The sequence below is a fragment of the Vreelandella sulfidaeris Esulfide1 genome, assembly GCF_054072535.1.
Genome location: NZ_CM133364.1, coordinates 2175075 through 2232745 on the forward strand (window position 1 = coordinate 2175075; position 57671 = coordinate 2232745).

Genomic DNA, 57671 nt, shown 5'->3' on the forward strand with positions numbered 1-57671 from the left:
TGATAATGTGCGCGTACCGGTAGAAAACCGCGTTGGTGAAGAGGGACAAGGGTGGACCTGTGCCAAATTCCTGCTCACCCACGAGCGTACCGGCATTGCCGGGCTTGGCCACGCCAAACAGGCGCTGCGCCATTTGAAGTCCCTCGCTTCCCGCGCACAGCATCGCGGCAAACCGCTTTTATCGCTACCCAGCTTTCGCCAACGGGTGGTCAAAGCCGAGCTTGAGCTGATGGCGCTGGAGGTCACCAACCTACGTGTTATTGCCGCAGCGCGGGATGGCGGTGTACCCGGCGCTGAAAGCTCTCTGCTAAAAGTACGTGGCTCAGAGCTTCGCCAGGAGATCAGCGAGCTCACTCGCCGTGCGCTTGGGCCTGCTGCCCTGCCGTTCTTCCCCGAGTTTCTCCATGGTGATGAAGCACTGGATGATGACTACGCCCAAGGGGCTGCCGCCAGCGCCCAATATTTTAATCGTCGCAAGCTGTCGATTTATGGCGGCGCCAACGAAATCCAGAAGAGCATCGTCGCCAAAACTATTTTAGGTATGTAAGGGAGTCACCATGGATTTTGCACTCACCGACGAGCAGCGCATGCTCGAAGAAACGCTTACCCGCTTGGTGGCCGACCAGGTTTCTCCCGAGCAGCGTCGCGCCATGCTGGAAGCGTCGGCCCAAGAGGCCAGCCCACTATGGCGCACCTTTGCCGAGCTGGGCCTGCTACACATGCCGTTTAGCGAAGACGTAGGCGGGCTGGGCGGCGACGGCACTGACTTAATGATCATTATGCAGGCGTTGGGACGCGGCTTAGTGCCGGAAGCCTACTTATATGGTTTGGTCATGCCGGGTCAACTGCTTGCAATATGCGCCAATCCAGCACAGCAGGAACGCTGGCTGGCCCCTTTGTTAGAGGGAGAGCATCAGCTCGCTCTGGCTTGGCAAGAGCATAGCGCCCGCTATGACGCTTTCGATATTTCGACCCAAGCGCGCCAGCAAGATGGCCAATGGCAGCTTAACGGCCGCAAAGATGTGGTGATGAACCTGAGCAATGCCGCCGCCACGTTAGTGTCCGCCCAACTGCCCAGCGGCAAGTTAGGTCTATTTATCGTACCTGCAGATACCCAAGGCGTTGCATTACGGACATATCGCACCATGGATGACCAGCCCGCCGGTGACCTAACGCTGAATAATGTGCCCCTGCCGCTAGATCACTGCCTAAGTGAAGACGTAAGCGATGCCCTTGCACAAGTACTAGCCCTTGGCCGTGCCGCGCTGTGCGCCGAGGCAATCGGGGCTATGGAAACCGCCTGCGACCAAACCTTAGCGTATTTAAAAGAGCGTAAGCAATTTGGCCTTCCGCTGGCCACGTTCCAAGCACTCCAACACCGCATGGTGGATATGCACCTTCACCTGGAGCAGTCGCGCTCCATGGCGATTCTCGCCGCCACCAGCGTCTCGCTGCCTGCTGACGAGCGGGACTATAAAATCGCCGCGGCCAAGGCTTACTGCGGCGAGTCCGCACGTTTTATTGCGGAACAGGCCATTCAGCTTCATGGCGGCATGGGTATGACCGAAGAGTGCTACGTGGCCCACTACGCCAAACATCTGGTGATGTTTGATCACTATCTGGGCGATAGCGATTATCACCTTGAGACGGTGAGTGATCAGCTAGACGCCGCCTAAGGAGCAGAGCATGCCAAGTGAAGCAACGCCGTTAGTGCGGGCTGAACACACCGAGGAGGGTGTTGCCGAAATAATCATTGCGCGCCCAGCGGTGCGCAATGCGCTCAACGAGCCCACAGCTCTTGCACTGAACGAAGCATTAGCCACCGTGGCGGCTGACCCGCAGGTTCGCTGCGTGATCCTCAGCGGGGAAGGTAGCGCTTTTTGTGCCGGTGCCGATTTAGCGGAGTTCGAAAAGGCCTCCACGCAGCCCGCCAGCGAGCGGCTGGCTACCCTTTTCCTCCCAGCACTCCGCAGCATGATGACCATGGAAAAGCCTGTGATCGCCGCGGTTAGCGGTGCTGCAGCGGGGATGGGCGTTTCTTATGTGCTGGCCAGCGATATGGTGGTCATGGGCCGCTCGGCTTACTTGAAACTGGCCTTTATCAATATTGGCTTGATTCCCGACGGCGGCGCTTGCTGGCATTTGGTACGCAAGCTTGGTCATGCCCAAGCCTTTGAGATGGCAGCGCTGGCCACCCCCATCGACGCCGAGCGTTGCGTGGCACTGGGCTTGGCCAACCGGGCGGTGGAAGATGATCAGGTGTTAGCGGAAGCACGAGCGCTGGCACAGGCCCTGGTAGCTCAATCCCCCCAGGCGCTGGGGTCGACGAAACGGGCCATGCGGCAAGCGGCGAACCTGTCGCTTGAAGACACCCTAACGCTTGAAGGCGCGCTGCAGGATGAGTGCAAGGCCACGGATGATTTTCACGCCCGCGTAGCCGCCTTTCGTCACCGCCGCCGTAACTGATCCAACGATTTTTGATAATCGGCGCGCAGCGTGGCGACTTCATCGGCCACGCTGTTGAGCGTGGTAATGCCACCGACGCCCTGCCCTGCACCCCAAATATCCCGCCATGCTTTTGCCTTGCTGCTTCCGCCTGAGCCATAGCGCATGGCGCTTTTGTCGCCCTCAGGCAGTGCCTCCGGGTCCAGCCCTGCCAGCTCAATACTTTGGCGCAGGTAGTTACCGTGCACACCGGTAAACAGGTTGGTATAGACGATATCCCCCGCAGCGGCTTCCAGCACCATCTGCTTGTAAGCAGTCTGGGCATTGGCTTCCTGGGTGGCAATAAAGCGCGTGCCCATATACACCATGTCTGCGCCCAGCGCCTGAGCGGCGGCGATCTGCTCGCCTTTGGTAATCGCCCCCGCCAGCACCAGCGGGCCATCGTAAAATTGCCGAACCTCTGCCACAAAAGCGAAGGGGTTGAGCCGTCCCGCATGGCCGCCAGCCCCTTGGCACACCAAAATCAGCCCATCCACCCCGGCATCGATGGCTTTTTTAGCGTGCCTTAGCGTGGTCACGTCGTGAAACACTAGGCCGCCATAGGCGTGTACCTGCTCGACCACCCGGTTGGGCGCGTGCAAGCTGGTGATGATCAACGGCACCTTAAATTCGGCGCATAGCGCCACATCATGGTCAAGACGGTCATTGGTCGGGTGCACGATCTGGTTCACCGCAAACGGTGCGGCTGGCTGCTGCGGATGCCGAGCGTTATAGTCGGCCAGCGTATTGGTAATCTGCTGCAGCCACTCCCGAAGCACTTCTGCAGGCCGAGCGTTTAGCGCGGGAAAAGCGCCAATAATGCCCGCCTGACACTGGGCAATCACCAGCTCAGGCCCAGAGACAATAAACATCGGAGAGCCGATGACCGGCAGCGTCGTTGAGGCAGTCAGTTGGGTTAGCATAGGTGGTTCGCTAATTATTTTTAAAAGCTATAAGCGAAAAAAGCCCCTTTCGGGGCTTTTAGGGAGCTTTTACAACTTACTTTCAAGCTCCGGCAGAATCTCGAACAAATCCCCCACCAGGCCATAGTCGGCGACTTGGAAGATGGGCGCTTCGTCGTCTTTGTTGATGGCGACGATCACTTTTGAATCCTTCATGCCCGCCAGGTGCTGAATCGCCCCGCTGATGCCTACCGCAATGTACAGGTCGGGTGCGACGATCTTACCGGTCTGACCGACCTGCATGTCGTTGGGCACAAAGCCTGCGTCGACCGCCGCGCGGGAAGCACCGATGGCGGCGCCCAGCTTGTCGGCAATGCCGTCGAGCAGTTTGAAGTTGTCGCCGTTACCCATGCCGCGTCCACCGGAGATCACCACCTTGGCACCGCCAAGTTCCGGACGATCGCTCTGGGCCAGCTCTTCTTTGACGAAGCGGGACTGGCTGTTGTCAGCGACGAAATCCACCGCTTCAATCGTAGCGCTACCACTGGTACCCACCGCATCGAAGCCGGTGGTCCGCACGGTGATCACTTTCAGCGTGTCGTCGCTTTTGACCGTGGCAATGGCGTTGCCGGCGTAGATCGGGCGCAGGAAGGTGTCGGCACTTTCGACGCCCAGCACGTCCGACAGTTGGCTGACGTCTTTCAACGCGGCGAGGCGCGGCAGGACGTTTTTGCCGGTGGTGGAGGCGCTGGCCAGCACGTGGGTATAGCCATCGGCCAGTTCGACCAACAGCGCGCCCATGGGCTCAGCGAGCTGGTGGGCGTATACGGCGTTATCGGCAACGCGTACTTTGTTGACGCCGTCGAGTTTTGCGGCGGCGTCTGCCGCTGCCTGGACGCCGTCGCCGGCGACCAGAATATCAATTTCACCACCGATGGCCTGAGCGGCGGCGACCACGTGGGCGGTGGCGCCGGCCAGTTGGCCTTCATGGAGGTCGGCAAGTACCAGAATGCTCATGAGATCAGCTCCTATTAAAGCACCTTGGCTTCGTTTTTCAGTTTGTCGATCAGCTCGTCTACCGAGGCCACTTTGATACCGCCTTTACGCTCGGCGGGCGATTCCACCTTGAGCAACGTGACCTTGGACGCTACCTCGACGCCGTAATCGGCGGGGGTTTTAACGTCCAGCGGCTTTTTCTTGGCCTTCATAATGTCCGGCAGTTTGGCGTAGCGCGGCTCGTTAAGGCGTAGGTCGGTGGTGACGATCGCGGGCAGCGTGAGTGCCACGGTTTGCAGGCCGCCGTCGATTTCTCGGGTGACGTTAACCGTGTCTCCATCGACCGCTACTTCCGAGGCAAAGGTGCCCTGGGGCAGGTTGGTCAGCGCAGCGAGCATCTGGCCCGTTTGGTTGTTGTCAGTGTCGATCGCCTGTTTACCCAGGATCACCAGGCCGGGCTGTTCTTCTTCGACGACCTTGGCCAACAGCTTGGCGACCGCCAGCGATTCCACGCGTTCGTCGGTTTCGATATGGATCGCGCGGTCCGCGCCCAGCGCCAACGCGGTACGCAGCTGCTCTTGGGCGGCTTTGGGCCCGACCGTGACGGCGACCACTTCCGTGGCGGCACTCTTCTCTTTCAGGCGCACCGCTTCTTCCACAGCAATTTCGCAGAAGGGGTTCATGGCCATTTTGACATTGGTCAGGTCAACGTCCGAGTGGTCCGCTTTAACACGGATTTTGACGTTGTAGTCGATGACGCGTTTTACCGCGACGAGAATTTTCATAAGGCATGCTCCGAGTACTTAAACATCTCTAATAAACTAGCCCGCTCTTTATTTCGCATAGCAAAATATTATTTCATTTTATGATCGATACAATAAAAAAACGTCATGCAAAGGTCAAGGCTTCCTTTTGTTGCGGTCTATTAAAACGGTGACCAAGCAAACCATGCTGCCAGTAAGGGGATTGAGGCTAACAGAAATCTACCATTCCAGCGGTAACCAATCTGTTGGGCAGGCACACCGGTAAAGCGCGACAAAATCAACATTGAGGCAGTCATAGGCGAGGACATCAGCGCCAGCGCCCAACCCACCATTAAGGATGCACCGATTAGCGCAGGCGAGAGCCCTTCAATACCTAGCGTTGGCAGCAACCCCACCAGCAAGGTTACCGTAACGATAGGATTGATGCCTACCTGGGCAAGCCCCACCACCATCAGCATAGCCAGCACGGCATTAAAAGCGCCCCACGGGTTTAACACCACAAGCAGCGGCGCGAGCTGCTGGGTATCCACCAAGCCCACGCATAAATGCCCCAGATAGCCTGCTGCCCCCAGCACCACGATTTCATTGGCACTGGGCAAAAGCAGCCAGGGCAGTTGGCGATGCATGGTCGTCACCGCTGCGGGCACTCCACCATAGCCCAGCCTGCGACGCTGCCAGGCAAGCCATATCAACGCCCCTGTGGGGGCGCCTAACAGCGCGGCAATCGGCAAGCGCAGCTGCAAAATCCAGGCAATGCTAAATACCAGCGCCACAATCGCAAGCAGCAGCACGCTGAAGTGGGCCAACGGGCGTAGCGAGGGCGCGGCTATCCGGGCTTTATGAGCAGGAGGGTGCGGTCCGGTGAGAAAATCTACCGCCCACCCCGCCATAAAAATCAGCCCGGCAGCCCCTAGAATATAGGGTGCCAGCTGTAGCCAAGTGACTTGGGGAAGGCTAGATAGCACCACGGCCACCCCGATGCCCATGGGGGAAATCAGCGGCGCCAGAGAGAATCCACGCAGTAGCGCCAGCATCATGCGGCGCTGGCGGGCCGTTTGCACCCAGGCGCGCCCCTGGGCCGCACTTAGGGTGTTGCTCTTCTCGATCATGCCGGCAAACAAATTCAACACGCCAATATTGAGAATGATGCCAAACAGTGCAGAGCCCAACGATAAAATGGGGTAGCGGCGGCTGGGGGGCTGAAGCAGCATGCTCTGCCCACAGCGGCGCACTAAGCGTGAGCGATAGGCAGGCAAGCGCAGCATACTAAGCGCCACCACAAAGGTGGCAAAAAAGGCGAAACGCCCGCTCGCCTCAAACAGCAGCAGACCCGGCGATGGTGAACGCCAAAGGGCTAATAGCGTTAGTGCGCCCGCAGCGAGCAGCAACCCTTTGGCCATCCGGGTAAGTTGCCCTTTTAGCGTAATCAAGTAGAGCAGCAGCGCTCCAATACCCGCGGCTTGCCACGCCACGCTGCCACCCACCAAATGAATCAGCGTGGCCAGCGTAACCAGCAATAAGCAGGAAACCCGCAGGCGGGCTTGGCTCACTCGGTAAGCTCTCTCAACTGAGGGTCGGGAACGCCTTGCGATGATTCGCTGGCGCTGCGGCGGCGAAACGAACCTTCTCCCATGGCCACTAGATTGCCCTGCTCATCAACGATCTCACCGTTGGACATGTAGGTTTTTTGGCCACCTCCGCGCAGCGTGCCCGTTGCCCGCAACACGCCTTGCTTGGCAGGCCCAACAAACGTAGTGGTGAGTGATAGCGTCATGCCCCGGCGAATATTACCCGGCACTTCACAATGCAGCCCCGCCAGACTCAGCGCGCTATCCAGCATCGAGGCCAACACGCCACCGTGCACATTGCCGCTACGGTTAAGGTGCTTCGACTCAATGGTCAACTCCACTACTGCACGCCCTTCCTCCCACTCCACCATGTGCATGCCCAGCAATTCGTGGTAGCCCATCAGTGCCTGGGGGTTGGTGGCGTTAGCGCTGTCTGTTTCGCTCATAAAGCGCTCTCCTGCTGCGCCAAATCGCGCAGCCGCCCCTTGAGAATCTTGCCGCTGGCAGTAGAAGGCAGAGCATCCATTAATACGATTTGGGTAGGTCTTTTGTAAGGCGCCAAACGCTCGGCGATAAACGCTTTAAGCTCAGCCATATCGACCTCAAAACCCGGCTCACACTGCACAAAAGCAACGACTTCTTCATTGCCTGCTACTTGACGCCCCACCACCGCGGTTAAGGTCACCGCCGGATGCTCATTGATCACCGCTTCCACATCCGGCGGGTAGATATTAAAGCCTGAGCGAATAATCAGCTCTTTACTGCGCCCGACGATGTAGAGCTGATCGTCATGATCCAGCTTGGCGATATCGCCGGTATTGAGCCAGCCATCCTCAGTTAAGCTGGCGCGGGTGGCCTCAGGCTGGCGGAAGTAACCCTTCATAATATTGGGGCCACGCACCCACAACTCACCGATTTCTTCGCCCGCGTTTTCGGCGGTACCGCTACTACCCAGCGGCTCTAATCGATACTCCAACAGCGGCAGCACACGGCCAACGGTGCTGCTGGTGTGGCGATCTTCGATACGCGTTTGGCTAATAGTGGGGCTGGCTTCGGTGAGCCCGTAGCCATTGTGCAGCGTTAAGCCGAAGGCGGCTTCCACGCGAATTTTGGTATCACTGTCCAGGGGCGAACCGCCTGCAGAGATATAGATAAGCGCAGGCGCTTCCAACGCGCGCTGTTCGCGCTTCAGATACTCCAAAGCACGTGCATACATGGCAGGCACACCCTGCAGTACGGTAATGCGCTCCTCTTTCAGCGTTGCCAGCAGATGGGCTGCTTCAAAGCGCGGTACGGTATACAGGCAAGCACCATTATACAGCGACCCCATGCAGACAGATGAGAGGCCAAACACGTGGGACATGGGCAGCACGCCATACACCCGTTGCCCTTCGCTTAGGTGGCGCATGCCGCCGGAAATCGACGCGATATACAGAATGCCGCGGTGGGTGAGCATGACACCTTTGGGGGTGCCGGTGGTGCCTGATGTGTAGATCATTGCCGCGACCTGCTCAGCACCGCTGGCATGGACAGGCTCTGGCTCGCTATCAAATAGCGGTGAGATCGCCAAACCGCCCAACTGCGGATGCTGATAGCGGTCGGCGACATGTCGCTCGGCATGCTGGGCCGCCTCTTGGGAGGCTTCGCAGGTATAAAAAACCCGGCGCGGCAGGCAGTTGTCCTGGATCAAATCCACTTCCTGGGCGGAGAGGCGCGAATTCACAATCGCGACCCAAACATCCATTTCACTGGCAGCCAACAGCAGCACCACCAGCGCACGGCAGTTTTCACTGACCGTCATAATACGGTCGCCGGGACGCACGTTCAGAGAGGTTAACCACTGACAGGCGGCATGGATCTCTTGCCCCAGCTCGGCGTAATTCCAGCGAACGGTGCCATCCACCAGGGCGGGCTGGTCCGCTAGACGCTTGGCATTTTCCAGCACGCGGGTACTTAACCGCTCGGGTAGTTCCGCCACCAGTTCACTGGCGAGGCGCCCAAAAATATTCTCGTCCGGTGCTTGATAGGAAACCGACAAAGCCATCAGGACGCCTCCCGCACCATATTCCGGGCGATTACCAACTGCTGAATTTGGGTCGTTCCTTCATAAATACGGAACAGTCGAACATCGCGATAAAAGCGCTCAACGGCATATTCAGACATATAGCCCGCGCCACCGTGAACCTGCACCGCGCGGTCGGCCACCCGGCCCACCATTTCGGCGCAGAACAGCTTGCAGCAGGAGGCCAGTGTAGAAACATTTTCACCGTCATCCTTGCGCCGCGCGGCGTCCATCACCATGGTTTTGCCAGCGTAGGCTTCAGTTTTGCTGTCCGCCAACATCGCCTGAATCAACTGATGCTCAGACAACGCAGCACCGAACTGCTTGCGCTCCATGGTGTAGCGTAATGATTCATCCACCAGGCGTTCCGCCACCCCCACACAGACCGCCGAAATATGCAGACGCCCGCGGTCGAGTACTTTCATGGCCGTCTTGAAACCCTGTCCTTCTTTGCCGCCAATGATGTTTTCAGCGGGCACGCGGCAGTTATCAAAAATAATGTCGCAGGTATGCGCTCCTTTCTGACCCATCTTGTTATCCGCCGGGCCGCGCACCAAGCCGGGCGTATTGCCCTCAACAATAAACGCAGAAATACCCCCCGCCCCTTTATTCTCAGGGTCGGTACGCGCCATCACGGTAAACAGGTCGGCTTCGGGCCCGTTGGTGATATAACGCTTGGTGCCGTTCAAAATGTAGTGATCGCCATCGCGTACGGCCGTGGTGCGTAGGCTGGCCGCATCGGAGCCTGAATCCGGTTCGGTCAGGCAGAATGAGCTGAGTATCTCGCCAGTGGCCAGGCGCGGCACATATTTGGCTTTCTGCTCCTCGGTGCCATCAATCAGAATGCCCTGGGCCCCAATGCCGTTATTGGTACCGAACACCGAACGAAATGCCGGGGAGGTCTTGCCGATTTCCATCGCCACCAGGGCTTCCTCTTCCATAGTGAGACCGAGACCGCCGTACTCTTCAGGAATCGATAGCCCGAATAGCCCCATCTCCTTCATTTCCGCCAGAATCTCGGGGGGCACCGCATCCTCTTCGGCGAGTCGTGCTTCGTTGGGAATCAAACGCTCGCGGACAAAGCGGGAGATAGTATCTACAAGTTGATTGATCAATTCGGGATCACGAATCATGACGGCTCCTGGTGGCAAAGGACTGCTTTTATCGTTGGAATAGCACGTGAGTACGTGTGAAAGTCGAACGTAACTGGCGTTATTTCACCATGCGAAATTAACGCTCGCGTTGCTTGTCAGGCACTTTTGCATAGCCTAGGATGGCAGTCAATAATTGAAACAGTATTTTGCACTGCAGAATACAACTAACAAATAAGCAGGCATAACAAGCCCAATAACCGAGAGGATTTGGCATATGGCTAGTGAATCAACACCGTCTCCCTTTACCACACTGGGCATTGTGGGCACCGGGGCCATGGGCCGCGGCATTGCCCAATTAGCCGCTCAGGCAGGTCTTAACGTGATGCTTTTTGACGTCAAGGAGGGAGCGGTCAGCGAGGCACAGCGCTTTATTAATGGGCTTTGGCATAGAAGTGCTGAAAAGCAGCGCATCACTAGCGAACAGGCACAGCAATATAGTGAGCGATTGGTCGAAGCCCAAGAACTACACGCCCTCGCTACCTGCGATATCGTGGTCGAAGCGATCGTCGAGAAACTCGAAGCCAAACAGGGGCTGTTTAGCGATTTAGAAGGCATTGTCAGCCAGGATGCCGTGCTAGCGACCAATACCTCCTCCCTCTCGGTAACCGCAATTGCTGCTGCCTGTCAGCACCCAGAGCGAGTGATTGGCTTTCATTTCTTTAATCCTGTGCCTCTGATGAAAATCGTAGAGGTGATCCCTGGGCTGCGCACTGACGACGAGGTTACCCAGCGAGTCAATGCGCTGGGCGCCGCTATGGGCCACTTTACCGCGCAAGCCACCGACACACCGGGATTTCTCGTGAATCACGCCGGGCGCGCCTTTGGCACCGAAGCGCTGCGAATTCTCAGCGAAAGCGTGACCGACCCTGCCACAATAGACCGCATTATGGTTGATCAGGGCGGTTTCCGAATGGGCCCTTTTACCCTGCTTGACCTTACCGGCCTGGATGTTTCCCATGCGGTGATGGAGTCGGTGTATCACCAATACTATGAAGAGCCACGCTTTCGCCCTTCCCCACTCACTCGCCAGCGCCTCACGGCGGGTTTATTGGGACGCAAAACCGGGGAAGGCTTTTACCGCTATGTAGACGGCCAGCAGCAACTGCCGGATGAGCCCGCCATTGCACAGGCCTCCCCATGTCCGGTGTGGATCAGCCAAGACGACCCTGACAGCGCCGCCCAGCTAGCTGAATTGGTTAACACCGCGGGCTGGCCGCTAGAAAGTACCGATCAGCCGTCCTCGCAGGCGCTCTGCCTGCTCACACCGTTGGGTGAAGACACGACTTCGTGCGCCCTGCGCCAAGGCTTGAATGCAGAGCAGTGTGTGGCGGTTGATATGCTGGCCGGGCTAGATAAACGCCGCAGCCTGATGGCCTCGCCGATTACCCTTCCTGAAATGGTTAACGCCGCCGCTAGCCTGCTCAATGCCGATGGCACGCCGGTTAGCAAGCTTCACGACAGCAACGGTTTTGTGCTGCAACGGGTGGTGGCATGCATCGTCAACGTCGGCGCCGATATCGCGCAGCAAGGGGTCGCTGAACCCGCCACCATCAACCGTGCGGTAGAGCTCGGCCTGGGCTACCCGTTTGGCCCGCTGCGCATGGGCGACCACTACGGCGCTTCGCGCATCATGACCATCCTTAATAATCTGCTGGAAGCCACCGGTGATCCCCGCTACCGCCCCAGCCCGTGGCTGCGCCGCCGCGCCGCGCTCGGTATGTCACTCACTGACGGGCCAACAAGCTAACACAGCTTGGGTTTACACAAATAAAGGAGAATAACGATGCAAGATGCCTATATTTACGACGGATTACGTACCCCTTTTGGCCGCCATGGCGGCAGTTTGGCGGCCATTCGCCCGGACGAGCTGCTAGGCCTGACCTTAAAAGCACTGGTGGCGCGTAACCCTTTTGCTCCAGAAAGCTATGAAGAAGTGCTGGCAGGTTGTACCAACCAGGCGGGTGAAGATTCGCGTAACGTGGCACGGCACGGTGCTCTCTTGGCGGGCCTGCCTATCGAGGTAGCAGGCCAGACCGTCAACCGTCTGTGCGGTAGCGGCTTAGCCGCTATGATGGATGCTGCCCGCGCCGCACGTTTAGGTGAAGGCAAGCTGTTTTTGGCGGGCGGTGTTGAATCCATGTCACGTGCGCCTTACGTACTAGGCAAAGCAGACTCGCCCTACGCCCGAAACCAGCCAATGTACGATACCGTCATTGGCTCACGCTTCCCTAACCCGTGGATTGCTAAAGAGTACGGCAGCCACAGCATGCCGGAAACCGCAGATAACATCGCCCACGACCTCAACATCGGCCGCGATGCCAGTGACGCCTTTGCCGCCCGTTCCCAGGCACGCTATGCCCAGGCGTTGGCCGCAGGCTTTTACGATGGCGAGATGTTTGGCGTCGAGGTGCCACAGGGACGCAAACAGCCACCTCTGTTAGTGGATAAAGATGAGCATCCTCGCCCCGGAAGCACAGAAGATAAACTGGCCAAGCTAGGGCCTCTGTTTGAGGGCGGTGTGGTAACGGCAGGTAACGCCTCCGGGCTGAACGACGGCGCGGCGGCAATGATTGTCGGTTCTCTTTCAGCAGGTGAGCGCGCCGGGCTCGCTCCGCGGGCGCGTATTGTAGCTAGCGCCGTGGCAGGCGTCCCGCCACGCGTGATGGGGCTGGGTCCAGTGCCCGCTTCGCAAAAGGCATTAGCCCGAGCGGGTCTGACCCTTGACCAGATGGACGTGATTGAAATTAACGAAGCCTTCGCGGTTCAGGTACTCGGTTGCGTTCAGCAACTGGGACTCTCGGCCGACGATCCGCGTTTGAATGCCAACGGCGGTGCGATTGCTATTGGCCACCCACTGGGTGCCTCAGGTGCCCGCTTGGCGCTAACGGCGCTGCGCCAGCTAGAAGTGACCGGCGGTCGTTATGCGCTGGTGACCATGTGTATCGGCGTAGGCCAGGGCATTGCCACGGTCATCGAACGCCTGGATGGCTGAATCGATTTAACAAGGAAGGCCTTTTCGTTGATGGGCACGAAAACTGCCCCTATGTAGATATGCGATAATGGACGCCATAAGCCACCTATTGTTGGGACACTGAATGCAACCCACTGACACAGATGCTGACGAGCCGCAACTGCCTGGGAAAGATCGTAATTTTGTGACCGCGCTGGCGCGCGGTCTAGAACTGCTACGTGCTTTTGGTACGGGTGAAGAGTATCTAGGCAATGCCGAACTCTCCAATCGAACTAATATTCCCCGGCCTACGGTGTCACGGCTGACCTATACGCTGACCCAACTGGGTTACCTGCAGCACAATACGCATCTGGAAAAATACCGTCTTGGCCCCGGTGTGCTGGCGCTGGGCTATCGTTTCCTGGCTAATATGGGGATTCGCGAAGTTGCCCGACCGCATTTGCAGAAATTTGCCGATGCCACCGACTGTAATGTCAGCCTAGGCAGCGCTGACCGTAGCGACATGGTTTATCTGGAAACCTGCCATGGCAGCGGACCACTGATCATTCGTCTGGATGTGGGTTCGCGGCTGCCCATTGCCACTTCTGCTATTGGTCGCGCCTGGCTTTGCGGCTTGCCTACCGCCCGACGCCAGCAGTTAATGCATGAGCTGGCTGATTTTCATGGCAGCGACTGGCCAGCGCTGGAAGCCGGTATCCAGCAGAGCTTGAACGACTATGCCGAGTATGGTTTCTGCCTATCAGAGCAGGATTGGCAGCGCGATATCAGCGCCGTGGCCATGCCGCTCATTCTGGAAGATGGCGCCGAGGTTATGGCCATCAACTGCGGTGGCTCCAGCCTGCGGTTGGATCATGACCGCCTCGTTAATAACCTGGGGCCGCGCCTGAAAGAGGTAGCAGAGCAGATCAAGCAAGAATTGGCGCCCCGTTACCGCTCTGCTAGGTAGCGTCGTCGAGTGATAACCGTTTGACATACTCCCGCGGGTCGCGGGGGTAGTAGCGTTCAGGCTGGCTTTCTAGATGGGTGAAATAGCGGGTGTCTTTGTACGGCATCTTCATGTAGCCCGATACACCCAACCCCTCAATTTGGTTGACCGACGCAAGGATGCGGGCCAGCAGTATCCGAAACTCCCTTTCCCTGGCGGGATCGAGCAGGCGGTAATAGCTATGTATTTTGAGGTGCTGGGGTAATGCTTCAAAAATGATCATGCCGGTATGGTGGATATCATTCAGCTGCTGCAGTACCTGCATGATCGCCTCCGGCAGTGCTAACAGCTCTTCGGGATCGGGACCATCTTCAAAGTAGCTATGCTGACGGGTGCGATCTTCAAGCTCCGGCACTGCACTCAGCTCGTAGCTAATAGCCATGCTTGGCTCGCTGACAAACGTCTCCTCGGCGGAAGCGCGCTCCAGATGAAGAGTTTGGCGGGCATTGAACAGGCAGCTCTTGAACACCCCCTGGCGGTGAATGGCGCGCGCCAGGTGCACCATATTATTCACCGCTTCAATAAAGGCGGGCTTCAGCGCCGGGTCATGAAGGTTGAGCGACGAGTCAATGTATACCCCTTCACGCTCCCAGCGTACCGCCAACCCACCTACCACCGGATATTTGCCCAACCGGCTGACCGATGCCAGAAAGGCTTTCTCGGTTTCTCCCATCCCCTGCATGAACTGTTTGTAATAGCGGTCGAGCTGCACATCGTTGACGTCATTAAGCGTTTCCTGCGCTGTCGCTTCACGCAGAAAGGCTTTGCGCGAGCTATACACCACGGTATCGATCTCCTGCCGGGCAGGACGTGCCCAAACCGGCACTAGCGGCACCTTTACAGATTCGGGGAGATCAATCATCACGACCCTGGCCATTCTCGCCATGTTGGCTAAAAAATAGTCGCCTGCTGTACGCCGAACCTGAGGGTCGGGGTCGAGCATACCATCCAGCGTGCGGGCAAATTCCATAGGCAAACCCAGCGAGCTGGCTGGAATAGCGCGATGCCCAAAACGACAGGATTGTGCCGAGGCCAGTGCGTACAAGGTGCCCGCAGTGCCCTGCTCATCAAAGCGCGGCGATGACAGCGCACCGTTCAACTGCTCTTCACCGATAAAATAAACATCGCCCAGGCGAGCATTGGTTTGCTGCAGGTTATCCGACATTAGCTCCATCACATTAGCGCCCACAAACTGCAGCTGGGCATCCAACTGGGCAAACACCGATGAGCCCCAGTCGATTAGCGCAATAGACTCATGCACGATGTCATACACCAAGTTAGAGGGTTTAATATCGCCATGCACGACGGGACGCGCCTGAGGGCCGGACTCCCGGCGCAATGCGAGGAGGATATCGGCCAACTGCGCGGCTATACGTACAATCAGGCGTGGTGAGAGTCGCCCCTGCTTGAGCGATACCTGCTCTAAATTCCAGCCGGGTGCACGCTCCATCACCAGGATGGATTGCCCCCTGGAGCGCTGGTAGGCAATAAGGCCTGGAATGCGTGGATGAGATACCTGATCGAGCATAAACGCCTCTTCTTCGAGGCGCTCTTGCAAGTGCGTGGGGAGGGTAATGCGCGAGAACTTGAAGACATAATGGGCTGTAATGCCTTGGTTGACGGTGCTACCGGCAAATACAAAACCATAGGCGCCCTTACCAATTAACTCGATGCCCTGATAACCCAACTGGGTGAGCTGTGCCTGGCACAGCGCCACCCAATCCTTGAGTTTACGGGCATCGTGATGGCTCAGCAGATATACCGACTGCTCTTCGGGTATATAAAACTGCTGTAGCGTTGATTGGGGCATAAGTCGCCTTGCTAGCCCAAGTGAAGCAACATGGTCTCGGGATCTTCCAGAAAGCCCTTCCAGGCATTGCAGAAGCGGGCAATGGTGCCTCCATCGATAAAGCGATGATCCCCCGCCCAGGTGATTGTCATAATAGCGCGTCGCTGCACCGCGCCCTGCTCATCGAACCTCGGTAGCCATTGCGTTTTACCAATCGCCACAATCGCGGCTTCCGGTGCATTGATGATGGGGGCAGCGTAGGTGCCGCCGAGCGCACCAATATTGGAAATACTGATGGTTCCGCCTTTGAGATCCGCTTGATCAACACGCCCTTCCCGTGCAGCCGTGGTTAATCGTCCAACTTCGCGGGCAATCTCCAGCAACGTCAGCTGCTCAACGCTTTTAACATTGGGTACCATCAGACCCGCTTTGCTATCCACTGCCATACCAATGTTGCACTGAGGGTAGTAGTGCAGTTCATCACCCGTCGCATTTAGCTGAGCGTTTACAATAGGTTGTTCGGCGACTGCTAACGCCATGGCTTTCATAAAAAATGGCATTAGCGTTAGCCGCTCGCCTTGGGCTTCTGCCAACGGTTTTAAGCGTTCGCGCAGAGCCAGCAGCGCGGTCACGTCGATCTCTTCTCCATAGTGAAAATGGGGAATCGTGCTAGCCGCTTCGACCATTCGCTTGGCCATCACCGCGCGAATGCCGCGGAGCGGTTCTACCCGTGGCGCCTGCGTATCGGGTAATGATTGACTGGCTGGGGCCGCTGGTTGCGATGTTTGGTCCAGATGCGCCAGCACATCTTCTTTCAGTACTCGGCCATCTTTGCCACTGCCAGCAATATCCTTGAGCAGAAGAGAATGTTCACGTACTAAACGCCTTACGGCAGGGCTTGCCGGGACTTTGCCAAGTAAGCCACCCGTAGCAGCTCCCGGTGCCTGGGTTGATGCATGTATCGATGCCTCTGCCTGGGATGAGTCTGTTTTCGATAAATCTGCGGATAGCTCTACCGGCAGTTCAGCAGGTGTCGGTTCGCCTGTTTTTGTCTGGCTTTCACTTGCACTCGCCTGGCCCTCTCCGTCAACTTGATAGGCATACAGAGGCGCATGTACTTTAGCAATCTGCCCCTGTGCAACGTAGAGTTTGGTCACCACCCCCGCTTCGGGTGCGGTTATCTCTACCAGCGCCTTGTCGGTCATGACTTCGACGATAGGCTGGTCTTCTTCAATTTGATCGCCTTCTGCGACGCGCCATTCGACGACTTCGCACTCGACAATACCTTCGCCGATATCAGGCAGTAAAAAATCGCTCATTGTTATTCTCCCCACGCATTCTTAGGCTATTTAAGCCATTAAAAATTAACGCTTTCGCGAATCGCTTCAAAAATTTTCAGGTGATCAGGCAGATACTCTTTTTCCAGCACCAGAGGAAAAGGCGTATCCAGCCCTGTCACCCGAGCAATGGGCGATTCCAGGTAGAGAAAACAACGCTCTTGAATGGTCGCGGCAATTTCACCTGCAAACCCACCGGTTAACGGTGCTTCATGGCTCACTACGAGGCGTCCTGTCTTCAGCACTGATTCAGCGACTGTATCAGCATCCCAGGGCAGCAGTGAACGCAGGTCGATCACTTCACAAGCGATGCCTTGCTCTTCTGCTAACTCAACTGCTTTGCCGATGACTTCCATCTGCGCACCCCAGCCCACCACGGTAATGTCGGTGCCCTCCTTGGTGACTTCGGCCTCGCCAATGGGCAGCTGATAATCGTCTTCGGGGACCTCGCCTACCGCTGCACGATAGAGACGTTTAGGTTCGAGGAAAAGCACTGGATCAGGGTCGCGAATAGCGGCAAGTAACAGCCCTTTAGCCTGATAGGGATTGCGCGGCACCACCACTTTTAAACCGGGGGTATGGGTGAAATAGGCTTCAGGAGACTGGGAGTGATAGAGGCCGCCGGCGATCCCCCCACCATAAGGGGTGCGAATGGTCAGCCCACCCACATTGAACAGATCGCCCGAGCGGTAGCGGAACTTGGCCGTTTCGTTAACGATTTGGTCAAACGCGGGAAAGATATAGTCGGCAAACTGAATTTCCGCGACGGGTACCGAGCCTTGCGCCGCCAAGCCGTTGGCAAAGCCGATAATGCCCTGTTCGACCAGCGGCGTGTTGAAGCAGCGAGCCTTGCCGTACTTCTCCTGTAAATGGCTTGTTGCGCGGAAAACACCGCCGAAAATCCCCACATCCTCACCAAAGCAAATGACTTTTTCGTCTTCTGCCATGGCGATATCCAGCGCGTTATTGATCGCCTGGAGCATATTCATTGTGGCCATGTTATGCCTCTCCCTGCGGATCAGTGTCTGTGCCTACGTCTAAGTCCAACGACTTTACTCCTCGGGGATAAGCCTCTGGGTAGCGACGGATATGGCGTTTTAACTGGTCAAACTGACGCTGAAGCGCTGGTGTGATATCGGCATACACGTCGCTGATCAAGCTCTCAAGCGGTGGTGATGAACGCTTTTCGGCCCGCTTCAAGGTTTCAAGTACTTCACGACGCAGATTTTCTTGCTGGGTGGCTTCTTCCTCTTCACTCCACCACTGTTTCTTCAATAGCCATTTTTGTAGCCGCAGCAAGGGATCTTTGGCGCGCCATATCTCTTCTTCATCTTTTGAACGGTAGCCTGAGGGGTCATCAGAGGATGAGTGTGCGGCAAGGCGGTAGCTCATAGCTTCGATCAATACGGGCTGGTTGCGCTCAACGGCGATTTTGCGCGCTTGACGGGTCGCTTCATAAACTGCCAGCACATCGTTGCCGTCCACGCGTATCACATGCATGTGATAACCAAACGCCCGGGGGGCGATACCATCGGCGGCGAACTGCTCGACGGCAGGCGTGGAAATGGCATAGCCATTATTGCGGCAGAAAAAAATAACCGGCACTTGATGTACTGATGCCATATTCAGTGCGGCGTGGAAATCGCCTTCGGAGGCAGCGCCTTCACCAAAAAAGGTTAATGTGCAGTGGCCGTTACCAGCCAGTTTCTGCCCATAAGCATAACCTGTCGCCTGAGGAATCTGAGTGGCCAGGGGGGACGAGATGGTCATATAGTGAAGCTTGCGCGAACCATAGTGGATCGGCATTTGACGACCTTTGCCGTAGTCCAACTCATTCCCAAATAGCTGGTTCATAAACTCATCAATTGAGAAACCGCGATACATCAAGGCACCCTGTTCACGGTACTGGGCCATGATCATATCGGCATCATCAAGCGCGGCGGTAGCGCCTACCACAGCTGCTTCCTCACCCGTACACTGCATATAGAAACTAAGCCGCCCCTGGCGCTGGGCAGCCATCATTCGTTCATCCAGGATGCGCGTAGCCAACATTGCTTGGTAAATGCGCCGGGCATGATCACGCTCAAGTGCTGGTTCGGTGGCGCCGCTATGTAGCTCGCCTTCTGGGTTGAGCAGGCTAAAGGTAGGAATTGAAATTTCGTCGCCGGTCATGAAATCCGGCTGATATACATACTGTGTCATCATTATTGTCCTTGTTTTACCCCTTTTGAGGGCAGTGTTGTTGGTATTGACCGTTTATGCCAGTGGATTTATCTGTCATAAGCCAACACAACACCTAGCTACCACAACGTTTAGGACAATAACGCAGCACAACAACTTTAGGGATACAACTTAAGGCGCAGAGATTAAGGGAAGAGGGTAAGGGAAGAGGGTAAGGGAAAGAGGTTAAGACAAAGTAAGTTATGCCGCAGAAAGACGGGAACGTAATTGGCGCTGCAACAATTCAAACAAGCTGTCGACCGTCAAGGCCAATAATGCAATGGTCAATGCGCCCTGTACCACATAGGCCATGTTTCCGTTCACAATACCGGAAATAATGGGATCGCCCAGATTACTAGCCCCCACGGTAGCCCCAAGGGCCGCGGTAGCAATATTAATGGTCACCGAGGTGCGTATACCCGCCAATATTACCGGAGCCGCCAGCGGGAGTTCGACCTGACGCAACACTTGCGCCGATGTCATCCCCATGGCATGTGCCGCTGTTTTAATGTCCTGCTCCACTTCCTGCAGACCGGTAAGTGTGTTGCGCACGATCGGCAGTAACCCATAAAGTATTAGGGCGACAATAATTGGCAAGGTGCCAAACCCCAATACGGGGACCGCCAACGCCAGTACGGCCACTGGTGGAAACGTTTGTCCAAGTGAGGCCAACTGGCCGACCAAGGGTAAAAAATCACTGCCACGCTCACGTGTAACGGCGATGCCTGCTAATACGCCAACGCTAATAGTCACGACCGCTGCTATTCCTACCACCAGCAGATGTCGCCCGAGCAGCACATAAAAATCAGCTCGGTCATAAACCACTTGACGGGAATCGGGCTCTACCCACCGAAATAACGGCTCGGCTACGGACATTCCTACGACACTGACCAGCAACAATCCTCCCCATATTAGCGGCCAGCGCCAAAAAGCAGCTTTTTGTTGTAACGGCGCAACGCTGAATGAATTATTCATGTGCGCTTCCTTTGTCCAGTTGAGCCTCCTTAATAAGCCTACGCAGCGAAAGCTCACCAATAGGCACATCATGCTGGTCTACTACAGTAAGCCTATCGCTGTGATCACGCAGCATCATGGACAACGCTTGGCGTAACGTAAAAACCGCCGGTATGCGTGAATGGGCGGGCAAGGTAGGACCCAACGAGGTCATATGATCTTTAACGCGCGTTAATGCCGCCTGCTTGAGACCCCGCTCGAGCCCTCCCAACATTGACTCAACAAACGCGTCGGCAGGCTGTTGCAATAACGCCAGCGGAGAACCTTGTTGCACGATTCGCCCTTCCCGCATGACCACGAGGTGGTCCGCCAACTTTAGGGCTTCGTCCATATCGTGAGTGACAAATACCACGGTCTTATGCAGCCGCGCCTGAAGCTTGGCCAACTCATCTTGAAGCTTTTCACGGGTAATAGGATCGAGAGCGCCAAAAGGCTCGTCCATCAACATAATATCCGGGTCTGCTGCGAGTGCACGTGCTACGCCTACCCGTTGTGCCTGGCCACCGGAAAGCTGGTGAGGATATTTGTGCGCGAACTCACCTACGGGCAAACCGAGTAAAGCCATCAACTCTTCTACCCGCGCTTGAACATCCGCCGCTGACCACTTCAATAAACGTGGCACTAAGCCGATATTGCGCGCCACGTTCCAGTGAGGAAACAGCCCAGTGTGCTGAATCACATAGCCAATCCGACGGCGTAGCTTCACTGGGTCATACGCCTCAATCGCCTGCCCATCAAGAATGATGTCACCTTCGCTGTGCTCAATTAAGCGGTTGATCATACGCAGCGTGGTCGATTTTCCGCAGCCAGAGGTACCCACTAGCGCACAGAATTTTCCTTTCGGCACTCGCAGCGAAATATCATTCACCGCGATATCATCACCAAACCGCTTAGATACATGGGAAAGCTCAATCATCTTGTTCCTTCGGGTCGCAGTGCTTCAGCTAGGGCACCTAAGCCCGCATCAACCACCAGAGCCAGTATTAAAATGGGCAACGCACCGAGCAAGACCATATCCATAGCCGCCTGGCCTAGGCCTTGAAAAATAAAGGTGCCCAACCCACCCGCGCCAATCAAAGCGGCAACCGCTGTGAGCCCAATGGCCTGAACAGTGGTAATTCGCACCCCTTCCAGCAGCACCGGCAGCGCCAGCGGCAAGCGCACCTGCCAAAAGCGCTGACCGGCGCGCATCCCCATGCCTTTGGCGGCTTCTAAAGTGTTAGGGCTGACTTCTTCAAGCGCGATGTAGGTATTACGCACCATGGGTAGCAGGCTGTAGGCGATTAAGGCGATCAGCGCAGGCGTTGTGCCGATCCCGCTAACTCCAAGCTGATCTAAGAAAGGCACATTCTCAGCAAGCCAAGCTAGCGGCGCCAGCAGCAGACCAAAGAGCGCTAGGCTGGGTATGGTCTGAAGAAAATTGAGCACCGAGAATGCGGCCTTCTGTAGCCGTGCATAGCGTCGCATTAACATCGCCAGTACCAAACCGACTAACACACTGCTACTGACGGCGATTCCCACCAGCGCCATGTGTTGGCCTATAGCGCGAAGGAACTGTTGATCGCGCGCTCTGAACTCTTGAACCAGGGCAAGGCTATCGAGCCAAAACGCTGCACAAAGCCACCACACTAGCGCCACGCCACATAACAGCAGTGTGGGCCAGAGGCGTGAAAGATGTAACCGCAAGCGTATTTCTATTAAGCACAACAGAAGTACAAATAGCACCACCCAGTACGCTGCACCCAAACCTAAACGTGCCTGGGGAAGCTCAGGATCAATCAGTAAATAACTACTCGCTATCAAGCCGACAGGCATGAGTGCCATTAACAACAGTACCGCCGCTAATAACGCGCGGTAGTGACGTATGCTCGGCTGCCACGCGAGAATAGCAATGGAGGAGAGTAATAAGGTGGCTAACAACGCGCCGGGCCAGCCAAAGGCTTCTAGCGCACCATAGCCTGTCCCTAATACAATCCGGTTAGGCGCCATACTAACCACGTCAAAGGCCCAGAACGTGATTAGCATGATAAGGCTAAGGCTTAATAGCACAATATTAGGGTGCCGTCCCTCCCAACGAAGCCGTGGGGTGGGCAGTGCATCCATTAGCGACATTAATTAGTTATCCCAGGCAGCATTGGTTATTAAGAGCAACAACCATTAATTATTAAGCGAATCGAGGTAGTCGCTAACCACTTGCGTCGGGGACAATCCATTCACGGCAACATCTGCATTAAGCGTTTGCAGGGTGTCCTCGTCGAGGGTGGCAAAGACGTCGTTGAGCAGTGTTTGGATATCAGGATAAGCTTCCAATACACTTTCACGCACCACAGGAGCTGGCTGGTAAACAGGCTGCACACCTTTAGAATCTTCCAAGACAACCAGTCCCAATGCGCTTAACCCACCATCAGTGCCGTAGGTCATGGCGGCGTTTACACCGCTCGTTTGCTGGGCTGCAGCCCGCATAGTGGCGGCGGTATTGCCGCCAGAGAGCACCAGTAGCTGTTCATCGCTCAGTTCAAAGCCGTAGGCTTCCTGGAAAGCGGGTAGCGCCTGCGCTGATTCGACAAACTCAGCACTCGCTGCGAATTTGAACTCCCCGCCATCAGCCAAATAGGCAGCGAGATCTTCCAAACTGACTAACTCATGCTCTTCAGCAACATCTTCTCGAATGCTCATTGCCCAGGTGTTATTGGCGCTAGCGGGTTCTAGCCAGATTAAGTCTTGTTCTGCATCACGTTCACGTACGGTGGCATAGGCTTCCTCTGCATCGTTCCAAACCGGACTATCGGTCATATCAAAAAAGAACGCACCATTGCCCGTATATTCCGGGTACACATCAATCTCGCCAGCCTCCAAGGCAGAGCGAACTACGCTGGTGCCACCCAGCTGTAAGCGATTTTCGGTTGGAATGTCGTGGCGTTCCAGGGTTTGAATGATTAGTTCACCTAATACCGAACCTTCCGTGTCGATCTTAGAGGACACCACGACCGGCTCATTGGCGCTGGCCTGGGAAAGGGAAATAGTGGAAACGGCACAGGCAGCAATTAACGACTTAGCAATGTTAGAATTAGCTGAAAAGCGCATCTTTGAATTCCTTTTGAAGTGGGCTTTTTTAACAGAGGCTCTTAAGCAGTATAAGAGCCATGAGCGTTTAAGTCAGAGCCTGCAGCGTTTATGGTGTTTCCAATATCCAGGAAGTACCTTCTCGTGAGTCTTTAAGAATAATCCCTAGCGCCGCAAGCTCATCGCGAATGGCATCCGCTTGGGCAAACTGTTTATTTGCTTTGGCTTCCTGGCGCTGTGCGATTTTAGCTTCTATTTCGCTTTCGCTAAGCGGCGCTCCCTGTTGCTGCGTGCCTTTTAGGAACGCTTGCGGTGCTTGCTGCAGCAGCCCCAAAATCGCCCCTAGCTGTTTGAGCTCACCCCCAAGCTTAGCGGCTTCGCCTGGCTGCTCTTGTTTGGCGCGGTTGAGTTCACGGGCCAACTCAAACATCACCGCTAGCGCTTCAGGTGTGTTGAAATCATCGTCCATGACTTGAGTAAAGCGCTCAAGGTAGGCCGAAACACCACTATCGGTGGTTGGGGTATCCAGCTCAACCCCTTCTAAAGCCGTATACAAGCGCACTAGTGATTTACGCGCTTCGGTCAGTGAATCGAGCGAATAGTTGATCGGGCTACGATAGTGACTAGCGACCAGTAAAAAACGCACGACTTCAGGATCGTGTTCGGCCAGCACATCGCGAATGGTGAAAAAATTGCCCAGCGACTTGGACATCTTCTCCTTGTTCACCCGCACTGCCCCGGCATGCATCCAGGTGTTGACGTAGGTCTTGCCCGTAGCCGCTTCGCTTTGCGCAATTTCATTTTCATGGTGCGGAAAGGTTAAATCCGGTCCGCCCCCATGAATATCGAAGGTTTCACCCAGGCAGCAGGTCGACATTGCCGAGCACTCAATGTGCCAGCCAGGCCTGCCGTTTCCCCAAGGTGACACCCAGTGCGCCTCACCCGGCTTAGCAGCCTTCCAAAGTACAAAATCGAGTGGGTCTTCTTTATGAATATCCACATCAACTCGTGCGCCTGAGCGCATATCGTCTAGTTGACGATTATTGAGCTTGCCGTAATCGGCAAATTTACGTACTCGGTAGTAGACATCGCCGTTCTCTGCTGCGTAGGCAAAGTCTTTTGCAATCAGCGTTTCAATCATCGCCACAATATCGTCGATATGGCCCGTAGCGCGGGGCTCATGACTGGGTGGCAAAACAAACAGACGCCGCTCGTCTTCGTGCATGGCGTCAATCATGCGTTCGGTCAGTGCGGTGATGCTTTCGCCATTTTCGTCGGCGCGCTTGAGAATCTTGTCGTCGATATCGGTAATGTTGCGTACGTAGTTCACGTCGTAACCACGCTCTCGCAAATAGCGTGTAATAACGTCAAAAGCGACCATTACGCGGGCGTGTCCCAGGTGGCAATAGTCATACACCGTCATGCCGCAGACATACATGCTCACTTTACCCGCTTCAAGCGGGGTGAAAGGCTCTTTGCGACGCGTCAGCGTATTGTAAATATGCACTTGGCTACTCATGTTTTTCTAGCCCTTCTGCTTGATTTTTGCCCAGCTATCTTTCAATCCCACGGTACGGTTAAACACCAGGTGTTCCGGCGTCGAATCGTGACGATCAGCGCAGAAGTAGCCGACGCGCTCGAACTGGAAGCGTGACTCGGGCGTCGCTGAGGCAAGGCTCGGCTCACCAATTGCCTGGCAAACCACCAACGATTCTGGGTTCAAGTGCTCCAGGAAATCGACATCTTTGTCACGATCGGGCTGCTCGACGGTAAACAGATTATCGTAAAGACGTACTTCCATCGGTACGCCATAGGCCGCACTGACCCAATGAATGACACCTTTGACTTTACGCCCCTCGGGGTTTTTACCCAGCGTATCGAAATCGACCGAGCAATGCAGTTCGCTGATTTCTCCAGCGGCGTCTTTAATGACCTCGTCACAGCGAATCACATAACTATTGCGCAGACGCACTTCTTTGCCCGGCGCCAGGCGGAAGAACTTCTTAGGTGCATCTTCCATAAAGTCTTCTTGATCGATATAAAGCTCGCGGGTGAAAGGCACCTTGCGCACCGTCATATCTTCACGTGCTGGATGGCCGGGCACGTCATAAATCTCTTCGTGGTCTTCCGGCACATTGGTCAGCACGACTTTTAGCGGCTTTAACACGCACATGGCGCGCGGCGCATTGTCTTCTAGATCCGAACGAATCGCGTGGGTCAACATGGCGATATCGACCAAACCACCGTCAGCCCGGGTGACACCAATCATTTCGCAGAATTTACGAATAGACGCCGGCGTGTAGCCGCGGCGACGCATGCCGGAAATCGTCGGCATCCGCGGGTCGTCCCAGCCATCGACAATTTGCTCATCCACCAGCAGCTTCAGCTTACGCTTGGAAGTTAGGGTGTAGTCGAGATTGAGCCGTGCAAACTCGATTTGCCGCGGTTTCGCGGGCACAGGAAGGTTATTTAAAAACCACTCGTACAGCGGTCGGTGATCTTCAAACTCCAGGGTGCAGATCGAATGCGTAACACCTTCAATGGCATCCGATTGACCATGGGTGAAATCGTACGAAGGGTAAATTTTCCACTTATCGCCCGTTTGGTGATGGCTTGCGTGGCGAATGCGATAAAGGATTGGATCGCGCAAGTTGATGTTGGGTGAGGCCATATCAATTTTAGCGCGCACGACTTTTTCACTTTCGCCGAATTCACCATTTCGCATACGTGCTAGCAGATCCAGGTTCTCTTCGGCGCTGCGATCCCGATAGGGGCTGGGTGTACCCGGTGCGGTAAGAGTGCCGCGATACTCACGAATCTCATCCGGCGAAAGGTCATCGACGTAGGCTTTGCCTTCCTGCATCAAGTGCTGCGCCCAGGTATAAAGCTGGTCGAAGTAGTCAGAGGCAAAACGCACCGGGCCTGCCCATTGAAAGCCTAACCAAGTGACATCTTCTTTGATGGCATCAATATAGGCCTGCTCTTCTTTAGCCGGGTTGGTATCATCAAACCGTAGATGACATTCGCCACCCAATTGCTCCGCCAACCCGAAATTGAGACAGATCGACTTCGCATGGCCGATATGCAAAAAGCCATTGGGCTCTGGGGGGAAGCGTGTCACGATTTTAGTGACCTGGCCGCCCTCGATTTCGTCGCGTACTTGGTTGCGAATGAAGTTCGGCGCTGGGGTGGTCTCGTTGGTCATGGTGGTGTTGATAACCTCGTGGTGGATGGCGTACTGAGCCGTGAGGACATAGGATAACCCTATAGCCCTTCGCGGTGCAGGGCAAAACAGCTATTATAACGTGACGCCGATGCACAGCGCCAAGGCGATCGCCTTTATTGAACAGGAATTTATCAATGATCGTATTACAGACGAACCATGGTGACATCACCATCGCTCTTAACCACGAAAAAGCGCCGATTAGCGCGGCGAATTTTGAACAGTACGTTCGCGACGGATTCTATGACGGCACCTTATTTCACCGGGTGATCGACGGATTTATGGTCCAAGGCGGCGGTTTCGATAAAGACTTTGAGCAAAAGCCGACCCGTGATCCCATCGAGAACGAAGCCGACAACGGTTTGAAAAACACCGTGGGGACACTGGCAATGGCCCGTACCCAGGACCCGCACTCTGCTACTGCGCAGTTTTTCATTAATGTGGGCGACAATAGCTTCCTTGATCATAGCGCTAAAAGCCTTCAGGGCTGGGGCTATGCCGTCTTTGGTGAAGTCGTTGATGGTATGGACGTGGTCAACGAAATTAAAAATGTAGCCACTACGCGCCGCGGTATGCATGCCGATGTTCCCGCTGACGATGTCATTATCGAGCGTGCTTACGTCAAAGAAGCAGAATAACGCTGGGAGTCTTATGCGCACACTGCTTGTTGCCGACCTGCATCTAAGTGGCAATACCCCTGAGCTAAATCAGGGGTTTTACCGCTACCTTGAGCACACTGCCCCAGGAGCCGATGCTCTGTATATTCTGGGCGACCTATTTGATGCCTGGATTGGTGACGACTTGCTCGACGCCACCCACCATCCACTCAGCAGCGTTGCCCATCAGGTCATTGAGCGCTTGCATAAGCTTAGCAGCGACGGCACCGCTGTCTATTTGATGCATGGCAATCGTGATTTCCTGCTGGGTGAACGCTTTATTACCGCCTGCAACGCACTGCTGCTACCTGATGTCGAGGAAGTAGAGATTCATGGCGTCCCCGTAGTACTTCTTCACGGCGATAGCATGTGTACCCAGGACGAAGCCTACATGGCCTTTCGACAGCAGTCGCGCAATCCAGAGTGGCAAGCACAGATGCTTGCCTTACCTCTCGAACAGCGTGTAGCACTAGCGCAAAACCTGCGCACGCAGTCAGGTGAAGCCAATGCCAATAAAGCTGAGGCAATTATGGATGTGACTCAGCAAGAAGTGATCTCGCTCATGGAGGGGCACGGAGTCTCGATAATGATACATGGCCACACACACCGCCCACACGTGCATGACTTGACAGTTGAAGACGTGCCAGCCAAACGCTACGTACTCGGTGATTGGGATGCACAGCACGGCTGGGATATCGTCATTGAGCGCTCAGACCGCACGGCACCGCAGTTACGTCAGTTTGCATTATCGAAACCACCAAGCCCCTGACCTTACTCAAGCCCTTGACCTTACTGCTGTGCACAAAAAAGCCGATCAAAAGATCGGCTTTTTTGCTCTTGCTTTTTATAACTCAGAGTTAAGCGATTCTATCGCTCTATGTCTGCATCGCTACGCAGGTCATCAATTAACCCCTGCAGAACCGATTGAGCACGCAATTGCTCGGCCATTTGCGACACAAACGTCTCCATCTGCTCGTCAACTTCACCATCACTAACGCTATCTAATGCCACAACGGCAGCACCTTGCGGTAGTTCAACCGTACGATAGACGCTCTCACCCTCTTCAGGGCGTGTCATTCGGAAAGCTGCCTGAATAATTAGCTGAGGCACGACGGTATCGGCTTGGCGACTGACGTTATTGGCTTCTTGCCAATCGACATCAACCTGCTCTTCTTCTCGTAAATCGGCGACTAACGCCTGCGCTTCTTCAAGCACCGCTTGCTGCTGCTGCTCGGCAACCACTGAAGCCTCGACTTCTCCGCGCACTTCATCCAGAGGCAGTAACGTCGCTTCGCGATGTTCAGCGACCCGTAGTACCAAGCGACGATCTTGATCCAGCTCGATTACTTCACTGTTATAACCCTCTTCAAGTACATCGTTGCTGAAAGCCGCCGACATGACGCCGGGTTCGGATAGCACGCCTTCAGCCGTGTCATCACGGGCAAGCCAATCGCTCTCCTGAAGTGTCAAATTGAGTTCATCGGCAACGCTCTGCAAATCATCGGCAGCAAAGCTCTCATCAATCAACTGCTGAACCCGCTGATTAAATTCATCTTCAACGTCACCAAGTGCCACTTCCCGCGCCAGTTCATCTCGCTGCTCTTCAAACGTAGGGCCTTGAATATCAGTCACTTGAATAATGTGGAAAGCACTATCCAACTCAACGGGCTGGGAAACGTCACCCTCTTCGAGACTAAAAGCAGCTTCATCAAAGTTCTCGCCAAAGAAGCCACGACTAATTACCCCAAGATCGCCCCCCTCTTCTGCGCTAGCCGTGTCGTCAGAGTAGCGTAGGGCAGTCTCTGCAAACGACTCACCGCTATTCAATGCTTCACGGGCGGTCTCGGCCAATTCCTGTGCTTCTTCGCGGGTGCGCTCATCACCAAACGTAATCATGATGTGCGATACGCGACGGTCAGCGTTACGGTTTTGTTCGCGCCACGCATCACGCAATGCCTCTTCGTCTACGTCGCGTTCCTCTGCCATGCTTTGACGGTCAATCAGTACATATTCAAGGCGCACTTGTTCGGGACGCTCATAGCGCTCCTGATGAGCATCATAATAAGCCTGAAGGTCGTCCTCGCTGACAGCGATATCAGCCTCGACATCGTCCTCATCCAGGATTACGTAGCGGAAACTACGCTGCTGACGCTGCAGCTCTGCCAAGCGCTCTTGCTCTTGGGGAAGACTAAAATCGCTGAAGGCTAACCCTTGCTGTAAATGTTGCCGCTGGATATCGACCCGCAGCTCTTCGCGAAATGACAAAGGCGTATAGCCTGCGCTCGCTAAGCGGTTACGAAATACCTCAGCAGAGAAACGACCATCCTGATCATGAAATTCAGAGAGGCTAACAATTAACTGGTCCAGCTGCTCTTCAGAAACGGCGAATCCACCCTCCTCGGCGTACTGGGATAGCAGTTGCTGGGTAATAAGCTGATCAAGCATATCGCTGCGCAATGCTCGCTCTTGCTCTGGCGGGACTTGACCTGAGCGCAAAGCACGCTGAACCTCAAGCTCAACCTGTTGACGCATAATCGGCTGTCCATTGACACTCGCTACTTCATCCGGATCGTTGCCAAATAGCCCAAACAGAGACTCAATCCCGAAAAGCGCCATGGCCGCGACCATAACACCGATAATAATCTTGGCACCCCAGCTCCTGGAGCCATCTCGAATACTTTGCAGCATGCTAGCCTCAGATAGTCACAGCCAAACACATCGACCCGCTAAATCCTAACAAATAGGGGGCCAGAAAATAACATGGGCGCACCGCCAATGCGATGCGCCCAATAGGTTACAGCAACACTGTCAAATTAGTTAACGGCGTCTTTCAGCGCTTTACCGGCTTTGAAGCTGGGTACTTTTGCAGCACTGATTTGAATTGGCTGACCCGTTTGTGGATTGCGACCCGTGCGCGCGGCACGCTCTTTAATCGCGAAGGTACCAAAGCCTACTAGTGATACGCTTTCGCCCTTCTTAAGGCTATCGGTGACAGACTCCACCATGGCATCCAATGCGCGAGTTGCCGCTGCTTTTGGAATATCTGCAGACGCGGCAATGGCTTCAATCAGCTCGGACTTATTCACTCTTCACCCCTTGACTGTTTCATAAAATGGCTCTGAACGGCATGGTCACCGATAATACTACGAACAAAACATAGCTGCGTTTTATAGCAATGCCTTGAAACATATGTCAAGCAACCATGCCGCGAGGTACCCGCCACACAAAGCAGCGGGCAAAATTAAGTAGAATTAAAGGCCCAAAGGACTTTAACAGCTTAATGAGTACTAGCAACTACGGTACTACTAAACGATGCATCAGTATTTTTCAACGGCGTACCGTCTTCAGCATTTGCGAGCGCCGTGGCTAAGACATCATCTATCCAACGGACCGGACGAATATCAAGTGCACCTTTGATATTGTCAGGTACTTCCTTGAGATCACGGCGGTTTTCTTCAGGAATCAGCACTATCTTTATACCACCGCGGCGGGCTGCCAGCAATTTCTCCTTCAGTCCACCTATCGGCAATACTTCGCCGCGTAGATTGACTTCACCGGTCATCGCCACGTCGCAGCGTACCGCACGCTGGGTGTAAGCGGAAACGATAGCCGTGACCATGGCAATACCAGCACTGGGGCCATCCTTCGGCGTAGCGCCTTCAGGAACGTGGATATGCAGATCCTCTTTTTCAAACCGCTCGGGATCAATTCCATACGCTTCCGCTCTCGCACGAACCACCGTTTGGGCGGCGCTTACCGACTCTTTCATCACATCGCCAAGCGAGCCCGTCTTGTTAATTCGCCCTTTGCCCGGCGTCACCACTGACTCAATGTTGAGTAGCTCTCCGCCCACAGAGGTCCAGGCTAACCCAGTCACACGACCAATTTGGTCATCCTGCTCCGCTAAGCCGTAGCTATAGCGACGGACACCGGCATAGTGCTCAATCTGCTCAGCCGTTAAGCTCTGTCCGTCTTGTGCAGATTTAGGATCACGTTCTTTTTCAAGGCGCTCACGCAGTACTTTGCGCGACACTTTGGCAATCTGCCGCTCTAGTTCACGCACACCCGCTTCGCGAGTGTAATAGCGAATAAGCTCTAAAAGTGCGCTGTCTTCCAGCGTTAACTCATCACCTTTTAAACCGTTAGCCTCTAGTTGCTTAGGTAATAAGTAGCGTTTAGCGATTGCCAATTTCTCATCTTCGGTGTAACCCGGCAGACGAATAATCTCCATGCGATCAAGCAGAGCGCTGGGAATATTCATTGAGTTAGCCGTACAAATGAACAGTGTTTCTGAGAGATCGTAATCGAGTTCCAGGTAATGATCGCTAAAGCTATTATTCTGCTCAGGGTCAAGTACTTCGAGTAGCGCAGAAGCAGGGTCACCGCGATGGTCCATGCCGAGCTTATCGACTTCATCCAGCAGGAATAGCGGATTTTTGACGCCAGCGCGACTCATACGCTGCATCAATTTACCTGGTAACGAGCCGATATAAGTGCGCCGATGCCCACGAATTTCAGACTCGTCGCGCACCCCACCCAGCGCCAAACGCACATATTTACGATTGGTAGCGCGGGCAATGGATTGACCAAGCGAGGTTTTACCCACCCCAGGTGGTCCTACCAGGCACAGCACAGGCCCCTTCATCTTGCGCACACGCTTCTGCACAGCAAGATATTCAAGAATGCGTGCTTTAACCTCATCGAGGCCGTAATGGTCCTCATCCAGCACCTGCTGTGCTTTAACCAGGTCATGCTTAACCCGCGTGCGCTTTTTCCACGGCACGGCCACAAGCCAATCGAGATAAGAGCGCACCACAGTCGCTTCTGCAGAGTTTGAAGCCATCATTTTAAGCTTATTAAGCTCTTGGGTGGCTTTCTCAAACGCCTCCTGTGGCATTCCCGATTCTTTTATCGCCTTCTCGTACTTTTCTGCTTCGTTGGGCACATTATCCAGCTCACCCATCTCTTTCTGGATGGCCTTCATCTGCTCATTGAGATAATACTCGCGCTGGGTCTTCTCCATCTGCTCCTTGACCCGTGAGCGGATGCGCTTTTCTACCTGAAGCAAGTCGATTTCAGATTCAATTAACGCCATCAAGTGCTCAATGCGATCCCGCACCTTATCCATCTCAAGCAGCTCTTGCTTATCGCCAATTTTGAGCGATAGATGGGCACAAATGGTATCCACTAGGCGGCTTGGGTCTTCAATCCCGGACAGCGAATTAAGCACTTCGTTGGGGACTTTTTTAGAGAGCTTTACGTACTGCTCAAACTGATTAAGCAGTACGCGCACAAGCGCCTCTTGTTCGCGACTGGTGAGCGGTTCGCTCTCCCGCGGCGTTAAGTACGCCTGGGTATAGCCCGCTGCATTCTCTTCGACATCCAGGACATCGGCGCGGAAGTTGCCTTCGATTAGCACTTTCACCGTGCCATCGGGCAGCTTAAGCAGTTGCATGATGTCGGCCACGGTGCCCATCGAATAAAGGTCAGCGTTATCGGGCTCATCCTGAGACGCTTCACGCTGAGCCACCAGCAACACACGCTTATCAGCCTCCATCGCCGCTTCAAGCGCCTGGATAGACTTTTCACGCCCTACAAAAAGGGGGATGACCATTTGCGGATAAACAACCACATCGCGTAATGGCAAAAGGGGTAGACATTGTGTCTGTTCGGCGTTCTGCTGCATCGCAGACGTTCCTCGGCAAATCGGATGAGTACTTAAATAGGAGTACTTGGAAAAGTACTGCACAGTCATCAATAAGCTGGCTATAAACGCATCAGCGTTGAGCGGACTAGGCAGTAACACTTCGCATCAACGCGCTTAAACAGCAAGGGGTCGCCTAAGCGACCCCCTGGTTTTAGCGCAAGCGGTTAAAGCTGGGCCTCAATACTCGACTAGCGCCTAACCATCAGTGCCATCGACGCGTGCTTCTTCCTGCTGGGAGTAAATCAATAGAGGCTCACTCTCTCCAGCAATCACGGAGCCGTCAATGACGACTTTGCTTACACCTTCAAGCGATGGAATTTCATACATGGTATCAAGCAGCACTGACTCTAGAATAGAGCGCAGTCCACGTGCACCTGTTTTACGCTCCATGGCTTTTTCAGCCACCGCACGCAGCGCTTCATCTCTGAATTCAAGCGTCACATCTTCCATCTCAAACAGCTTGACATACTGTTTAATCAACGAATTCTTCGGCTCCGTCAGGATTTGCACCAGCGCATCTTCGGTGAGCTCCATCAAGGTTGCAATGATCGGCAGACGACCAACAAACTCGGGAATTAGGCCAAACTTAACCAGATCCTCAGGTTCAACATCGGCCAGCAATTCACCCACCCCACGGGAGGACTCCTTGCTCTTCACAGCCGCATTAAAACCAATGCCACCTTTCTCAGCGCGATCACGGATTACTTTATCCAGACCTGCAAACGCACCGCCGACGATAAACAGTATATTGCCCGTATTAACCTGGACAAATTCCTGCTGTGGGTGCTTTCGCCCGCCTTGTGGCGGCACTGAAGCAGTCGTACCTTCAATAAGCTTCAGCAATGCTTGCTGTACGCCCTCACCCGAGACATCACGAGTGATTGAAGGGTTATCTGATTTTCGAGAAATCTTGTCTATTTCATCGATATAGACAATGCCACGCTCGGCTTTTTCGACATCGTAATCGCATTTCTGCAGCAGCTTCTGGATGATGTTTTCTACATCTTCACCGACATAGCCGGCTTCCGTCAGCGTGGTTGCATCCGCAATGGTAAAAGGTACATTCAGTAACCGTGCCATGGTTTCTGCCAACAGCGTTTTACCGCTACCGGTAGGACCAATCAGCAGGATGTTTGATTTACCTAATTCAACATCGCCGTCGCGCACATCAGTTTTCAGACGTTTGTAGTGGTTATACACCGCTACAGACAGCACCATTTTGGCGCGATCTTGCCCGATGACGTAGTCATCCAATGTATGACGTATTTCGCGAGGCGTAGGTAAACGCTCCTCATCGCTCTCGGCATCGGCTTCGAGAACTTCCTCGCGAATGATGTCATTACATAAGTCGACACACTCATCGCAGATATAGACGGACGGGCCCGCAATTAGCTTACGTACTTCGTTTTGGTTTTTGCCACAAAACGAGCAGTAAAGCAGTTTGCCACCTTCGTCCTTGCCTTTGCCGTCGGCCATTCGCATACCTCTGTCACTGCGGCGGCTTACGCCGCCGGAAAAGCTCGTTAGAAAAGCAGAATCCTATCACGCTATCAGGATGTAGGCCGCTTATCCAGCACTGCATCAATCAAGCCATACTCTTTGGCTTTATTGGCGCTCATGAAATTATCCCGATCAGTATCACGCGAGACGGTTTCAATATCTTGGCCAGTATGATGGGCAAGAATCTGATTCAGCTTCTCGCGAATACCCAGAATTTCACGGGTATGAATTTCGATATCAGACGCTTGGCCTTGGTAACCACCCAGCGGCTGATGGATCATTACACGTGAGTTGGGCAAACAGTAGCGTTTGCCAGCAGCGCCAGCTGTTAATAACAGCGCGCCCATACTAGCCGCCTGACCAATACAAACGGTCGATACATCTGGCTTCACAAACTGCATCGTGTCGTAAATCGACATCCCCGCGGTGACCGAACCACCAGGCGAGTTGATATACAGGTGAATATCTTTATCTGGATTTTCTGACTCCAGAAACAGTAACTGAGCGACAACCAGATTAGCCATGTAGTCTTCTACAGGGCCTACCAAAAAGATCACGCGCTCTTTCAAAAGGCGTGAGTAAATGTCGTAGGCTCTTTCCCCTTTGGCGCTCTGCTCAACCACCATGGGCACTAAACCGCCGGCGTTTTGAATATCAAACTCACTCATTCAGGTGATTCCTTGCGTCCGGGAAGGGAAAGGCGCACCGACATATAGGTGCGCCACGTTCCAGGGTGTTAGGCGTTAGCTTGCTCGCCCTCTTCAGCACCCTCGTCTTGCTCTGCCTGCTGCTGGGCAGCGGCAAGGGCTTGCTGATAAGACATTTCAACGTCTTTAATGTTCGTTTGCTCAAGAAGTTTAGCAACCGCCTTCTCTTCAAGAATGGCAGATTTTACCTGGGTTTTCAGCTGCTCGTTGCCCATGTAATAACTAACAACTTCATCAGGGTCTTGGTACTGCTCAGCCAGCTCGGCCACTTTCGCCTTGATGGCATCATCGTCAGCATCCAGTTCGTTTGCCTTGATAACTTCCGCCAACAACAAGCCCACTTGGACGCGGCCTTTAGCCTGCTCTTCAAAAAGTTCATTGGGCAGTTGGCTGACGTCAAAATCTTCACCTAAGCCAAACTGCTGGGCCGCTTGACGCTTCATGCCATCAGTTTCCTGCTGAACCAATGCACTCGGTACAGGAATTTCGTTAACCTTTTTCAGCGCATCAAGCACTTGCTGCTTAACCCGGTTATCTACAGCTTGTGACGCTTCCCGGGTCATGTTCTTCTTGATTTCAGCGCGGAATTTTTCCTGATCGCCGCCTTCAACGCCAAAACGCTCGATAAACTCAGCATCTACTTCGGGCAGTTTCTGGCTGCTGACTTTATGGACGGTTACCTTGAAGGTGGCTTCTTTACCGGCTAAATGCTCGGCTTGGTAATCTTCAGGGAAAGTGACGTGAAGGGTCTTCTCTTCGCCCGCTTTGGCGCCAATTAACTGCTCTTCAAAGCCAGGAATAAAGCTATTAGAGCCAATGACAAGCGTGTGGCCCTCGGCGCTGCCGCCTTCAAACGGCTCATCACCTATATAACCTTGGAAATCGATAGTGACCTGGTCACCGTCAGCGGCAGCAGCGTCCACTTCTTCCCAGGCCGCGTTTTGCTTACGCAGCGTATCGATCATTTCATCGACATCAGCATCGCTAACCGAAACCACCGGACGCTCAATCTCTGTTCCTTCGATAGAGGTAAGCTCAACCTGAGGGTAGATTTCCATCACCGCTACAAATTCTAAATCTTTACCTGACTCATTGACAGACGGTTCAATTTGCGGAAAACCAGCCGGATTCAGACCTTCATCGGTAATAGCGCGTACGTAACGCTCGCGCATTACCTCGCTGACTACCTCGTTACGTACATCTTGACCGTAGCGCTGTTGAACGACTGACATTGGCACCCGGCCCTGGCGAAAACCATTCAAGCGAACGTTCTTCGCGGTGTCTTTCAAGCGAGCACTAACGGCCCCGTCAATCTCGGCAGCTGGCACTTGAATGGTAATGCGACGTTCGATCTGGGAGGTCGTCTCGACAGAAACTTGCATGAATTGTCCTCTAACGGCTGGGCGTTGTGTTGATTGCATGTAATTGTGCTGATTGGATCTAAAAAGATCAAAGGGGCAATTTTAAGAACCCCAACGCATAGTAGCAAGCGCCATGATCGCATGATGGGGGCGTAGCCATTAAATACAAGGCGACAAGTGACTTATTTATTACTTTCAGGCGCTGGATCAAAGCAAAGCTTGCTCGATAAGGTATTCTCCCTTCCTTCAGACTTCTTTTTGCCACCTATCGTACCGACACCCATGTCTAATCATCAAGATTTACCCATTTCTCGCGTGATGCAAACCAGCATCCTGCACTGCACAACAGACACACCTCTGCATGAGGCAGCTAAGTACATGGCAGATCGCCAGTGCAGTTCGATTGTCATTATGGAGAACCAGCAGGCGGTAGGCCTTTGGACCGAACACGACGCGCTAACGATTAACTTTAGCGCACTGACGGTACTTGCCCGACCTATCACAGAATTTATGTCATCACCGGTACACACCGCGCCACAGCAAATGCTGTTAAGCGAAGCCGCGCTATTTCTAAATACTCATAAGCTGCGACATCTGGTGGTTGTCAATGAGGCAGGGCATCCAGTTGGGATCCTGTCGCAAACCGACATCGTCATGAATCAGGGCCTGGAACCCTACCTTCGGCTTCGAGAAGTGCAATCCGTCATGCGGCCTGACCCGCTGGTCATTCAAGGCTCGCTCAAGGTGACTGAGGCAGCGCATCAAATGCGCATCCTGAAGCAGGATGCAGCCATCATTATAGACAACCATCAGATGGGCATCATTACCGAGCGAGATATCGTGTCATTCATTGCCCGGCAGCTTGAAGACATACCTGTGATGGAAATAGCAAGTCAGCCAGTATTAAGTGTCGATGAATCGACCCCGCTGATCAACGCACGCGACCTTCTCATTAACCACCATATTCGCCATCTCGTCGTTCGTGACAACCAGAGTATAATCTCCGGCCTACTGAGCTTTAGCGATATTCTAGTCGGCGCAGAGTACCTGTATCTATCTGACTTAAGCGATGCTCTGGCTCAGCGAGATATGGCACTCGTGCGCTCAAGGCAGAACCTGCAGCTAGCAGAGCGAGTAATAAACTCCTCGCTAGAAGGTATTATTATTACTGATGCCGATACACGCATCGAGTTTGTAAATCCTGCCTTTACGTCTTTAACTGGCTTTACGCTAGAGGATATTGCTGGCAAAAAGCCCAGCGTGCTGTCTTCAGGGCGTCAGGATTCAGCCTTTTATGACCAAATGTGGCAGTCTCTCAAAACCAGCGGTTATTGGCGCGGAGAAGTTTGGAACCGTCGCAAATCGGGCGAGCTGTATCTTGAACTGTTGACGATTACAGCGATAACCAATGATGAAGGCGTTAACCAACATTACGCCGGCCTCTTCTCCGATATCACCCATATGCGCGAGAATGAGGATAAGATTCGTCATTTAGCCTATTACGATGTATTAACCCGCCTGCCCAACCGGCGCTTGCTGGAAGATCGCATTAAGCTGGCCATTCGCCACGCCCACCGCGAGACGCAACAGTTGGCCATCATGTTTATCGACTTGGACCATTTCAAGCAAGTTAACGATACGCTGGGCCATGCGCTGGGTGATGAGCTATTGCTGAACGTGGCCGCGCGAATGACGGCCAAGCTACGTGAAGACGACACGCTAGCCCGCCTGGGGGGCGATGAGTTTATTGCCTTACTCCCTAACATTAACGGCTTCTCTGAAGCCACAAACGTTGCGCGACGACTGATAGAGGCCGTCAGCGCCCCCTATTCGCTGCAAGGACATAGCTTTCGCATTGGCTGTAGCATGGGCATCAGTCTCTACCCTGACGATGGAAATACGCCTGAGGTGCTAATCCAACACGCCGATGCCGCGATGTATCGGGCTAAACACGAAGGACGCAACACTTACCGGCTGTACCAAGCGGATATCGATCGAAAAGCCCGTGACCAGCTGAGCATGGAGACAGCTTTGCGCAATGCTGTTGAGACGGGGGAAGGGCTATATATGGCTTACCAGCCGTTAGTCAGACGTGACAACAAGCAACTAATATCGGCTGAAGCGCTTGCGCGCTGGGATCATCCGGAACATGGCCCCATCCTACCTGGTAAGTTTATTACCTTGGCTGAAAGCTCAGGCTTGATCTTACCGCTGGGTAAAAGGGTCATTGACCTGGTACTTGAAGATATGGCCCGGTGGCGCGGCGCTGGCAAGAAGCTGGTGCCTATCGCTATCAATTTATCTGCAGCACAGTTCTGGCAGCCTGATTTTGTGGCTACCATCAAGCAGAAATTACATGATAACGATATCCCGGCATCGCTGATCACATTTGAGTTGACCGAAAGTATCTTACTAAACCGACAAGCAGATGGCACCGCCCTACTGCAACAGCTGCGCGAGCTAGGCTGCGGAATTGCCTTGGACGACTTTGGAACCGGTTACTCATCGCTCAGCTACTTACACAACATACCTGCCCATAGCCTTAAAATAGACCGTAGCTTTATCGAGGCATTAGACCATGAAGAAAACAATAGCCGGACCATTGTGGCAGCCATTTCAAGTCTTGCCCGTGAACTAGGCCTGAAAGTGGTGGCAGAAGGTGTTGAGACAGAACAGCAATGGCATTTACTCGGCAACTACGCCATCGATTTTATCCAAGGATACCTTATCGCCAAACCGCAACCACAAGGGCAGTTTGCTGAGCACCTTAGCGACAGATGAGTCGCTTGGTCGCTAGCTAGGTATACGCATGCCACAAACTAAAAGATTACCCCTGACGTTTATCTGTCCACCCTAGGCTTAGCGCATGGAGGAGCACACCGAGGGTTGCACCATGGGAAATAAAAACCTGCCAACTGATCCAATCAGTGAACAGTACGTGCCAGAGACCCATTAACACCGTACCAAGCAACAGCATTACCAATAGCCGTTTAAACAACTTGGGCAACCTTTGCCGCGCGTCTACTGTCAGCAAGCGCCACTGTACAGCTGCCACAAACGCAACCAGCGCCAAGGCGATAACAATAAGCGTCTGGCGGGTTTCATACCCACCCGCTATATAGCGAGGCAGCGCTGCCAGCATAACGACACATAAACCTATAGCAACGCTAACACGCTCAGGCGACGAAGCAGCTTGTTGCATCGATTAAGCAACCTCCAGTTGCTGAGTAACGATCCACTCTTCCACCCATGGTATGGCCGCATCATCGGCCATAAACGTCTCCATGGCATCAATTTCTAAACGCTCACCTAAACGGGTCGCGCCATGCTCTTCCAGCAGAGAATCGAGTGTCCTGCCAGCACCACAAAAGGTGTCCCCGTAAGAGCTATCGCCCAATGCAATGATTCCGTAGCGGAGCGACGTGAGCGAAGGACTTTGATCACGCACATTACGTACGAAGGGCACAAAGCCACCCGGGAAATCACCGCTACCCGTGGTCGATACACTGAACAACGTAAGATCAGCGGCGTCACTGGTAATATCATCTATAGTAGGCTGTTCAAGGATAGCAACGGTGTAACCGGCTTGTTCAAATAAGGGTTTCACCTGCTCCGCCACATCTAGGGCGCCACCATACATTGTGCCCACTAAAATATTTAGTTTTGGCATCGTCACTCCCCCTGTCAAAGTGTCACAGTGCCAACCGTCAAGTCGACAAATACCCGATTAATTTGCTCAAATATTAACATGGCTCGGCAAATTGAAACACATTACGCCAACAGACGATGCAGACACATCAAACGGGAGAGATTATGCAGCAAACCTTCGAGACTTGGATCACACCGCTAATGATTGGCGGCTTAATTATATTTATGTGTTTTATTATCTGGGATTTAGCCAAAAAATCGAATGCCGGGAAATTTGGCACCGTTATGCTGTTCGTTGTACTAGGGGCCGGCATGCTGGGTTACGTCTTAAAGGTAGTTATTACCTGGCTGATCGAAGGAGGCGGTATTTAGGGGCTTGGGGAAGCTCATCCATAACCGTCCTACCGACCATTCGCCCGCATTAGCATGAGAAAAGGAGCGCCCGAAGGCACTCCTTTAGATAAATGAGGGTAGAGAGCGACCATTAAGCAGACCGAAATTAATAAGCCAGGGTCTACTCATCACCTACATAGTGCTCAACCTGCTGCTTGAGCTTCTGCCCAGGGCGAAAAGTCACCACTCTGCGAGCTGAGATGGGGATTTCTTCACCGGTTTTAGGATTACGTCCTGGACGTTCGCGCTTATCACGCAGATCAAAGTTACCAAAGCCTGAAAGCTTTACCTGTTCGTTCTCGCGAAGACAGGCTCGAATCTCTTCAAAAAAAGCTTCGACCATGGCTTTTGCTTCCCGCTTAGACAGCGCTAGCTCAGCATGTAAATGCTCAGCAAGCTCTGCTTTGGTCAATGCACCCATAAGGCTTCTCCTTATCCTTGAAGCAAATACAGCAGCAAACGCACTGCATCAAATGTACAGTAGCAAACGCATTGCCAAGAGCGTGATAAGCATCGTGGCGGGGCCTAAGTACTTATTTAGATACTGACTAGCCGCGCAGCTCCGCATCCAGCTTGACACGCACTTGTGTCACAATTGAATCAACCAACTGATTGATTTCTTCATCGTTTAGCGTGCGCGATGGATGCTGCCAGGTCAAGCCCAACGCAATACTCTTATGGCCTTCAGCGACTCCTTTACCCGCATAAACGTCAAATAGCTTAATATCCTGCAGGTAATCCCCCGCTTGCTCTCTGGCACAATCCAACAATGATTGAACAGGGGTGGCTTCCTTGAGTATAAACGCCAAATCACGACGCACCTCGGGAAAGCGAGATAGCGGTTCAAAGGCCGGCACACTGCCTTGGCTTAGCATATCCAAGCGCACTTCAAACAACACAGCATCCATTTTCAAACCCAGCGTTGCGCGCACTTGCGGGTGCAGCGTGCCAATCCAGCCGGCAGGTTCGCCGTTATGCAATAGCTGCGCACTTTGCCCAGGATGAAGCGAGGGGTGCTCTGCGGGCTCGAACCGCCAAGAATCGCCTTCGCCGCCCAAGGCGATCACGCTTTCTAGATCACCTTTAAGGTCATAAAAGTCGACGCGGTCTTTTGCGCCACTCCACCCTTCTGCTTCACGTGGTCCACATACTAAAGCACCCAGCATCGGCACCTGCGATAACGCATCCAACTCGCCATTAAATACTAGCCCGGTTTCAAATAATCGCACGCGGGTTTGCTGCCGATTGAGGTTATGCTCCATGGCGCGAATCAGGCCGGGAAATAAGCTTGCGCGCATTACCGATAAATCAGCCGAGATAGGATTGGCAAGCACAGGCGTCACGGCATCGGGCAACAGCGCCGCTTGCAACTCAGGCGCAACAAAGCTGTAGGTAATCGCCTCCTGGAAGCCACGAGCAACCATCTGCCGCCGTAGTCGTGCCTGGGTAAGCGTTGCCTCGTCCGCGGAGCGAAGTGCCAAGCGTGCCGCCGGGCGGCGAACCGGCAAATTATTGTAGCCATGGATACGCGCTACTTCTTCGATGAGATCCTCTTCGATGGCTAGGTCAAAACGCCAGCTTGGCGCGGTGACTGCCCAACCGGCATCCTGCACGCTGACATCAAGCCCTAAGCGCTGCAAAATGTCTGTCACATCATCGCTATCGAGCGTCTTGGAAAGCGCCTTCTCTAACCGCGCACTGCGCAATAGCATCGAACGCTCTGCGGGCATGTGCTCGGCACTTTGCGCTTCAACCACTGGCCCAGCTTGGCCGCCGCAAATTTCAATTAAAAGCTGGGTGGCACGCTCGACGGCAACGGGCGTTAACTGCGGGTCGACACCGCGCTCAAAGCGATGCGATGCATCGGTATGCAGCCCGTAAGAGCGCGCTTGCCCAGCAATGGCAAGTGGCGTAAAGAACGCTGATTCAAGAAAAATAGTCTGGGTATTTACATTAACCCCGGAGTTTTCGCCCCCCATCACCCCTGCCATGGCAAGTGGTCCAGAGTGATCGGCGATAACCAGTGTTTCAGGGCGCAGCGCTACGTCGCTACCATCCAGTAGCGTTAACTTCTCGCCCGGCTTGGCCATGCGAACAACGATGCCTTCTTGCAAGTTGTCACGATCAAAAGCATGTAGCGGCTGGCCAAGTTCCAGCATGACGTAGTTGGTAATATCCACCACTGGATCAATAGAACGTACGCCACTGCGACGCAACCGCTCTACCATCCAAAGCGGTGTTTCAGCCTTAACACTCACGCCCTTGATAACACGACCAATATAGCGAGGACACTGCTCAGGTGCTTCAATGCTAACCGTGAAGCTATCCTCAACCTCAGCAGCCACCGGTTCTATCATTGGCCCGTTAACAGGCAATCGGTTAAGCACACCCACTTCACGGGACAACCCCTTAATGCTAAGGCAGTCACCGCGATTGGGCGTCAGATCGACTTCAATCGTCATGTCGTTAAGATGCATGAACTCTCTGAAATCAATACCCACTGGCGCCGCTGACGATAGCACCAGAATGCCGGGCGAGGTCTCTTCTTCAAGCCCCAGTTCGGATGCAGAGCAAATCATGCCGCGCGATTCGACACCACGCAGCTTGGCCTTTTTGATTTTAAAGTCACCTGGGAGTACACCACCCACCTGGGCAAAAGGCACTTTCTGACCAATATCGACATTGGGCGCACCGCAAACGACCTGAACAGGCTCACCGGTACCGTCATTAACGGTGCAAACATTGAGCTTGTCCGCGTCAGGGTGCTTCTCTTTACTCAGCACCTCAGCCACGACGACACCGCTGAATTCGGCGGCTACCGCTTCAACGGCATCGACTTCCAAGCCCGCCATGGTGATTTGATCGGCCATTGCCTGCGTTTCAAGCTGCGGCGAAACCCACTCGCGCAGCCACAGTTCTGAAAATTTCATCGTTGATCCTGTATTCGGCGGCGGTCTTAAGCGAATTGACGTAAAAAACGCAGATCGTTTTCAAAGAACAGGCGTAAATCATTTACGCCGTAGCGCAGCATTGCCAAACGCTCTGCCCCCATTCCGAAAGCAAAACCGGTATAGCGCTCAGTATCAATACCTGAATGCCTGAACACTTCAGGATGCACCATGCCGCAGCCCATCACTTCCAGCCAACCGCTATGGGAACAGACGCGACAGCCTGCCCCACTACACATCACGCACTGAATATCCACTTCTGCAGAAGGTTCAGTGAATGGGAAGTAGGAAGGACGGAAACGCACCGATAGATCGTCGCGCTCGAAAAATGCCTGCAAAAAATCTTCGATGGTGCCTTTAAGGTCAGCAAAGCTGACATCCTCATCAACCAACAACCCTTCCACTTGATGGAACATGGGCGTATGGGTTAAATCCGAGTCGCTGCGATAAACGCGTCCTGGACAAACAATACGGATAGGCGGCTCGCTGCTTTTCATGGTGCGCACTTGCACCGGCGAAGTGTGCGTCCGCAGTAGGCGTGTGGCATCAAAATAGAAGGTATCTGCCATACCACGGGCGGGGTGGTGGGCAGGAATATTGAGCGCTTCAAAATTGTGATAGTCGTCTTCAATTTCAGGCCCTACTGCCACATCATAACCGATACGAGTGAACAGCCCTTCTATGCGCTCAAGCGTACGCGTCACAGGATGAAGACCGCCTTCGGCCTGGCCACGCCCCGGCAACGTGACATCGATACTCTCAGCGGCCAAACGGGCATTCAGCGCAGCACTTTCAAGCTGCTGGCGTTTGGCATCAATTTCGTAGGCTAGGGTTTGCTTGGCCTGATTAATACGCTCTCCCGCTGCCGGGCGCTCTTCGGCTGACAGTTTTCCCAGGCCTTTCAGCAAGGCAGTTACCTCACCTTTCTTACCTAAGTAGCGTACTCGTAACTCGTCTAGTGCGGCGACACTCTGCGCAGCCTGAATGGCGTCGCGAGCCTCAGATACCAGAGTAGGAAGGTGATCCATCCGTTTCACTCCGAATTAAGCGGTGTCCATCCGTGAAGATGGCGTAGCACGTTGAAGGTGACAAAAAAACAGGGGAAGAGCGGCTGCTCTTCCCCTGTATGGGTCACTCTTAAATGACCTCAGGCACGTTGCACAGGCAAAAGCCCAGCACAAACTACCTTATTGGGCAGCCTTGGCTTTTTCCACGATGGCAGCAAATGCAGCCTTCTCGTGTACTGCCAAATCGGCCAATACTTTACGGTCGATTTCGATACCGGCTTTCTTGAGACCGCCAACAAAGCGGCTGTAAGACATACCATTGACGCGTGCACCAGCGTTGATACGCTGGATCCACAGCGCGCGGAACTGGCGCTTACGGTTGCGGCGGTCACGGTACGCATACTGACCTGCTTTGATAACGGCTTGCTTGGCAACGCGGAAAACGCGCGAACGGGCACCGTAGTAACCTTTAGCAAGTTTCAATACTTTTTTATGGCGACGACGCGCTACTACGCCACGTTTAACTCGAGTCATAACACACTCCTGACTTTAAGGCTGAGGCAAAAAATTTGTGCGCTCAGAAAAACGAAAACCCGACTTATAGATTCGGCAGCATACGCTGGATGAGCGCTTTATCAGACGCGTGGATTTGCTTCATTCCACGCAGTTGACGCTTACGCTTGGTCGATTTCTTAGTCAAGATGTGGCTACGGAAAGACTGTTTGTGCTTAAAGCCATTAGCAGTCTTCTTGAAGCGCTTGGCAGCGCCACTGTTGCTTTTGATTTTCGGCATGAGGAAAACTCCGCTCGATATTTTTTAGAAAACCCAGGGCCGACCACCACTCTCGCAGTGGCCCGTTAACATCGCCGTTGGATCACTTCTTTTTCGGGGCAATAATCATGATCATCTGGCGCCCTTCCATTTTCGGGAAAGACTCTACCGCTCCGATCTCTTCCAGGTCTGCCGCGATCCTTTCCATTAGTTTACGACCAATGTCCTGGTGCGCCATTTCACGACCACGGAAGCGCAGTGTGACTTTGCCCTTGTCACCACCTTCCAGAAAGCGCGTCAGGTTCTTAAGCTTGACCTGATAATCGCCTTCATCGGTGCCAGGACGGAATTTAACTTCCTTAACCTGGATTTGCTTCTGCTTCTTCTTTTGAGCCGCTTTCTGCTTCTTGGTCTCAAAAACGAACTTGCCGTAATCCATAATCTTACAGACGATGGGATCGGCATTCGAAATTTGCACGAGGTCCAAGCTTTCAGATTCAGCACGTTCTAGCGCTTCGGTAGTGGGTACAACACCCAATTGTTCACCGTCGCTACCAATAAGACGTACTTCTTCTTCGACAATTCGCTCGTTCATTGGTGGGCGTTTGTCTGCTGGACGCCCTCGCTGGCTGCTTCTCTTGATCGTTCCGTCTCCTTAGGCAATTGACGATGTCGCCAGGGCTGCTCTCTCGGCAGTATGGCGTTCAATAAATTCATCGATCGTCATTGTACCGAGGTTTTCGCCGCTGCGAGTTCGCACGGCCACTGAGTCAGCTTCGACTTCCTTATCTCCCACCACAAGGAGATAGGGAACTTTCTGTAACGTATGCTCACGGATTTTAAAGCCGATCTTCTCGTTCCTCAAGTCTGCTTTAACACGCAAGCCACTTTTTTGCAGGCGTTTCTCCAATTCAACTGCATATTCACGCTGTGAATCGGTAATTGTCATGACTACTGCCTGCTGTGGGGCAAGCCATAATGGCATAGCGCCCGCATAATGTTCAATCAAGATGCCAATGAAACGCTCCATAGAGCCAACGATAGCACGATGCAACATTACCGGTGGCTTCCGCTGGCCTTCTTCGGTCACATACTGGGCGCCAAGACGCTCTGGCATCATAAAGTCAACCTGCATGGTACCCACTTGCCATTCGCGCCCTAGGCAATCTTTCATATGATATTCAATCTTGGGACCATAGAAAGCACCTTCGCCAGGAAGTTCCTGCCATTCCACGCCGCACGTTTTTAACGCACTACGCAGTGCATCTTCCGCTCGATCCCAAACGTCATCGCTGCCAATGCGTTTTTCTGGGCGAAGCGCTATTTTAATCGCAATATCTTCAAAGCCAAAATCACTGTACACCTTTAGCGCTTGGCGATGAAAATCAGTCACTTCTGGCTCAACTTGAGCTTCCGTACAAAAAACGTGGCCATCGTCTTGAGTAAACGCCCGCACACGCATAATACCGTGTAAAGCCCCTGATGGCTCGTTACGGTGGCATCCACCAAACTCACCAAAGCGAACAGGCAGTTCGCGATAGCTGCGCAAACCAGAATTAAACACCTGAACATGGCCAGGACAATTCATAGGCTTAAGGGCGTATTCACGTTTTTCAGATTCAGTAAAGAACATGCCGTCGGCGTAGTTATCCCAGTGCCCTGACTTCTTCCAAAGCGATACATCCATTATTTGGGGACAGCGAATTTCCTGGTAGCCGCCCTCTTTATAAACGCCTCGCATATATTGTTCGATCTGCTGCCATAGCGCCCAGCCGTTTGGGTGCCAAAATATCATTCCCGGCGCTTCTTCCTGCATGTGAAAGAGATCTAATCGGCGTGCCAACTTACGATGATCACGCTTTTCTGCCTCTTCAAGACGCTTAATGTATGCCTTGAGCTGTTTTTTATCGCCCCATGCAGTTCCGTAGATCCGCGTCAGCATGGTATTAGCAGCGTCACCACGCCAATATGCACCGGCCAATTTAGTAAGCTTAAAGGCTTTTAAGTGTCGGGTGTTCGGCACGTGCGGTCCACGACACATGTCGGTGTACTCTTCGTGATGATAAAGCCGGATCGTCGCATTATCGGGAATATCGCGAACAATCTCCTGCTTGTAGGGTTCATCACGGTGCAAAAAGGTCAACATTGCCTTGTCACGATCAACGTATTCGCGCACGACGTCGTATTCGCGCTCAATCAATGATTGCATGCGCGCTTCAATCGCCTCTAGATCCTCCGGCGTGACGGGTTGACCAAATTCGATATCATAATAAAAACCGTCATCAATGACCGGCCCGATCGCCATTTTGGCCTCGGGGTACATCTGTTTAACCGCATGACCGATTAGGTGAGCGCAGGAGTGACGAATAATGTCCAACCCCTCAGCGTCGCGCGCGGTGATAATAGCCACTTCGGCATCTTGCTCGATCAGATCAGCGGCATCCACCAACACACCATCGATTTTCCCAGCGACACAGGCCTTAGCCAAACCAGGGCCAATGGATTCTGCGAGCTGCATAATGGTCAGCGGGTCTTCAAACGTTCTTTGACTGCCGTCGGGCAGAGTAACAATAGGCATTCAGGTTCCTTGAGCGCAGTGGTGATCCATACCAAGGATCACATTTCGCTATCAATGGTCTAGGGGCAATGTTCTAGGGGTCTTAGTCTAACAATAAAAAAACAGCGGCAAGACTAGCAGAATTAGTCTCTGCTTAAAATAAAAACGGGAGGCATAGGCCCCCCGCTTCTTTATGCTGCGATTACTATCACCTCATGTTAGGCAATTAGTAATCTCAAAGTGATAAGTGGAATTATTTCCACTCATCCAGTTCAACACGACGGTTCTGGAAGCGACCTTCTTCGGTTTCATTGGTCGCGATCGGGAACTCTTCGCCGTAACCTACTGCTTGCATACGGTCAGAAGCTACGCCCTGCTCAGCAAGGTAATTAGCAACAGACTGTGCACGCTCTTGTGACAAGTCTTTGTTGTACTCGTCGGAACCGCGTGAATCAGTATGACCTTCGATGCTTACGCGCACGTCAGGGTTGTTAACCAGACGCTCAGCAACACCGTCGAGCACGCTCTGTGCAGTTGATGTCAACTGTGCAGAATCAAACTCAAAGTTAACTTCTTTCAGAATTACGCTGTCTGGGCAACCCAGTGCGTTAACTTCTGCACCTGCTGGGGTGTTCGGGCACTGATCACGGTAATCCGGCACGCCATCGTTATCGGAGTCAAGCGGGCAACCATTAGCGTTAACTTCAACGCCGGCGGGGGTGCCTGGGCACTGATCACGGTAATCCGGAACGCCGTCACCGTCAGAGTCTAGCGGGCAACCTTCGGCGTCAACTGCAACACCAGCAGGCACTTCGCCATAGCTCGGGCACTGAGGAGCAACCGGCTCAGGTGTGCGATCCGCACACAGTAGGCCGCCGATAGCAGCGCCTGCTGCAGCACCTGTTGCAGCACCGTTCGTTTCATCAGATTCGCCACTGGTGGCATAGCCAATACTGCCGCCGATAACACCGCCTGCCAGACCACATACCGCAGGATGCTGATACCAGCTACGGTCGCTACTAGCACTTGATTGGCCGGAAGACTGTGATGCTGAACTAGCACAGCCAGAGAGGCCAACTACCAGGGCAGAACCGATTAGCAAGCCAGTCGTTGATTTTTTCATGCAAGACTCCTTCTTGATCCAATGCTGAAATGGCCATAAGTGACCAAATCTATCCAATGCTTCTTATTTGCGAGAGCATCCATTTTTCGCCTGTCCTGCATAGCTGGTTAATGTCTAGAAAACCATGTCCCCAGCCGATACAAAACGGTGTGCCTATCATTAACGCTTAAGCGCAAGAAGGCAACAATGCCAACATATCAACTTCTTGCCAATACCGACACCACTCAGCATAGCAAAACTACCAAGATGAGCACTAAAAGTTAGCTCGCTATACTTCTTGGCGGTTAAAAACCGCTCAAAATCAATTCTTAGTGTAGGGCCTTTCCGCCTTCGGCACGCCATTTTAGCACTGCCCGAGCAGCTTCTAATACAGCTTCACGCATCTCGTTTTCAGCCATTATTCGCTCTTTGTCTTCCTGCATACGCTCACGAGCGGTCAATTGCTGACGGGCGGAGTGCGTTTTCAAGTGCTGAGTGCGGCTATAGTGTTCGGCAAACGCCTTAAATTCAGATCTTTCAGTTAAACTAGGATCAATGATTTCTAAAAGCACCTTACAACGCCAGGCACCTTCAGTAATATCCACTTGCTCTTGAACCAGTGCACCCGCCACATAATCAAGATTTTCTAAACTGTTTTGTTGGGCGCGAGCATCCTCATCGCGCCGGAAAGCCTCTCGACGACTCACTTCTTTGCGTAAAGACCATGCGTAGAGGCATAGCCCTATAATTACTGTAATCGCTACCGCCAGTAATACCAGCGCTCCTATTGAGTTCATGAATCTCCTCATTAAGCGTATAAATTACTTGACGAAAATTGTACACCCTTATACCACCATTCGCCTAATGGCTTCCATATCTGAGCTCTATCTAACTGAAAGTTACTTCTTTCGCCACCTTCTCCCTAGCTTACCAAGATAGCGACGTTGCATAGTGATCGAGTAATAACGCGCCGAAAACCCCTAACAGATAACGAATGGAGAACCAAAAAGCGCCGATAGGTGCAGTCGAATCCAGCCCGCGCCACACTCGCCAGTTCCAAACCATAAAGCGCGCATTTAGACACAACACTACTAAAAAGTAGAGGGCGCCACTCATCCCAATCATTATTGGCAGTAAGGTGGCCAACACGGTTAACCACCCATACAACCAAATTTGCAGCCGTGTAAAAGGAACACCATGCGTCACGGGCAGCATTGGAATACCCGCACGTGAATAGTCATCACATTTGTGAATAGCCAGCGCCCAGAAATGCGGCGGGGTCCAGGCAAAAATAATCAGCATCAGCAGCAGTGGTTCAGGAGAAATTTGCCCTGTAACGGCAACCCAACCCAGCAGTGGAGGCGCCGCCCCAGCCAGCCCTCCAATGACGATGTTTTGAGGCGTAGCTCGCTTTAAGAAAGCCGTATAAATCAACGCATAACCGATTAAGGATGCAAAGGTCAACGCAGCGGTTAAAGGGTTAACCTGCCACGCTAACAGCACAACACCAGCGATGGACAGCAACGTTGCCCAGCCAAGCGCGACCACCACGGGCAGCCGCTTGCTAGCTACTGGACGACGGGAGGTACGCGTCATCACCGCGTCCAGATGCCGGTCGATGACGTGATTAAAAGCAGCCGCACCGCAAGAGGCCAAACCGATACCCAGTAAGCCCATAACCACGTTAGCCAGCGGCGGTAGCCCTGGGGTTGCTAATGCCATACCTACGGCGGTACACACCAACATCACAGCCACTACTTTTATTTTGCAGAGGCCAAGTAGCTCCTTCCAGCTCCACGTCAAAGAAGACCGTGCCGTAGGCAGTGTCATTGTTATATTTCGCATGGTAGCCCTACCTCTTCAGTCAGCGATGACGTTGTTGTAAGCCGTAAAAGAATTCGCCGAATAAGCGCCAGCCTCATGATAACGCCAGCACCACCACGCCCAAACGAGTCCAATCGTTAACGCAATGGCGCCTGCCGTATGTAGCAATGCCAGCCATAAAGGAAGCCATAGCAGCACATTGGCGATGCCTAAAATAGCCTGGAGAGTGAATAACGAAACAACAATCGCTAGTGGTCTTGTAACGTTCTGCCAATGCCAATAACGCCACCAAAGCGCTACTAGCGCAGCTCCCAGCAAGAGAGCGCCTAAGCGGTGCACAACCTGAATTGCAGTGCGTGCATCAGCATGCAACTGCCCATGCAGGTAGTTTGGGCCGACGGTTTGGGTAAGATGAAAGCCTTCACTGATGTCCATGGCGGGCAACCACTGGCCGTTACAGGTTGGGAAACCCTGGCAAGCGATACCGGCATAATTACTTGAGACCCACCCACCAAGCGCCAACTGCGTTACCAACAAACACGCAGCAACACCCCACCACAGATTACCTCGTCGCGGTTCGTCTGCTTGGCTTATCACGGAGCGGCGCAAGCGTAAATGCAACCAAAAGAACAGTAACAATACGCTCAGCCCACCTAACAGATGGAGGGTAACGACTTGAGGCCATAACTGAAGCGTAACCGTAAAGGCGCCAAAAGCGCCTTGTAATATGATCACCGCAAGCAGCAGTAAACTTAGCCGCCATGGATAACCGCGGCGATGACGCAATGGCCAACCTAGTGCTACAACGGCCATGACCAAGATTCCCAGTAAGCTGGCAATGTAGCGATGAACCATTTCTACCCATGCCTTAAAAGGCTCCAGCGGGACATCGGGATGGCGCAGCGTAGCAAGATCACTGTCAGGAACTAACAGTTTCCCGTAGCATCCCGGCCAGTCTGGACAGCCTAAACCAGCATCAACCAGACGTGTCCAGGCTCCTACCAACATCACCACCGTGGTAAACACAGTGCCTAATAATGTTAACCACACTAGCCACCGCAAGCGGCGATCAAATGAACCGGGCATGGCGTTTCCTTAACATCAGACGTTAGCGCACGTTATTGAGGGTTTACTTTAAATAAATGCTGGATATCATCGAGCACGAATTTAGTTGCGACTGCTGCGTCAAATGCCAATGCTGGGCGCCCCAGGGGGTCAAGTAACCACACGGCATTTTCTTCTCGCCAAAAAGGTAACTGTTGCCACTCATTAGTCACCTCTCCAGGGAGGGGCTCAGAATCCCCACCGATTCGCAATCGCTTTAACCTTGGCGCATCTCGCCCTAGCGCGCGATGCAGTCGCCATAATTCATCTTTACGTTTCACACACTCTTGGCTGCAATCAAACGCCAATGTCCACTCATTTTGTCCACTTGTGGTCGGCTTTTTTATTAAAGGCCACTCACTGAGCATAGGTAATTCAAGGTCGATATCACCATGCGCCGTATGGCGGTCAGGAATGCCGATTCGTAACTCTACCATTCCCCAGGCGGCAACCACGGGCGCCGCGAATATCATAAAGATAAGTATCAACTTGAGCCGTTGGCGGCGAATGTTTTTGACATCCTTCATATTTACTCAACCCTCTTTATTTTTATTACCTAACGATTGCTCTTGAGTTTCATCGCGACGCAATCGTTGACCGCCGACAAGCATTACCACCAGGGCTGCCAATGCTAACCCCCACCACTGAAACGCGTAGCCCATGTGTCGACTAGGCGGCATTACATTGGGCTGCCACCACGGGGTCAGCACCCCATCGCCTTCGCTAGCATGCACCCACCCCGAGTAGCTAAACACTCCTAACGAAGCCCGCCACGGCTCAAGACTCAGCTGCTGCAGCCTCACGCCTTCTCTATTGTCTCCATATAATGGCCCTCCCGCCTGAACGTCCTGCCACTCGCCAGTCAGCTCAATCGTGCCACTGGGAGTAGCTGCTTGGGGAGGCTCGCGATGGGGTCCTGTTGCTAAAAAACCTCGCTGTACCAACCAGAGCTGTCCATAGCTATCACGTAATGGGGTTAGTGCTGCCACGCCAACACTTCCGTCGACAATTCGATTATCCAAATAGAGTGTATGCTCCGCCAAGTACTCACCTCGTAGCGTGATCTGAGCGCCTTGGGCTGGCTGCATGGTAGGTTGCACCAATGCAGGGGCTGCTTCACGAATGGCCATGGATAACCGCTTGTCATCTGCCCGCTCCCACTGCCATAGTCCTAAACAGGTGCCTAACGCTACCCACATAATCCAGAATAGATACCAACCATAAAAATGCCATTGCCGAGAGGTTTTCATCATGTGGTTACAACTACTCATTGCCGCCGTATTCATAGCGATGGTTATCAGCCTGGCCATGGGAGCAGGCTTCTTGCTGCGTGATACAGGCTCTTCCCGCCGCCTACTTAACTCTCTCAAATGGCGGATTGGATTAGCCTGCCTGCTAATGGCACTTATTATTTTTGGTTTCTGGTCGGGTCAGTTGGGCTAAAGCATTAGCTAGGCTAAAGAGCTATAGAACATAGACAAAAATGAACAGCCCAACCCAGACCACATCAACAAAGTGCCAATACCAGCAAGAGGCTTCAAAACCAAAATGATTTTCGTCGGCAAAATGCCCTTTAATAATACGCACCAGCATAGTCGCTAAAATCAGGGTACCGATAATGACGTGAACACCATGAAAACCCGTTAAAATAAAGAAAGTCGCACCAAAAATTCCGGCTTCTAAAGTGATTCCGTAATGTGCATAGGCCTCATAATATTCAATGCCCTGAATGATGATAAAGCAGCACCCTAGCAGTACCGTTCCCGTTAACCAGTTGCGACATGTTTTTCGATAGCCTACTTTTAAAGCTTCATGAGCAACCGTCAACGTAATACTTGAAGTAATCAGAATCAGGGTATTAACGAGCGGTAATTGCCACGGACTAAACACTTCCCGTGGTCCAACGACAGAAGCATCCGGCGGATTCATTAGCGGCCAAGCAGCCACAAAGTCAGGCCACAATAACGCTGAAACCCCTTTCGCGCCTTCCCCTCCTAACCAGGGAATAGTAAACATACGTACGTAAAACAGCGCACCGAAAAACCCTGCGAAAAACATGACTTCCGAAAAAATGAACCATCCCATCCCCCACCGGAAAGAGCGATCCATCTGAGCGTCATACAAACCGCCTCGAGACTCGCTAATCACATCACGAAACCAGAGGCCCATCACAGAGATAATGCCCGCCACGCCGATTAACACTAGCGGCAAACCCGTGTCATAGACAAGTTTGACACCGATACCGACCATCATGGCACCAAGTGCCACCGAGCCGAGAATAGGCCACCGACTACTCGCCGGAACGTAATAGCTACCGCTGCTCATATCACTTCTCCCGCCGCTTTGTTGTTTTTGGAGTTATCCTGAGAACTGTTATAGAAATTACGCTGAGGACTGTTAGAGAAAGGTTCATTCAAAACATCAATGGCACTGCCATTAAGCATATAAATAAGTGCGGCATTACGAATTGCTCGTTCAACTGGATACAGCGTATACACCAAAGTAATGGTGTTAATGTCTTCAGGCAGGTCACGAGATAATTGGAATACCAGCGGAATAGTTAAACGCTCATTCGCCTGCAACTGCTGTTCTTGAAAACAGAAACAGCTGATTTTGCGTAAATGACGTGTAGCTTCAGAGGGCGAGACACTGGGCACAGCCCGCCCCCAGTTTTCACTATGGCTGTTATTGGTAAAAGTAAAATCAACTTCTGCCATTTGCCCTGGATGTACGCTCATTTGGCGTACTTCTACATTCATCTGCCACGGTAAACCAGGGCTGCTACGGGTGATAAATTGCACGTTAATAAAGCGCGTCTCATCCACTTCTTCGTGCACGATACTCTGTGCGGTGGCATCAACTTTGCCATTAAGCCCAGTAATACGGCAAAAAACGTCATAAAGCGGCACTAATGCAAAGGAAAAGGCAAACATGCCCACCAGCACAGCGATCGTCCTAATCACCGTGCGACGAACCCCTACATGGACCTGTTCTCGGCTATCCATAACACCTCTTTGGCCTACTGGCCTGTGTGGTCTATGTCATTTTTAGTGAGAGGCGCGATGAAGCACTGGCGGCGTTTCAAACGTATGCAATGGTGCTGGGCTAGGCACTGTCCACTCTAAGTCCATTGCGCCCTCCCATGCTTTCGCGGGTGCTTTTTTCCCACCTCGAACGCATAGTATGACGCCCAACACGAATAGCAGCTGTGACGCACCGAAGAAGAAGGCTCCGATACTTGATAGAAGGTTAAAGTCAGCAAACTGAAGGGCATAATCAGGGATTCGCCGAGGCATACCCGCCAAGCCTGCGAAATGCATGGGGAAGAAAGTTAAGTTGACACCGATGATAGAAAACCAAAAATGCCACTGGGCAAGCCGTTCATTCGGGTAATGCCCCGTCCATTTCGGCAGCCAGTAATACACCCCTGCCATGATGGCGAATATTGCCCCAGGCACTAATACGTAGTGAAAGTGGGCAACGACGAAGTAAGTATCATGGTATTGAAAATCGGCTGGCGCAATCGCCAGCATCAGCCCTGAAAAACCACCAATAGTGAATAAAACGACAAAAGCCAGGGCAAACAGCATCGGTGATTCAAAACTGATTGAGCCACGAAAAAGCGTAGTTACCCAGTTAAACACTTTTACGCCAGTAGGAACGGCAATCAACATGGTCGCATACATAAAAAAAAGTTCTGCCACTAAGGGCATTCCCACCAAAAACATATGATGAGCCCAGACCAAAAATGAAAGCAGAGCAATAGCTGCCGTGGCATAAACCATTGAGGCATAACCGAACAACGGCTTTCGCGCAAAGGTTGGAATGATAGCCGAGACAATACCAAAGGCAGGTAAGATCATGATGTAGACTTCAGGGTGTCCAAAGGTCCAGAACAAATGCTGGAACAGCACCGGGTCCCCCCCTCCTGCCGCATCAAAAAAACTGGTTCCAAAGTTAATATCCATGAGCATCATGGTAATCACGGCCGCCAATACCGGCATAACCGCGATCAGTAGAAAAGCCGTAATTAACCAGGTCCACACAAAGAGCGGCATATCCATTAAGCGCATGCCCGGTGCGCGCATATTCAAAATAGTCGCAACGATGTTGATCGCTCCGAGAATGGAGCTAATGCCAGCAATATGTAATGCGAGAATAAAAAACGTCGTGGATGGCGGCGCATAGTTTGTTGATAGCGGCGCGTAAAAAGTCCAACCAAAATTTGGACCACCGCCAGGCATAAGCAGCGTTGAAAGGAGCAGCGTAAAAGCAACAGGAAGCAGCCAAAAACTGAAATTATTTAATCGCGGCAACGCCATGTCTGGCGCTCCAATTTGCAGCGGTATCATCCAGTTGGCTAAACCAGTAAAAGCGGGCATAACGGCAGCGAAAACCATGATCAAACCATGCATGGTGGTCATCTGATTAAAAAACTCGGGCTCTACCATCTGTAGTCCGGGCTGAAAGAGCTCAGCCCTCACCACAAGAGCAAATATTCCACCGATGAAAAACATCGTTAGCGAAAAAATCAGATAAAGAGAGCCAATCTCTTTGTGGTTAGTGGTCAGTAGCCACCGCAAAATACCTTTAGGCGGCGCTGAGTGGCCATGGGCTTGACCGTCGGCGACTGCCGTTGAGCTGTGTTGTAATGAAGGCTGAGGGGGCAATTTAGGCGCCATCATACTCTCCTAAAGTATTGTTGTTGTAGTCAAATGCGTGGCAGACCAGTATTACTGGGAGATTTTTTCAACCACCGTTGAGGGCTGCACTACATCCCCGGTATCGTTACCCCAAGCATTACGTGTATAGGTGACCACAGCGGCTATCTCAACAGGGTTTAAGGTGTTACGGAAAGCAGGCATTGCTGCACCTGACACGCCATTTATGACCTTATCAAGGTGCCAATCCAGGTCGCTGAGTAACTGTTCGTTATTTGCTAACGCCGGAAATGCAGGTGGCGCCCCCTGGCCTTCGCTCTGATGGCAAGAAGAACAAATCGTTTGGTAAATCAACTGGCCCTCTTCCACTAAATCTCCCATTTCCCATGTCTTATCAACACCCATTGCCTCTTCTGCAGCTGCCTCTTTCCGCTCCGCTAGCCAGCCATCAAACTCCTCTTCTTCCATCGCATGCACCACAATCGGCATAAAACCATGGTCAAGGCCACAGAGCTCAGCGCACTGCCCACGATAAATACCTGGCTCATTAATCTTTACCCAGTTTTCATTAATAAAGCCTGGAATAGTATCTTGCTTGACCGCTAGGTCCGGCACCCACCAGGAATGGATAACGTCGTCAGATGTCATGAGAAAGCGTACTTTGCGGTTAATGGGGAGGACGAGCGGCTTATCAACTTCTAATAAATAGTGCTCTCCGCGCTCCTCTTCGCCTCTCAATTGCGTTCTTGGCGTACTCATGCTCGAAGTAAACCCCACATCCTCACCAAGGTATTCGTAGTGCCAGCGCCATTGCTGGCCGGTTATCATGACATCCAAGTCTGCGTCTGAAGAGTCGTACATATTTTTTAAAGTTGCAGTGGCGGGAACAGCCATACCGACCAGGATCAGGACAGGGATGGCAGTCCATAATACTTCCACACTGGTATGTTCATGGAAATTGGCAGCCTTTGCGCCTTTCGAATGGCGATAACGAAACAGGGAGTAGAACATTACCCCAAAGACCACTACGCCAATCACGACACATATCCAAAAAATGGTCATGTGCAGACCAAAAATATCGCTGCTTATATCCGTTACACCAACGGTCATATTCCAGCCGTTCGCCTGAGCCTGCGACCCGCCTACAGCAAGGGATATGGCTATTAGCCACGACCATGAACGCATAGAAACC

53 protein-coding genes (1 of these 53 only partly in view) are annotated in these 57671 nt (G+C 53.1%); 11 read left to right on the plus strand and 42 right to left on the minus strand.

The window, feature by feature from the left end:
- The 3 genes in view from ACW44H_RS10200 to ACW44H_RS10210 are tightly spaced (at most 10 nt apart) and all read left to right on the plus strand, a layout consistent with a single transcriptional unit that may run on beyond the window.
- Positions 1 to 547, plus strand: partial view of an acyl-CoA dehydrogenase family protein gene (locus ACW44H_RS10200; RefSeq protein WP_457504358.1) — the end only. The gene continues 647 nt to the left of window position 1, outside the view; 547 of the gene's 1194 nt are visible here — the last part of the coding sequence; the start codon falls outside the window, past its left edge; it ends in the stop codon at positions 545 to 547.
- Positions 548 to 557: 10 nt separating this feature from the next.
- Positions 558 to 1676: an acyl-CoA dehydrogenase family protein gene (locus tag ACW44H_RS10205; RefSeq protein WP_457504359.1), complete on the plus strand. Its 1119-nt coding sequence runs from the start codon at positions 558 to 560 to the stop codon at positions 1674 to 1676.
- Between the two features lie 10 nt (positions 1677 to 1686).
- Positions 1687 to 2466, plus strand: coding sequence for an enoyl-CoA hydratase/isomerase family protein (locus ACW44H_RS10210; protein WP_457504361.1), 780 nt, complete (start codon positions 1687 to 1689; stop codon positions 2464 to 2466).
- On the opposite strand, the gene ACW44H_RS10215 is transcribed toward ACW44H_RS10210, so the two are convergent.
- From ACW44H_RS10215 to ACW44H_RS10245, 7 genes are all read right to left on the minus strand, one after another.
- Positions 2448 to 3407 carry an NAD(P)H-dependent flavin oxidoreductase gene (locus ACW44H_RS10215; RefSeq protein ID WP_457504362.1) on the minus strand — a complete coding sequence of 320 codons (960 nt, stop codon included), beginning with the start codon at positions 3405 to 3407 and terminating at the stop codon, positions 2448 to 2450. The genes ACW44H_RS10210 and ACW44H_RS10215 overlap by 19 nt on opposite strands.
- Positions 3408 to 3476: 69 nt before the next feature.
- On the minus strand, positions 3477 to 4403 hold the full coding sequence (locus ACW44H_RS10220; protein ID WP_457504364.1) for an electron transfer flavoprotein subunit alpha/FixB family protein: 927 nt from the start codon (positions 4401 to 4403) through the stop codon (positions 3477 to 3479).
- Between the two features lie 14 nt (positions 4404 to 4417).
- Entirely contained in the window at positions 4418 to 5167 is a 750-nt protein-coding gene (locus tag ACW44H_RS10225; protein WP_457504365.1) for an electron transfer flavoprotein subunit beta/FixA family protein, read from the minus strand.
- 140 nt (positions 5168 to 5307) lie between these two features.
- The gene (locus tag ACW44H_RS10230) at positions 5308 to 6696 is read right to left on the minus strand and encodes a hypothetical protein (protein WP_457504367.1); all 1389 of its coding nucleotides are present in this window, start codon (positions 6694 to 6696) and stop codon (positions 5308 to 5310) included.
- Positions 6693 to 7160: a PaaI family thioesterase gene (locus ACW44H_RS10235; RefSeq protein ID WP_457504369.1), complete on the minus strand. Its 468-nt coding sequence runs from the start codon at positions 7158 to 7160 to the stop codon at positions 6693 to 6695. The genes ACW44H_RS10230 and ACW44H_RS10235 overlap by 4 nt, the downstream gene beginning before the upstream one ends.
- Complete coding sequence (locus tag ACW44H_RS10240; protein ID WP_457504370.1) at positions 7157 to 8758, minus strand: class I adenylate-forming enzyme family protein; 1602 nt, start codon at positions 8756 to 8758, stop codon at positions 7157 to 7159. Before ACW44H_RS10240 ends, ACW44H_RS10235 begins: the two co-directional genes overlap by 4 nt.
- The gene (locus tag ACW44H_RS10245; RefSeq protein WP_447044313.1) at positions 8758 to 9909 is read right to left on the minus strand and encodes an acyl-CoA dehydrogenase family protein; all 1152 of its coding nucleotides are present in this window, start codon (positions 9907 to 9909) and stop codon (positions 8758 to 8760) included. The genes ACW44H_RS10240 and ACW44H_RS10245 overlap by 1 nt, the downstream gene beginning before the upstream one ends.
- Positions 9910 to 10144: 235 nt before the next feature.
- Between ACW44H_RS10245 and ACW44H_RS10250 the strand changes: the two genes are divergently transcribed.
- The 3 genes from ACW44H_RS10250 (at position 10145) to ACW44H_RS10260 (ending at position 13847) form a co-directional block, all read left to right on the plus strand.
- Positions 10145 to 11677, plus strand: a complete 1533-nt coding sequence (locus ACW44H_RS10250) for a 3-hydroxyacyl-CoA dehydrogenase (protein ID WP_457504371.1) — start codon at positions 10145 to 10147, stop codon at positions 11675 to 11677.
- 36 nt (positions 11678 to 11713) lie between these two features.
- A complete protein-coding gene (locus ACW44H_RS10255; RefSeq protein WP_457504372.1) occupies positions 11714 to 12922 on the plus strand; it encodes a 3-oxoadipyl-CoA thiolase in 1209 nt (402 codons plus the stop codon).
- A 103-nt stretch (positions 12923 to 13025) separates the two neighbouring features.
- Positions 13026 to 13847, plus strand: a complete 822-nt coding sequence (locus ACW44H_RS10260; RefSeq protein ID WP_457504373.1) for an IclR family transcriptional regulator — start codon at positions 13026 to 13028, stop codon at positions 13845 to 13847.
- Here ACW44H_RS10260 and ACW44H_RS10265 read toward each other — a convergent pair.
- The 10 genes from ACW44H_RS10265 to ACW44H_RS10310 all read right to left on the minus strand — a co-directional run bounded on the left by ACW44H_RS10265 (position 13840) and on the right by ACW44H_RS10310 (position 26514).
- On the minus strand, positions 13840 to 15696 hold the full coding sequence (locus tag ACW44H_RS10265; protein WP_457504374.1) for a protein kinase domain-containing protein: 1857 nt from the start codon (positions 15694 to 15696) through the stop codon (positions 13840 to 13842). The two genes, ACW44H_RS10260 and ACW44H_RS10265, sit on opposite strands and share 8 nt — an antisense overlap.
- Positions 15697 to 15707: 11 nt before the next feature.
- On the minus strand, positions 15708 to 16994 hold the full coding sequence (locus tag ACW44H_RS10270) for a 2-oxo acid dehydrogenase subunit E2 (RefSeq protein WP_457504375.1): 1287 nt from the start codon (positions 16992 to 16994) through the stop codon (positions 15708 to 15710).
- A 38-nt stretch (positions 16995 to 17032) separates the two neighbouring features.
- Positions 17033 to 18010, minus strand: a complete 978-nt coding sequence (locus ACW44H_RS10275) for an alpha-ketoacid dehydrogenase subunit beta (RefSeq protein ID WP_113270694.1) — start codon at positions 18008 to 18010, stop codon at positions 17033 to 17035.
- Position 18011: 1 nt separating this feature from the next.
- Positions 18012 to 19214, minus strand: a complete 1203-nt coding sequence (locus tag ACW44H_RS10280) for a thiamine pyrophosphate-dependent dehydrogenase E1 component subunit alpha (RefSeq protein WP_457504377.1) — start codon at positions 19212 to 19214, stop codon at positions 18012 to 18014.
- 219 nt (positions 19215 to 19433) lie between these two features.
- Positions 19434 to 20207: an ABC transporter permease gene (locus ACW44H_RS10285; RefSeq protein WP_457504379.1), complete on the minus strand. Its 774-nt coding sequence runs from the start codon at positions 20205 to 20207 to the stop codon at positions 19434 to 19436.
- Entirely contained in the window at positions 20200 to 21162 is a 963-nt protein-coding gene (locus tag ACW44H_RS10290; protein WP_457504380.1) for an ABC transporter ATP-binding protein, read from the minus strand. Before ACW44H_RS10290 ends, ACW44H_RS10285 begins: the two co-directional genes overlap by 8 nt.
- Positions 21159 to 22358, minus strand: coding sequence for an ABC transporter permease (locus ACW44H_RS10295; protein ID WP_457504382.1), 1200 nt, complete (start codon positions 22356 to 22358; stop codon positions 21159 to 21161). Before ACW44H_RS10295 ends, ACW44H_RS10290 begins: the two co-directional genes overlap by 4 nt.
- A 45-nt stretch (positions 22359 to 22403) precedes the next feature.
- Complete coding sequence (osmF, locus tag ACW44H_RS10300; RefSeq protein ID WP_457504384.1) at positions 22404 to 23330, minus strand: glycine betaine ABC transporter substrate-binding protein OsmF; 927 nt, start codon at positions 23328 to 23330, stop codon at positions 22404 to 22406.
- 88 nt (positions 23331 to 23418) lie between these two features.
- Entirely contained in the window at positions 23419 to 24828 is a 1410-nt protein-coding gene (gene cysS, locus ACW44H_RS10305; RefSeq protein ID WP_457504386.1) for a cysteine--tRNA ligase, read from the minus strand.
- A 6-nt stretch (positions 24829 to 24834) separates the two neighbouring features.
- Positions 24835 to 26514, minus strand: a complete 1680-nt coding sequence (locus ACW44H_RS10310; protein WP_457504388.1) for a glutamine--tRNA ligase/YqeY domain fusion protein — start codon at positions 26512 to 26514, stop codon at positions 24835 to 24837.
- Positions 26515 to 26669: 155 nt separating this feature from the next.
- On the opposite strand from ACW44H_RS10310, the gene ACW44H_RS10315 reads away from it, so the two are divergent.
- Together ACW44H_RS10315 and ACW44H_RS10320 are read left to right on the plus strand one after the other, a co-directional pair.
- Entirely contained in the window at positions 26670 to 27170 is a 501-nt protein-coding gene (locus tag ACW44H_RS10315; protein WP_113270701.1) for a peptidylprolyl isomerase, read from the plus strand.
- A 13-nt stretch (positions 27171 to 27183) separates the two neighbouring features.
- Positions 27184 to 27957, plus strand: a complete 774-nt coding sequence (locus tag ACW44H_RS10320) for a UDP-2,3-diacylglucosamine diphosphatase (protein ID WP_457504390.1) — start codon at positions 27184 to 27186, stop codon at positions 27955 to 27957.
- A gap of 98 nt (positions 27958 to 28055) precedes the next feature.
- On the opposite strand, the gene ACW44H_RS10325 is transcribed toward ACW44H_RS10320, so the two are convergent.
- The 6 genes from ACW44H_RS10325 to tig all read right to left on the minus strand — a co-directional run bounded on the left by ACW44H_RS10325 (position 28056) and on the right by tig (position 36484).
- A complete protein-coding gene (locus tag ACW44H_RS10325) occupies positions 28056 to 29876 on the minus strand; it encodes a SurA N-terminal domain-containing protein (RefSeq protein WP_457504392.1) in 1821 nt (606 codons plus the stop codon).
- Positions 29877 to 30001: 125 nt separating this feature from the next.
- Positions 30002 to 30274, minus strand: a complete 273-nt coding sequence (locus tag ACW44H_RS10330; RefSeq protein WP_007114333.1) for an HU family DNA-binding protein — start codon at positions 30272 to 30274, stop codon at positions 30002 to 30004.
- 191 nt (positions 30275 to 30465) lie between these two features.
- The gene (gene lon, locus ACW44H_RS10335) at positions 30466 to 32874 is read right to left on the minus strand and encodes an endopeptidase La (RefSeq protein ID WP_457504394.1); all 2409 of its coding nucleotides are present in this window, start codon (positions 32872 to 32874) and stop codon (positions 30466 to 30468) included.
- Between the two features lie 216 nt (positions 32875 to 33090).
- A complete protein-coding gene (gene clpX, locus ACW44H_RS10340) occupies positions 33091 to 34371 on the minus strand; it encodes an ATP-dependent Clp protease ATP-binding subunit ClpX (protein WP_113270705.1) in 1281 nt (426 codons plus the stop codon).
- A 74-nt stretch (positions 34372 to 34445) separates the two neighbouring features.
- Positions 34446 to 35063 (minus strand): ATP-dependent Clp endopeptidase proteolytic subunit ClpP, encoded by a 618-nt coding sequence (gene clpP, locus ACW44H_RS10345; protein WP_113270706.1) that lies wholly within the window; start codon positions 35061 to 35063, stop codon positions 34446 to 34448.
- Between the two features lie 68 nt (positions 35064 to 35131).
- Positions 35132 to 36484 (minus strand): trigger factor, encoded by a 1353-nt coding sequence (tig, locus tag ACW44H_RS10350; RefSeq protein ID WP_457504396.1) that lies wholly within the window; start codon positions 36482 to 36484, stop codon positions 35132 to 35134.
- A 261-nt stretch (positions 36485 to 36745) separates the two neighbouring features.
- Here tig and ACW44H_RS10355 point away from each other — a divergent pair, with 261 nt between their 5' ends.
- Positions 36746 to 39244: an EAL domain-containing protein gene (locus ACW44H_RS10355; RefSeq protein ID WP_457504397.1), complete on the plus strand. Its 2499-nt coding sequence runs from the start codon at positions 36746 to 36748 to the stop codon at positions 39242 to 39244.
- A 46-nt stretch (positions 39245 to 39290) separates the two neighbouring features.
- Here ACW44H_RS10355 and ACW44H_RS10360 read toward each other — a convergent pair whose 3' ends face one another.
- Together ACW44H_RS10360 and ACW44H_RS10365 are read right to left on the minus strand one after the other, a co-directional pair.
- A complete protein-coding gene (locus ACW44H_RS10360; RefSeq protein ID WP_113270708.1) occupies positions 39291 to 39665 on the minus strand; it encodes a hypothetical protein in 375 nt (124 codons plus the stop codon).
- Between the two features lie 3 nt (positions 39666 to 39668).
- A complete protein-coding gene (locus tag ACW44H_RS10365; protein WP_457504398.1) occupies positions 39669 to 40133 on the minus strand; it encodes a flavodoxin in 465 nt (154 codons plus the stop codon).
- Between the two features lie 143 nt (positions 40134 to 40276).
- On the opposite strand from ACW44H_RS10365, the gene ACW44H_RS10370 reads away from it, so the two are divergent.
- Positions 40277 to 40483 (plus strand): DUF2788 domain-containing protein, encoded by a 207-nt coding sequence (locus ACW44H_RS10370; protein WP_113270710.1) that lies wholly within the window; start codon positions 40277 to 40279, stop codon positions 40481 to 40483.
- 142 nt (positions 40484 to 40625) lie between these two features.
- Here ACW44H_RS10370 and ACW44H_RS10375 read toward each other — a convergent pair whose 3' ends face one another.
- The 13 genes from ACW44H_RS10375 to ACW44H_RS10435 all read right to left on the minus strand — a co-directional run bounded on the left by ACW44H_RS10375 (position 40626) and on the right by ACW44H_RS10435 (position 53071).
- Positions 40626 to 40925 carry an integration host factor subunit alpha gene (locus tag ACW44H_RS10375; RefSeq protein ID WP_007114341.1) on the minus strand — a complete coding sequence of 100 codons (300 nt, stop codon included), beginning with the start codon at positions 40923 to 40925 and terminating at the stop codon, positions 40626 to 40628.
- A 127-nt stretch (positions 40926 to 41052) separates the two neighbouring features.
- Positions 41053 to 43434: a phenylalanine--tRNA ligase subunit beta gene (gene pheT, locus ACW44H_RS10380; protein WP_457504399.1), complete on the minus strand. Its 2382-nt coding sequence runs from the start codon at positions 43432 to 43434 to the stop codon at positions 41053 to 41055.
- Between the two features lie 26 nt (positions 43435 to 43460).
- Positions 43461 to 44480: a phenylalanine--tRNA ligase subunit alpha gene (pheS, locus tag ACW44H_RS10385; protein WP_113270712.1), complete on the minus strand. Its 1020-nt coding sequence runs from the start codon at positions 44478 to 44480 to the stop codon at positions 43461 to 43463.
- A gap of 159 nt (positions 44481 to 44639) precedes the next feature.
- On the minus strand, positions 44640 to 44993 hold the full coding sequence (rplT, locus tag ACW44H_RS10390; protein WP_007114344.1) for a 50S ribosomal protein L20: 354 nt from the start codon (positions 44991 to 44993) through the stop codon (positions 44640 to 44642).
- A 64-nt stretch (positions 44994 to 45057) separates the two neighbouring features.
- Positions 45058 to 45252: a 50S ribosomal protein L35 gene (gene rpmI, locus ACW44H_RS10395; RefSeq protein WP_009724291.1), complete on the minus strand. Its 195-nt coding sequence runs from the start codon at positions 45250 to 45252 to the stop codon at positions 45058 to 45060.
- Between the two features lie 82 nt (positions 45253 to 45334).
- Positions 45335 to 45826, minus strand: a complete 492-nt coding sequence (gene infC / locus ACW44H_RS10400) for a translation initiation factor IF-3 (RefSeq protein ID WP_008957470.1) — start codon at positions 45824 to 45826, stop codon at positions 45335 to 45337.
- Positions 45827 to 45886: 60 nt separating this feature from the next.
- Positions 45887 to 47809: a threonine--tRNA ligase gene (gene thrS, locus ACW44H_RS10405; RefSeq protein ID WP_457504401.1), complete on the minus strand. Its 1923-nt coding sequence runs from the start codon at positions 47807 to 47809 to the stop codon at positions 45887 to 45889.
- Positions 47810 to 48041: 232 nt separating this feature from the next.
- A complete protein-coding gene (locus ACW44H_RS10410) occupies positions 48042 to 48911 on the minus strand; it encodes an OmpA family protein (protein WP_457504402.1) in 870 nt (289 codons plus the stop codon).
- A gap of 308 nt (positions 48912 to 49219) precedes the next feature.
- Entirely contained in the window at positions 49220 to 49687 is a 468-nt protein-coding gene (locus tag ACW44H_RS10415) for a DUF2489 domain-containing protein (protein ID WP_113270715.1), read from the minus strand.
- 130 nt (positions 49688 to 49817) lie between these two features.
- Positions 49818 to 50735 (minus strand): heme o synthase, encoded by a 918-nt coding sequence (cyoE, locus tag ACW44H_RS10420; RefSeq protein WP_457504403.1) that lies wholly within the window; start codon positions 50733 to 50735, stop codon positions 49818 to 49820.
- 15 nt (positions 50736 to 50750) lie between these two features.
- A complete protein-coding gene (locus ACW44H_RS10425; RefSeq protein ID WP_457504404.1) occupies positions 50751 to 51800 on the minus strand; it encodes a COX15/CtaA family protein in 1050 nt (349 codons plus the stop codon).
- Between the two features lie 32 nt (positions 51801 to 51832).
- Positions 51833 to 52345: a hypothetical protein gene (locus tag ACW44H_RS10430; RefSeq protein WP_457504405.1), complete on the minus strand. Its 513-nt coding sequence runs from the start codon at positions 52343 to 52345 to the stop codon at positions 51833 to 51835.
- Between the two features lie 6 nt (positions 52346 to 52351).
- Positions 52352 to 53071: an SURF1 family protein gene (locus ACW44H_RS10435; RefSeq protein WP_457504406.1), complete on the minus strand. Its 720-nt coding sequence runs from the start codon at positions 53069 to 53071 to the stop codon at positions 52352 to 52354.
- Here ACW44H_RS10435 and ACW44H_RS10440 point away from each other — a divergent pair.
- Positions 53070 to 53261, plus strand: a complete 192-nt coding sequence (locus tag ACW44H_RS10440; RefSeq protein ID WP_113270720.1) for a DUF2909 domain-containing protein — start codon at positions 53070 to 53072, stop codon at positions 53259 to 53261. The two genes, ACW44H_RS10435 and ACW44H_RS10440, sit on opposite strands and share 2 nt — an antisense overlap.
- Before the next feature lie 21 nt (positions 53262 to 53282).
- On the opposite strand, the gene ACW44H_RS10445 is transcribed toward ACW44H_RS10440, so the two are convergent.
- Genes ACW44H_RS10445 through coxB form a run of 4 tightly spaced genes read right to left on the minus strand, consistent with a single transcriptional unit; the run spans position 53283 to position 57664 of the window.
- Positions 53283 to 54143, minus strand: coding sequence for a cytochrome c oxidase subunit 3 (locus ACW44H_RS10445; RefSeq protein WP_113270721.1), 861 nt, complete (start codon positions 54141 to 54143; stop codon positions 53283 to 53285).
- A complete protein-coding gene (locus ACW44H_RS10450) occupies positions 54140 to 54823 on the minus strand; it encodes a cytochrome c oxidase assembly protein (protein ID WP_457504407.1) in 684 nt (227 codons plus the stop codon). Before ACW44H_RS10450 ends, ACW44H_RS10445 begins: the two co-directional genes overlap by 4 nt.
- A 42-nt stretch (positions 54824 to 54865) precedes the next feature.
- Positions 54866 to 56500: a cytochrome c oxidase subunit I gene (gene ctaD, locus ACW44H_RS10455; RefSeq protein ID WP_113270723.1), complete on the minus strand. Its 1635-nt coding sequence runs from the start codon at positions 56498 to 56500 to the stop codon at positions 54866 to 54868.
- Positions 56501 to 56551: 51 nt separating this feature from the next.
- Complete coding sequence (gene coxB, locus ACW44H_RS10460; RefSeq protein ID WP_457504408.1) at positions 56552 to 57664, minus strand: cytochrome c oxidase subunit II; 1113 nt, start codon at positions 57662 to 57664, stop codon at positions 56552 to 56554.
- Positions 57665 to 57671 lie beyond the last annotated feature (7 nt).

Bases quoted from the DNA above. Each gene is read 5' to 3' on its own strand.
- ACW44H_RS10205 (WP_457504359.1), top strand. From the start codon at position 558: ATGGATTTTGCACTCACCGACGAGCAGCGCATGCTCGAAGAAACGCTT.
- ACW44H_RS10210 (WP_457504361.1), top strand. From the start codon at position 1,687: ATGCCAAGTGAAGCAACGCCGTTAGTGCGGGCTGAACACACCGAGGAG.
- ACW44H_RS10215 (WP_457504362.1), bottom strand. From the start codon at position 3,407: ATGCTAACCCAACTGACTGCCTCAACGACGCTGCCGGTCATCGGCTCT.
- ACW44H_RS10220 (WP_457504364.1), bottom strand. From the start codon at position 4,403: ATGAGCATTCTGGTACTTGCCGACCTCCATGAAGGCCAACTGGCCGGC.
- ACW44H_RS10225 (WP_457504365.1), bottom strand. From the start codon at position 5,167: ATGAAAATTCTCGTCGCGGTAAAACGCGTCATCGACTACAACGTCAAA.
- ACW44H_RS10235 (WP_457504369.1), bottom strand. From the start codon at position 7,160: ATGAGCGAAACAGACAGCGCTAACGCCACCAACCCCCAGGCACTGATG.
- ACW44H_RS10240 (WP_457504370.1), bottom strand. From the start codon at position 8,758: ATGGCTTTGTCGGTTTCCTATCAAGCACCGGACGAGAATATTTTTGGG.
- ACW44H_RS10245 (WP_447044313.1), bottom strand. From the start codon at position 9,909: ATGATTCGTGATCCCGAATTGATCAATCAACTTGTAGATACTATCTCC.
- ACW44H_RS10250 (WP_457504371.1), top strand. From the start codon at position 10,145: ATGGCTAGTGAATCAACACCGTCTCCCTTTACCACACTGGGCATTGTG.
- ACW44H_RS10255 (WP_457504372.1), top strand. From the start codon at position 11,714: ATGCAAGATGCCTATATTTACGACGGATTACGTACCCCTTTTGGCCGC.
- ACW44H_RS10260 (WP_457504373.1), top strand. From the start codon at position 13,026: ATGCAACCCACTGACACAGATGCTGACGAGCCGCAACTGCCTGGGAAA.
- ACW44H_RS10265 (WP_457504374.1), bottom strand. From the start codon at position 15,696: ATGCCCCAATCAACGCTACAGCAGTTTTATATACCCGAAGAGCAGTCG.
- ACW44H_RS10270 (WP_457504375.1), bottom strand. From the start codon at position 16,994: ATGAGCGATTTTTTACTGCCTGATATCGGCGAAGGTATTGTCGAGTGC.
- ACW44H_RS10275 (WP_113270694.1), bottom strand. From the start codon at position 18,010: ATGGCCACAATGAATATGCTCCAGGCGATCAATAACGCGCTGGATATC.
- ACW44H_RS10280 (WP_457504377.1), bottom strand. From the start codon at position 19,214: ATGACACAGTATGTATATCAGCCGGATTTCATGACCGGCGACGAAATT.
- ACW44H_RS10285 (WP_457504379.1), bottom strand. From the start codon at position 20,207: ATGAATAATTCATTCAGCGTTGCGCCGTTACAACAAAAAGCTGCTTTT.
- ACW44H_RS10290 (WP_457504380.1), bottom strand. From the start codon at position 21,162: ATGATTGAGCTTTCCCATGTATCTAAGCGGTTTGGTGATGATATCGCG.
- ACW44H_RS10295 (WP_457504382.1), bottom strand. From the start codon at position 22,358: ATGTCGCTAATGGATGCACTGCCCACCCCACGGCTTCGTTGGGAGGGA.
- osmF (WP_457504384.1), bottom strand. From the start codon at position 23,330: ATGCGCTTTTCAGCTAATTCTAACATTGCTAAGTCGTTAATTGCTGCC.
- cysS (WP_457504386.1), bottom strand. From the start codon at position 24,828: ATGAGTAGCCAAGTGCATATTTACAATACGCTGACGCGTCGCAAAGAG.
- ACW44H_RS10310 (WP_457504388.1), bottom strand. From the start codon at position 26,514: ATGACCAACGAGACCACCCCAGCGCCGAACTTCATTCGCAACCAAGTA.
- ACW44H_RS10315 (WP_113270701.1), top strand. From the start codon at position 26,670: ATGATCGTATTACAGACGAACCATGGTGACATCACCATCGCTCTTAAC.
- ACW44H_RS10320 (WP_457504390.1), top strand. From the start codon at position 27,184: ATGCGCACACTGCTTGTTGCCGACCTGCATCTAAGTGGCAATACCCCT.
- ACW44H_RS10325 (WP_457504392.1), bottom strand. From the start codon at position 29,876: ATGCTGCAAAGTATTCGAGATGGCTCCAGGAGCTGGGGTGCCAAGATT.
- lon (WP_457504394.1), bottom strand. From the start codon at position 32,874: ATGCAGCAGAACGCCGAACAGACACAATGTCTACCCCTTTTGCCATTA.
- clpX (WP_113270705.1), bottom strand. From the start codon at position 34,371: ATGGCCGACGGCAAAGGCAAGGACGAAGGTGGCAAACTGCTTTACTGC.
- clpP (WP_113270706.1), bottom strand. From the start codon at position 35,063: ATGAGTGAGTTTGATATTCAAAACGCCGGCGGTTTAGTGCCCATGGTG.
- tig (WP_457504396.1), bottom strand. From the start codon at position 36,484: ATGCAAGTTTCTGTCGAGACGACCTCCCAGATCGAACGTCGCATTACC.
- ACW44H_RS10355 (WP_457504397.1), top strand. From the start codon at position 36,746: ATGTCTAATCATCAAGATTTACCCATTTCTCGCGTGATGCAAACCAGC.
- ACW44H_RS10360 (WP_113270708.1), bottom strand. From the start codon at position 39,665: ATGCAACAAGCTGCTTCGTCGCCTGAGCGTGTTAGCGTTGCTATAGGT.
- ACW44H_RS10365 (WP_457504398.1), bottom strand. From the start codon at position 40,133: ATGCCAAAACTAAATATTTTAGTGGGCACAATGTATGGTGGCGCCCTA.
- ACW44H_RS10370 (WP_113270710.1), top strand. From the start codon at position 40,277: ATGCAGCAAACCTTCGAGACTTGGATCACACCGCTAATGATTGGCGGC.
- ACW44H_RS10375 (WP_007114341.1), bottom strand. From the start codon at position 40,925: ATGGGTGCATTGACCAAAGCAGAGCTTGCTGAGCATTTACATGCTGAG.
- pheT (WP_457504399.1), bottom strand. From the start codon at position 43,434: ATGAAATTTTCAGAACTGTGGCTGCGCGAGTGGGTTTCGCCGCAGCTT.
- pheS (WP_113270712.1), bottom strand. From the start codon at position 44,480: ATGGATCACCTTCCTACTCTGGTATCTGAGGCTCGCGACGCCATTCAG.
- rplT (WP_007114344.1), bottom strand. From the start codon at position 44,993: ATGACTCGAGTTAAACGTGGCGTAGTAGCGCGTCGTCGCCATAAAAAA.
- rpmI (WP_009724291.1), bottom strand. From the start codon at position 45,252: ATGCCGAAAATCAAAAGCAACAGTGGCGCTGCCAAGCGCTTCAAGAAG.
- infC (WP_008957470.1), bottom strand. From the start codon at position 45,826: ATGAACGAGCGAATTGTCGAAGAAGAAGTACGTCTTATTGGTAGCGAC.
- thrS (WP_457504401.1), bottom strand. From the start codon at position 47,809: ATGCCTATTGTTACTCTGCCCGACGGCAGTCAAAGAACGTTTGAAGAC.
- ACW44H_RS10410 (WP_457504402.1), bottom strand. From the start codon at position 48,911: ATGAAAAAATCAACGACTGGCTTGCTAATCGGTTCTGCCCTGGTAGTT.
- ACW44H_RS10415 (WP_113270715.1), bottom strand. From the start codon at position 49,687: ATGAACTCAATAGGAGCGCTGGTATTACTGGCGGTAGCGATTACAGTA.
- cyoE (WP_457504403.1), bottom strand. From the start codon at position 50,735: ATGCGAAATATAACAATGACACTGCCTACGGCACGGTCTTCTTTGACG.
- ACW44H_RS10425 (WP_457504404.1), bottom strand. From the start codon at position 51,800: ATGCCCGGTTCATTTGATCGCCGCTTGCGGTGGCTAGTGTGGTTAACA.
- ACW44H_RS10430 (WP_457504405.1), bottom strand. From the start codon at position 52,345: ATGAAGGATGTCAAAAACATTCGCCGCCAACGGCTCAAGTTGATACTT.
- ACW44H_RS10440 (WP_113270720.1), top strand. From the start codon at position 53,070: ATGTGGTTACAACTACTCATTGCCGCCGTATTCATAGCGATGGTTATC.
- ACW44H_RS10435 (WP_457504406.1), bottom strand. From the start codon at position 53,071: ATGATGAAAACCTCTCGGCAATGGCATTTTTATGGTTGGTATCTATTC.
- ACW44H_RS10445 (WP_113270721.1), bottom strand. From the start codon at position 54,143: ATGAGCAGCGGTAGCTATTACGTTCCGGCGAGTAGTCGGTGGCCTATT.
- ACW44H_RS10450 (WP_457504407.1), bottom strand. From the start codon at position 54,823: ATGGATAGCCGAGAACAGGTCCATGTAGGGGTTCGTCGCACGGTGATT.
- ctaD (WP_113270723.1), bottom strand. From the start codon at position 56,500: ATGGCGCCTAAATTGCCCCCTCAGCCTTCATTACAACACAGCTCAACG.
- coxB (WP_457504408.1), bottom strand. From the start codon at position 57,664: ATGCGTTCATGGTCGTGGCTAATAGCCATATCCCTTGCTGTAGGCGGG.